This window comes from Rhodophyticola sp. (assembly GCF_965284195.1).
Taxonomy (GTDB): Bacteria; Pseudomonadota; Alphaproteobacteria; order Rhodobacterales; family Rhodobacteraceae; genus Rhodophyticola.
Map to the genome: position 1 here is coordinate 54,931 of NZ_CBDIRM010000001.1, position 54,498 is coordinate 109,428.

The following is a 54,498-nucleotide window of genomic DNA, read 5'->3' on the forward strand; positions in this document are numbered from 1 at the left end:
GGGCGAAAGCGTGACAGAAGCCACCGTGGCGACCTGGTTCAAGAAACCGGGGGAAGCCGTTGCGGTCGATGAAATGCTCTGTGAACTGGAAACCGACAAGGTCACGGTCGAAGTACCGTCGCCCGCTGCCGGAACCCTGGCGGAGATCGTCGCGGCGGAAGGCGAGACCGTGGGGGTCGATGCCCTGCTCGCAACGCTCAGCGAAGGCGATGCCGGATCGGAGGCGCCCGCCAAGGACAAGGCCGCGCCCGCCGCCAAGGCTGACGTCAAGGACAGTGGCGGCCAAGGCGAAAGCGTGGACGTCATGGTGCCGACGCTTGGTGAAAGCGTGACCGAGGCGACCGTCTCGACCTGGTTCAAGGCCGTCGGCGACAGCGTCACCCAGGATGAGATGCTGTGCGAGCTGGAGACGGACAAGGTGTCCGTGGAGGTGCCCGCGCCCGCATCGGGAACCCTGACCGAGATCCTGGCCGCCGAAGGCGAGACGGTGGAGGCCGGGGGCAAGCTGGCGGTGATGAGTGCCGGCGCAGGGGCCGAAGCCGCCGCGGGCAGTGCCACGCCACCGGCGGAAGGGGGCGCCGAGACGGCGGCACCGAAAGCGCCGGATGCGGCGGATGCAGGCAAAGGCCGCGGCGATGTGGAAGACGCCCCGTCTGCCAGGAAGATGATGGCCGAAAAGGGCTTGAGCCCCGATCAGGTCAAGGGATCCGGCCGGGATGGACGGATCATGAAGGAGGACGTGCAGAAAGCGGTTGCGGCCGCCACGTCGGCGTCCGCGCCCACCGCATCCGCGCCGGCGGCGCCCCGCGCCCCGGTGCCCGCCGATGATGCCGCGCGCGAGGAACGGGTCAAGATGACCCGGCTGCGCCAGACCATCGCCAAGCGCCTGAAGGACAGCCAGAACACGGCTGCCATGCTGACCACCTATAACGAGGTGGACATGACCGAGGTCATGGCGCTGCGCAACCAGTACAAGGACCAGTTCGAGAAGAAGCACGGCGTTCGTCTGGGCTTCATGTCCTTCTTCACCAAGGCATGCTGCCATGCCCTGAAAGAAGTCCCCGAAGTGAATGCGGAGATCGACGGCACCGATATCGTCTACAAGAACTTCGTGCATATGGGCGTGGCGGCAGGCACCCCCACGGGTCTTGTGGTGCCGGTCATCCGGGACGCGGATTCGATGTCCTTCGCCGAGATCGAGAAGGCGATCGCCGAGAAGGGCCGCCGCGCCCGCGACGGCAAACTGTCCATGGCCGAGATGCAGGGCGGCACCTTCACGCTCTCCAATGGCGGGGTCTATGGCTCGCTGATGTCCTCGCCCATTCTGAACCCGCCGCAATCGGGCATTCTGGGGATGCACAAGATCCAGGACCGCCCGATGGCGATCAATGGCGAGGTGGTGATCCGCCCGATGATGTATCTGGCGCTGTCCTACGACCACCGGATCGTCGACGGCAAAGGCGCCGTGACCTTCCTTGTGCGGGTGAAAGAGGCGCTTGAGGATCCCCGGCGTCTGCTGATGGATTTGTGAATGATCGGGCAGGCCCGGAGGAGCTGGATTTCCGATTCGAAGCACTACCAGTTTCTTCATGTGCCGACGTGAAAGTGTCTATTCGATGTCCAATGTAGATACTGCGAAGATCTTCTTTGGGATTGTCCTCGATAAGCTGCAGGTAGCTTTCCCTGCTGCCTATCACGTGGTGACGGATGACCTCTGGCCCGACTTCGAGCGTCTCGCCATGGAAGGGCAAATCTCAATAAAGGACGGCAAGAGACGCTTCAGGCATGTCGCTATCGCAGATGCATCCCAAAATGAGGCCATCAAAAGCCAATATGTGCGACTCATGCTGCATTGGATGGCGACCGAAGGCTACATTCACCCCGATCCTGCGAGTAACTTCAAGTTTGACTATGTACTCTCAGGTAAGGCGCTGGCAGTTTTGGGGCTATCTCTGGAAGCAGATGACGAAACGCTTGGCAGCAGACTCAGGTTTGCCATCGGGACCATTGGCGAGCAAACCTCTGGAGAGCTGGTTTCGCAGATCATAAGTAGAGGCTTAGAGGTCATGCAGGGTATTCAAACATGACCCCCGAACTCACCACCCTCGCCCTGGCGCTTCTTCTGCAAGCCGTTCAGTTCTGCCTGATGGCGATCCCTGCCAATCGGGAACTCGGCGCGGGCAAGACCGCCTCACCGCGGGACCGCGACCGGCTGGGCGGGTCTCTGGAGGACCAGCTCTCGACTCGCACCGCGAGGCTTTACCGGGCGATGAACAACCATTTCGAGGGGTTGATCCTCTTCACCATCGCCGTGGTGGTGGTGGAGCTGTCCGGCAGCAATTCGACCTTCACCGCCGCCTGCGCCTGGACCTATCTGGGCGCCCGCATCCTCTATGTCCCGGCTTATGCCTTCGGCTGGTCGCCCTGGCGGAGTGCGATCTGGTTCCTTGGCTTCGCCGCCACAATCGCCATGACCCTCGCCGCCCTTCTGGGAGCCGGGTCATGACCGTAAACAGACATCGCGGGGATATACCGGATATATACGGGATATATACCGGTTCTATCCCGCCCGAAACGACTTAGGAGACCCCATGTCCAGCTATGACGTCATCATCATCGGCTCCGGCCCCGGCGGCTATGTCTGCGCCATCCGCTGCGCGCAGCTGGGGCTCAAAACCGCCTGTGTCGAGGGGCGGGAGACGCTCGGGGGCACCTGCCTGAACATCGGCTGCATCCCGTCCAAGGCGCTGCTCCATGCGTCCCATCAACTGCATGAGGCGGAACATAACTTCGCCAAGATGGGCTTGAAGGGAAAGTCGCCATCCGTCGACTGGAAGCAGATGCAGGCCTACAAGGATGACGTGATCGCCCAGAACACCCGGGGTGTCGAATTTCTGTTCAAGAAGAACAAGATAGACTGGCTGAAAGGCTGGGGGTCCATCCCCGGGGCGGGCAAGGTGAAGGTCGGCGACGAGGTCCACGAGGCCAAGCATATCGTCATCGCCACCGGGTCCGAGCCGTCGGCCCTGCCCGGGATAGAGATCGACGAAAAGGTGGTGGTGACCTCCGAAGGCGCGCTGAGCCTGACGAAGATCCCCAAGAAGATGGTGGTGATCGGCGCCGGCGTGATCGGGCTTGAACTGGGGTCGGTCTATGCGCGTCTCGGGGCGGAGGTTCAGGTGATCGAGTACCTCGATCACATCACTCCGGGCATGGATGCGGAGATTTCTAAACAGTTCCAGCGTCTGCTGAAGAAGCAGGGTCTTGAGTTTACCCTCGGCGCGGCCGTGCAGAAGATCGACGCGACCAAGACCAAGGCCAAGGTCACCTACAAGCTCCGCAAGGATGACAGCGAAGCCACGATGGATGCCGATGTGGTGCTGGTCGCGACCGGGCGCAAACCTTATACCGACGGGCTGGGCCTTGCCGATCTGGGCGTCGGAATGACGGATCGCGGCCAGATCAAGACCGACGATCACTGGGCGACCAATGTGAAGGGCATCTATGCGATCGGCGATGCAATCGCGGGCCCGATGTTGGCCCATAAGGCCGAGGATGAAGGGATGGCGGTGGCCGAGGTTCTCGCGGGCCGCCACGGCCATGTGAATTACGGCGTCATTCCGGGCGTGATCTATACCCATCCGGAAGTCGCAAATGTCGGCGAGACGGAAGAGACCCTGAAAGAGGCGAGCCGGGCTTACAAGATCGGCAAGTTCGCGTTTATGGGCAATGGCCGCGCCAAGGCGAATTTCGCGGCCGACGGGTTCGTGAAGATTCTCGCCGACAAGGAGACGGACCGGATATTGGGTGCCCACATCATCGGCCCGATGGCCGGTGATCTGATCCACGAGATATGCGTGGCGATGGAGTTCGGTGCATCGGCGCAGGATCTGGCGATGACATGCCACGCCCATCCGACCTATTCCGAAGCGGTGCGCGAGGCGGCGCTTGCCTGCGGAGATGGGCCGATCCACGCATGACCCCCGGGTCCGGGACCCGCCAGGAATGCGGTTGCCTGGCGGGAGGCGGTGACCCAGCTCATTTCCCGCGGCCCTGCCCGGCGCGGGATCAGTCCCCGCCGGCCATCCGGTCGCCGCGCCACTGAAGCGACGGCCGGCTGCGTCTCACTCGGCCGGGATGCCGGGTCTCTTTGCCTTGGTGTCAGCGCTCTCTTCATGGGCCATCTCGCCCTTGCCGGGTTTGCGGAACAGGCGGTAGGCATCGCGGAACGGCACCCAATACAGCCGCAGACAGGAGTTCAGATCGCTGGAGTCCTCCACGATCCCGAACTTCACGTTCCGGTTGTCTTCGGGCATGTGGTAGGTACGGAAGATCACATCCCAGATCGGGAACATGAAGGCGAAATTCTTGTCCAGATGTTCCGGATGGCAGCTGTGGTGCACATGGTGATGGGCAGGCGACGGGAAGATCATCGACCAGCGACCGGGCCACCGGAGCCAGACATGGGAATGGCGTAGATTGTAGGCGGTGAAATTGAAAAGAAACATCAGCAGCGGCACGCCGAGAAGGGACGGAATAGTGGGCGCATACCCCAGAAGCCGGACCGACAGACCCTGAACAAGCCCGTAGCCGAGCCCGATGATCAGCCCATAGCCGAGATTGTCGATGGGATGTTCCCGGAAGTTCGAGATCGGGTGCATGACCTCCGCACTGTGGTGAACCTTGTGGAATTGCCACAATAGCGGAACCTTGTGCTGCACGTAGTGAATCGCCCAGGCGATGAAATCGATCACCATCATCACGACGATCATGTAGATGACGGAGAAGACTACCCCGGCGGCGGGTGCGCTACTGGCGGATGCGACAATGTCCGAGAAAGCCACCCCGTTCGAGCCGAGGCGGAACCCGGCGGCCAGAGCCCATGTGCCGACGCCCAGAAGCAGGAAATAGGATGCCACCCGGTGGAACATCATGTAGCGCAGATCGAGCCAGGCTGAGGGATGGCTCCAGACCCGCCGTGGAAACAGGAACTGCAGGAAGTTGCCCTTCGCAGCATCCGTGTCCTGCTCGGTGTTGTCCGCACCACGGCTTTTGATCGCCCGATAGACAAACCACGCGAAGACGATGGAGGAGACGATATAGAGGGCATATATGCGGTTGTTCGGATCAAGCGGGTACATCAGGACGTTGACCATCTGATCCAGGATCGCCGCGATGATTTCTTGAATTTTCTGCATGATGCCCTCGAATATCTGCGATTTTCCGCTTTTCGATAACTCGTTTAATCGAGAAATATTTAGCCAATAGGGCCAAAATATGACTTTTGATGGTCAGCAGACACTGAGGATACTCTCGGCCGTCCAGGTTCAGCCTGCGTTTCGCATGGAGCTGCCCAGACCCGACGAGAGCCCGAAACATGCGGGCCGTTTTCGGAATATGGATGACAACCGGCAGTTGCTCGCTATCCAGTCCGTGAACTTCGGAACTTGCCTTGCAATCTCCGCCAGATCGGCGCGGCAGTGCTGCCCGGCGGGACCCGGCAGGAAATGTGGTGTCTCCGGAAAAGCATCGCTGCATGACGGGGGCGGGAAAAAAACGGCCCCGCCGAAGCGGGGCCGTGGCTGAAAAGCGGTTCTGCTTGAAAGGTCTTGGTGCTCGAAACCGAACGGGATGGCCCGCCATGATGCGAGAAGAAGGCCGAACGCGCCCCGTTCATTTGTGAGTCGCGTGAGGCTTGCGACCGGTTCAAAGATATCTGCGGGATGTTGAAGCCGGTCGGGGTGCGGCGGCAGCGGGATCACCGGGCTCCCGTCTGATCCGGGTTGCAGCCGTGCTGCGCCAGTTGCTGGGCGTAGAAATCCTGCAGGCTTTGGCCGGGTTCGGGCAGAAAGGCCCCGGCGCTCTTGGAGGACCCGATCCGGTCCAGCCGGAACATCCGGAAGTCCCGGCGCAGCTCGCACCAGCCGACAAGGGTCCAGACCGTGCCCCAGTACCACAGGCCGACGGGCCGGACGGTGCGGGTCGTCTCCTGCCCGGCCTCGTCCCTATAGGTGATCGTGATGCGTTCGCGGCCGGTGACGGCGGCCTCCAGCTGATCGATGGTCCCGCGCAGCGCTTCGGTCATGTTTGAGCGCGGCATGGCGTGGATCGCCACGGCTTCGGCCCGTCTGCGTGCAGGCTCGGGCAGGACGCTGGTGATCTTGCCGAGCGCCTGTTCGGCCCCCTTGACCATGGCCGTACCGCCCCAGGCCTGGATCATGCGCGCGCCGGCGGTCAGGGCCACGATCTCTTCGGTGGTGAACATCAGCGGCGGCAGGTCATAGCCCGCCCGCATCAGGTACCCCAGCCCCGCTTCGCCGTCGATCGGCAGACCGGATCCGACCAGATGGCCGATATCGCGATAAATCGTGCGCTCGGAGACTTCCAGCGCCTCGGCCAGATGGCGGGCGGTCAACAGCTTGCCGGAGCGCAAAAGCTGGACGATCTGAAACAGGCGGTCGGTACGGCGCATGGGAAGAAGGGTAGCGCGGCCCCCGGTGCGGGGACCAGCGCGTTTCCGTCAGCCGGCGAACTGAAAGAAGCCGATCGAGTTTCCATCCGGATCGCGGGCATAGAAAAACGCGCCCGCGGGGATCTCGATATCCGGGCTTTCCGCCTTCCCGCCCGCCGCTTCGACACGCTTTCGGGTCGCGTTCAGGCTGTCAGGAGCCACCAGATGCACGGTCGCTCCTGTCTCCGACGGTGTGCCGGGATAAAGATGGCCCGAGATGCCGGTGACGGGATCGTCGCAGGGAAAGACGGCCATCGGGTTGGGACCGTTGGTGTCAATCGTCAGGCGGGTATCGAGCACGGCATTGTAGAATGCGACGGAGCGGTCGAGGTCGCTGACCGGGATCTCGAACCAGCAGATTGTGTTTTGCGGATGCACGGGCATTTTTGACTCCATATAATCGGCATATTCCGGCATGATGACACAACGCTCCTGACAGCGTAGTGTCAGGAGCGGCGCGCGCATCTGAAAGTTTTTTCGAGCAGAGATGTGTGTCAACCTTGCCTGACAAGTCGTGCGCGCTAAGTGTCAATTTAATGAGAGACAGAACGGTAATCCGGCCAAGCGTGATCAAGACAGACCAGCTCGGGACGCTGATGTGACGACTGATCCGAACGCCCCCAATTCTGGGCCCAATCCGGCCCTACTGGCGCGCCAGCACACCAAATTGGCACGGGTCGCCCGCCGTTTGCCCCAGCCCACGGTGGAGCTTCTGGCTCGAGAGATCATCACCCGCCTTGGAAATCGCAACGGCCCCCTGCCGCACGCCGATCCGACCGCATCCACCGACGCGAAGCCGGAAATGGTCGAACGTCTGGCCGAGGCCCTGATCGGTGACGACGATGTCGAGGCTACAAGAATGGTCTTCGATCTTTTCGATCGGGACATTCCACTAGAGGCGGTTTACCTTGATCATCTGGCGCCGGCCGCGCGGCTGCTTGGCGAATGGTGGTCCGAGGACCGGACGCCCTTCACCGACGTTACCATCGGCACCGGGCGCATCTATGCCATCATGCGCACCTTCCGGACCCATGCCGCCCAACACCCCGAGGATCGGGCCCGTGCGGCCATTTTCGCGCCGGTGCCCGGCGAGGCGCACACGCTCGGCGTGACCATGGCGGCCGATCTTTTCCGCGAACGGGGCTGGAGCGTCCAGCTTCTGCTGGGGCACAATCACGATGTTCTGGTCGAAAAGCTGGCAGAGGATCGCAGCCCGGTCATCGGCCTCTCCTGCAGCGGCGCCAAGACGATGGAGCCGCTGGCCCGGTTGATCGTCGCATTGCGGATCGCGCGCCCGACGGCTCATATTCTGGTGGGCGGCGCGGCGATGTACGGGTTCGCCTCGCGTGTGCGGCTGACAGATCCCGACAGTACGATCACCGACATGCAGTCGGCAAAGCTGTTGCTGGAAAAGCTGGAAGCCAGATTTCCGGCCCGGTAGCGCAGGCCCGTCCTAAAGCTCCAGCTCGGCCACAGGAATGATCCGGAAGAAGCTGCCGCCGGACCAGACGCCGAACCAGTCGGTTCCGTCCTCCCGATGGGCTTCGCCCAGATCGACGAGACGGTAGAAGCTCTTGCGGTCGATCAGCGCCTCCATGCCGGCGCGAACCATGACGTAAGGCGACGGCTCCCCGGTGTCGTCGCGGACGACGCGGATCGGGTTTTCGGGCCCCGCGATCACGGTGTCGCCGACATGGGTGGTGAAGGTGACGACCTGCGCCGCGCCCGTGCCGGCCACTTCGAAATCGACGGCGACGAAGGGCGCGTCCTCGACGCGGATGCCGACCTTTTCGACCGGCGTGACAAGGAAGTACTTCCCGTCTTCCAGCTTCAGAATCGAGGAAAAGAGCCGCACAAGCGGAGCGCGACCGATCGGGGTGCCGTTGTAGAACCACGTGCCGTCGCGGCGGATTTCCATATCCAGATCGCCGCAAAAAGGCGGATCCCACAGATGTACCGGCGGGAGTTTGCCGTCTTTTTGGGCGGCTTTGGCGGAGGCCAACAGGCTTTCCGCATCGGGGGTCACAATGTTTTGTCCAGACATGCCTTTTGCCATTTGTGGTCGGGGCAATTGTTCGATTTACTTAGACCTACATATTCACCTTGCGGAGCATTGCCATGTCTGATCCCGAAAACCTTGTGGCCGAGATCGAACGCCTGGGGGCTCAACTGGCGGAGGCAAAGACCAGCATCGCCACAAAGATCATCGGGCAGCAGGCGGTCGTGGATCTGTCGCTGGCGGCCATGCTGTCGGGTGGACATGCGCTTTTGATGGGGTTGCCGGGGCTGGGCAAGACGCTTCTGGTCGACACTCTGTCGACGGTCATGGGGCTTTCTGCGAACCGCATACAGTTCACGCCGGATCTGATGCCTGCCGATATTCTGGGCTCGGAGGTTCTGGAAACCGCCGCCGACGGGGCGCGGTCCTTCCGGTTCATCGAAGGGCCGGTTTTCTGCCAGCTTCTGATGGCCGACGAGATCAACCGCGCCAGCCCCCGGACCCAATCGGCCCTGTTGCAGGCGATGCAGGAAATGGAGGTGACCATCGCCGGTGTTCACCACGCCTTGCCGCGCCCGTTTCACGTGCTGGCGACGCAGAACCCGATCGAACAGGAGGGGACCTATCCGCTCCCCGAAGCGCAGCTTGACCGGTTTCTGGTGAAGATCGACGTGGATTATCCGGATCGCGAGACCGAGCGGGGCATCCTTCTGGCAACCACGGGCACTGCGGAGGCGCGGGCCACCCAGGTCTTTACCGGCGAGGCGCTGATGGCCGCGCAGCAGGTCGTGCGCCAGATGCCGGTGGGCGAGGCGGTGGTGGAACTGATCCTCGATCTGGTGCGCGCCTGCCGCCCGGAGGATGCCGGCGCGCCGCAGATCGTGCGGGACACCGTGGCGTGGGGTCCCGGTCCGCGCGCGGCGCAGGCGCTGATGCTGACGGTCCGCGCGCGCGCCCTGCTCGATGGCCGTCTCGCGCCATCGGCTGAGGATGTGGCGGCGCTGGCCAAATCGGTTCTGGGTCATCGCATGGCGCTCAGCTTTGCGGCGCGCGCCGAAGGGGCCGAGCTTGATCAGGTGATCGGCGAGGTCACCGCGCGGGTGACACGCATCGAGGCCGCGGCTTGAGCGATACCGCGCTCCATACACCGGCCACGCTTCGCTCCCGCTCGGAATCCGTCGCCAAGAGCCTGCCGCCGCTTCTGGCGGATGCGCAGCATCTGGCCGCGACGATCCTGCTGGGGGAGCATGGTCGCAAGCGCGCGGGCGCGGGTGATGAATTCTGGCAATACCGCCCGGCCGAGGCCGGCGACGCCTATCGCAGCATCGACTGGCGGCGGTCCGCCCGCGCAGACAGCCATTTCGTGCGTCAGACCGAGTGGCAGGCCGCCCAATCGGTGATGATCGGCGTGGATGACGCCGCTTCGATGACATTTACCGGGCACAGCTCCCGTCCGTCGAAACTGCGCCGGGCGCAGACCCTGGCGATGGCGCTTGGCATTCTGGCAATCCGGGGGGGCGAGCGGGTGGGCCTGACCCATCTGGCGGACCCGCCGCGGGGCGGCGAAGCGCAACTGATCCGCATGGCCGCGGCCCTGATGGACAGCCACGAGCCCGGGGATTACGGCGCGCCCAAGCCGCGGATTCTGCCGGTGGGAAGCCGTGCCGTGTTCTTCTCGGATTTTCTGGGCGATCCGGGGACGATCGAGACCGTCCTCGGCCAGGCCGCCGACCGGGACGTGAAGGGCGCGCTGGTGCAGATCCTCGACCCGCATGAGGAGCTCTTTCCCTTCGACGGGCGGACGGTTTTCGAAAGCATGTCGGGCGCGATACGATTTGAAACCCTGAAGGCCAAGGGGCTGAAGGAGGCCTATCTGGAGCGGCTTGCCATGCGCAAGGCGCGGCTGAAGGACATCACCAGACGCACCGGGTGGCGCTATCTGTGCCATCATACGGATCAGCCCGCCGAGCCCGCGCTTCTGTGGCTCTATCAGATGCTGGACCGGACCTCATGAGGGAACGCGCGATCAGACCGCACATGCCCGGGGCGCGCGCCACCGGGTCCGGACCTCGTGTTCCGCCTGCCGTAACCAGCGGGGGCGCCGATGATATCTGATCTGGCCTTCGACACGCCGCTTCTGCTGGTTGCGCTCATCGCGCTGCCGATCCTCTGGTGGCTGCTGCGCGCCGTTCCGCCCGCGCCGATCCGGCGGCGCTTCCCCGGTGTGGCGCTGCTTCTCGGCCTCAAGGACGATGACAGCCAGTCCGACAAGACACCCTGGTGGCTGCTGCTCCTGCGGATGATCGCGGTGGCGGCGGCGATCATCGGTTTTGCGGGCCCGGTGCTCAACCCCGCCGCCGAGCGGAGTGGCGAGGGGCCCTTGCTGATCGTGATGGATGCCTCCTGGGCCAGTGCCGGGGACTGGCAGGCGCGGCTGGACCGGGTCGGCTTGCTGCTTGACGAGGCGGGGCGCGCCGGGCGGCCGGTGGCGCTGACGCAACTGGGCAGCCAGGACACCGGCCCATTGCCGCTTCAGGCTGCCAATACATGGGCCGCGCGGGTGCCGAACCTCGCCCCGCGCCCCTATGCCCCCGATATGGACGCGGCACGCGCCTGGGCCGAAAGCCTTGAAGGCCCGCTGGAGGTGTTCTGGTTCTCCGACGGTATCGAGCGGCCCGGCCGGGACGATCTGATCGACGCCTTTCAGGGTCTGGGCGGGCTGAGCGTGTTTCAGGGTGCGCGGGACGTAACGGCACTGGCGCCGCCCCGGTTCGAGGATGGTGTGATCCACGTGCCGGCCCTGCGCATCGGCACAACCGCGCCCCGCGAGGTCACGATTGTCGCCCATGGGCTGGACCCTGCGGGGATCCCGCGGGAACTGGCGCGGGAGGTTCTGCAATTCGGCCCCGGCGAGATGACGGCCGAATTGGCGCTGAGCCTGCCGCCCGAGTTGCGCAACCGCATCAGCCGGTTCGAGATATCCGGTGAACGCAGCGCCGGTGCGGTATCCCTGACCGATGACAGCCTGCAACGCCGCGAGGTTGCGCTGATCTCGGGCACGCCCGAACGGGAGGGTCAGATCCTCCTGACACCGCTGCATTTCCTGCGTGAGGCATTGGAGCCCACGGCGGATGTCCTGGACGGGGCGCTGGGCGATCTGCTGCTGGCAAGCCCGGATGTGATCATCATGGCGGATGTGGCGCAGCTGAGCCCCGAGGAACAGGCGGGCGTCATCGAATGGGTGCAGGACGGTGGCCTGCTGGTGCGCTTCGCCGGTCCGCGCCTTGCGGCATCGGATGTGGCGCGCGCACAGATGGACCCGCTTCTGCCGGTCCGGCTGCGCGAAGGGGGCCGGTCGGTCGGCGGCGCGATGAGTTGGGGGGAGCCCAAGGCCCTGCGCCCCTTTGCCGAGACCTCGCCGTTTTTCGGCCTGCCGATCCCCGATGACGTGACCGTGACCAGCCAGGTTCTGGCCCAGCCCGACCCGATGCTGGCCGAGCGGACGATTGCCGCGCTGGCCGATGGCACGCCGCTGGTGACCCGCGCCGCGCTTGGTCAGGGCAGCGTCGTGCTGTTCCATGTCACGGCCAATGCGGAATGGTCCAGCCTGCCGCTGTCCGGCCTGTTCGTGCAGATGCTGGAACGCCTGGCGGTCTCTACCCGGCCGATCAATCCGGCGGCGCAGGATCTCGACGGGGTCACCTGGGTTCCCGAACAGGTGCTGGACGGTTTCGGCACCCTGCGCGATGCCGGGGCGCGGCCGGGTGTTGCGGGTGCGGATCTGGCCGAAGCGCCGCTCTCGGCCGATATCCTGCCGGGCCTTTACGCAGGCGCCGAGCGGCGCGTGGCGCGCAACGTGATCGGACCCGAGACCCAATTGGCCCCGGCAAGCTGGCCCGCCGATGTCCCGGTCGAGGGGATGACGGTTCTGGCGCCCACGGATCTGATGGCTGCGTTCCTGACAGCGGCGCTTGCGCTCCTGATGCTGGACGCGATCGCGGCACTCTGGTTGTCGGGTCGTCTTGCGGGGCTGACCCGCCGCGCCGCGGGGATCCTTCTGGCGCTCGCCCTGACCCCCATGGCGGAGGCGCAGGGCACCACGGATGAGGATCTGCTGGCTCTTCTGGCGACGACCGAGATCACGCTGGCCTATGTGGAAACCGGCAATGCGCGGATGGATGATGTCAGTCGCGCGGGTCTGCAGGGCCTGTCCAACACATTGTGGCAGCGCACCTCCGTCGAGCCCGCACCGCCCATCGGCGTCGATCTGGAAACCGATGAACTGGCGTTTTTCCCGATGCTCTACTGGCCGGTTTCGCCCGAGCAGCCGCTGCCGTCGGCCGAGGCCTATGCGCGGCTCAACACCTATCTTCGTTCGGGCGGGATGATCGTTTTCGACACGCGGGATGCCGATATCGGCGGCTTCGGCACCGCCACGCCTGCCGGCCGCCGCCTGCGCCAACTGGCCGGTCCGCTGGATATTCCACCGCTGGAGCCGATCCCGCCGGACCACGTGCTGACCCGCACCTTCTATCTGTTGCAGGATTTCCCCGGGCGCCACCTGTCCCGCGATGTCTGGGTGGAGGCGTCGCCGCCGGATGCCGAACAGGTGGAGGGCATGCCGTTCCGAAACCTCAATGACGGTGTGACCCCGGTCGTCATCGGCGGAAATGACTGGGCCGCGGCCTGGGCGGTCGATGCAAGCGGGCGGCCGCTGTTTCCCGTGGGCCGCGGGTTTACCGGCGAGCGCCAGCGCGAGATCGCCCATCGCTTCGGGGTCAATCTGGTGATGCATGTATTGAGCGGGAACTACAAATCCGACCAGGTGCATGTGCCGGCGCTGCTTGATCGATTGGGGCAATAGGGCATGGCCAGCGATATCCTCTTCGATCCGCTTTTGCCCTGGCCCGTGATCTGGGGCCTGGCCGGCGCCGCCTTGCTGATCACGGCATTGGCGATCTGGCGCGGGTTGTCGGGCTGGCCGTTCCGGGCGCTGGCCTCTGCGGTGCTGCTGCTGGCGCTTGCCAATCCAGCGCTTCAGAACGAGGAGCGCGAGCCGCTCAGCGATATCGTGCTTCTGGTCGTCGATGACAGCGCCAGCCAGGACCTGTCTGACCGCCGGGCGCAGGTGGCCGAGGCTGTCACGGCGCTGGAGGCGGAGGTGTCCGCGCTTGGCATGGAGTTGCGCCGGATCCGCGTCGGCGATGGTGCGGACAACGCGGGCACGCTCTTGATGGAGGCGTTGGGCCATCTGCTGGCGGACGAGCCGCGCGCGCGGGTCGCCGGTGCCATATTGCTGACCGACGGTCAGTTGCATGATGCGGGGCTGGTGCCCGACATGCCTGCGCCGCTTCACGCCCTGCTGACCGGGCGGGAGACCGACTGGGATCGTCGCCTGCTGGTCCAGAACGCCCCGGCCTTCGCGATCCTCGACGAGGAGGTGACCCTGACGCTCCGTATCGAGGATCAGGGCGCGGTTCCGGCCGGCGTTGCGGGCCGGGCCGAGCTGCTGATCGCCATTGACGGGGAGGAGGCGCGCCGGTTCCAGGTGCCTGTGGGCGAAGACATAACCCTGCCGCTGACCCTGCCCCATGCCGGGATGAACGTGATCCAGTTCATCGTGCCGGAGGCCGCCGGCGAACTGACCGACAGGAACAATGCGGCGGTTGTCCAGATCAACGGGGTGCGCGACCGGTTGCGGGTGCTTCTTGTCTCGGGGCAGCCGCATCCGGGCCAGCGGACATGGCGCAACCTGCTGAAATCGGACCCTGCGGTCGATCTGGTGCATTTCACCATCCTCAGGCCGCCTGACAAGCAGGACGGCGTGCCGGTGACCGAGCTCAGCCTGATCGCGTTCCCCACGCGGGAGCTGTTCATGGAGGCGATCGACGAGTTCGACCTGATCATCTTCGACCGCTATCAGCGACGCGGCATCCTGCCGATGCTCTATCTCGACAATGTCCGGCGCTATGTCGAAGAGGGCGGTGCATTGCTGATGGCGGCGGGCCCCGATTTCGCCAGCGCGGATTCGCTCTATCGGACGCCGCTGGCCACGATCCTGCCGGGCCAGCCGACCGCGCGGGTGGTGGAAACGCCGTTCCTGCCGCAGATCTCGGATCTGGGCGCGCGTCATCCGGTCACGACCGGTCTGGAACAGACCCATGCCGGGCTGGAAGACAACGACGCGCCATGGGGACGATGGTTCCGCCAGATCGAGGTGATCGAGCGGGCCGGTCAAACCGTCATGACCGGAGCCGACGATGCGCCGCTTCTGCTGCTGAACCGGGTGGGCGAGGGGCGTGTCGCGCTGCTGGCCTCGGATCACGCGTGGCTGTGGGATCGTGGCTACGAGGGTGGGGGGCCGCAACTGGAGATGCTGCGCCGTCTGGCCCACTGGATGATGGGGGAGCCCGATCTGGAGGAGGAGGCGCTGAGGGCCGAAGCCAGTGGCCAGACCGTGCGGATCACGCGTCAGACGCTGGCCGAAGAGGTCGGCCGGGTCACGGTGACCGGCCCGGACGGCGCCGAGACGGAGATCACTCTGGAAGAGACCGCGCCGGGTCAGTTCACGGCTGAGTATACCGGAACCGATCAGGGCCTCTACCGCCTGCGGGAGGGAGAGATGGAGACGGTGATCGCCCTCGGCCCCGCCGCGCCGCGCGAGTTCGAGGAGACCATCGCCAGTGCGGCCCGTCTGACACCCGCCATCGATCCGACGCGGGGCGGCATCCTGCGCCTGGAAGACGGGATCCCCGATTTGCGGCGTGTGGCCGAGGGGCGCAATGCCGCCGGCCGTGGCTGGATCGGCCTGACCCCGCGGGCGGCCTACCTGACCACCGATGTGACCGTCATGCCGCTGATCGCGACCTGGCTGCTTCTGCTGATCGCGTCCGCCCTTATGCTCGGCGCCTGGCTCCGTGAAGGGCGGCGATAAGCCGGATCGGGGGCGGGCTGCACCCCCCTAATCTTTGGCCCGGAAATCTGCGCAGGAACGCGCAGCAGGAGAGTGGTGGATCGAATGGATCAACAGCAGGCGATAGAAACGATCACCTCCGCCCTGAAGGAAAAACCGGCGATCCGCGCGCTGTTTCTCGGCGGCAGCCATGGCACCGGATTTGCGGATCGTTTCAGCGATATCGACTTCGTTCTCGCGGCCCCGGAGGGCGCGACCGACGAGATTGTGGCGCTCTGGCGTGAGGCCGTCGAGCAAACCGGCGAAATCGTGCTTTGGTGGGATCGCAACGTCCGGCCGCTTCTGATCAATGCGATCACCGCCGACTGGCTGCGGATCGATCTCGTCATGCTGAAGCCGGATCAGATGGGCGGGCAGAGACAGGACGGCCTGAAAGTGCTGTTCGACCATGACGGGCTGTACCCGACGCTGCCCGAGGTCACGCCGCCTCCGGTGCCCGATCCGAAGCAAATGCGGTATCAGATCGAGGAGTTCATCCGTATTCTCGGGCTTCTGCCCCTTGCGGTCGGCCGGCAAGAGTATCTCAACGGCGTGCTGGGTGTCTTTCACCTGCGCAACAAACTGGTCGATCTGATGATCGCCGAAACCGGCATACGCCACAGGGGCGGTCTGCTGCATCTGAACAGGCTGATCACCGAGGAGCAGAAACAGGCGCTGACCGCCCTGCCGGCCCCGGAGGCCACGCAGGACAGGATGGTTGCCGCCCACCTTGCCTATGCGGCCGCCTATCTGCCCCGGGCCCGCAGGCTCGCCAGGATCTGGGGCGTGGATTGGCCCGAACGCTTCGAAGAGGTGACATGGGCAAAGCTGGCTGAAACGCTCAAGATCGACCGGCCCTATGACGGCCCCGACGACGCTGATTGACGGTCGTCCAGCAAGCGGTTCAGGCGGTCGGTCGTGCCGTCCGGTCTCAGGGCGTCATTCCCCCTCGCGCGCAGAGATCACTCGACCGAAAGCGCAAACCGGTCTTCGCCCCATCCCGTCACGTTGCAGCGGGCGCGGATGAAGACCTGCGTCACGCCCGCAGGGATCACCACATTGCCAAGGCTGCGCGTGAAAGGCTGCTCCTCCACATGCGGGTGCAGAAGAACCCGCGTTCCCAGAACCGTTCCGTCTTCAAGTTCCACCTGCCACCCATCTGCATAATGATCCCAGCCCGTATCGGGATGCGCCAGCGTGACCGAAACCCGGCCGGCGGAATAGGCCGCGGCGACGATCTCCGGCGGTTCCGCAAACGCCGCGAGCGGAAGCAGGACGCAGATTGCGGCCAACACATGCCTCATAGCTGTTCTCCATCGCTCAGCATGACCTCGCGGGAGGCGGAGGCGAAATCCCGGTTCCAGATCACGTAGGAGATCACCAGCACCGCCGCGATCAGAGGCACCGGCCCAAGCAGCCACGCCAGCGAGCCAAGCGCGAAATAGATCGCCCGCATGCCACGATTGAAATTGAATGCGGCGCGGATGTTGATCTCGGCGGCTTTCCCGGCGCGGGGCAGGGCGCGCGGGTCGGTCGGGTCGTTCGGCACGGCGGCCATCAGGACGGCGCAATAGCCGAATAGCCGGTTCGACCAGACGAACCGCAGCACCGCCTGGGTCAGCAAGACCACGGTCAGCAGCAGCTTGATCTGCCAGATCAGGGCGGTTTCCTCCTCCAGTGTCAGGTCGCGGGCCACGACGATCAACTGGTCGGAATTGCCGATCAGCGTCAGCAGCCCGCCGGTGGCCAGCATCGCGCCCGAGGCGAAGAACGCCGTGCCCTGGCGCAGATTGGTCAGGATGGTCGCATCGAAGACCCGCCCGTCGCGATTGATCATCTCCTCCATCCAGGCGCGCCGGTAATGCGTCATCAATACGGTCACCGAGGGGCGCGCGACGTTTTCCGCCTCGATCCAGGCGCCCAGACCGCCCCAGGCCAGAAGGATTGTGGCAAGGGCAAGCGCATCGAGCCAGCTGAGGGTTGTGAGCACCATGATGAAGTTCATGGCTGCGACAGTAGCGGGCAAGGAATCTCTTGCCATCTGCAAAAATTGGTTATATTTATTTACCAATATTGGATGGGAGGAGCGATATCATGGAGATGCCAACCCCGGACCCGGCGATTCTGGCCAAAAAATCGGCTGTGGTGGCTCGACTGATGTCGGTTCTGCCGAAGGATGCGGTGATTCACGAGGAAGCCGGCACGCGCGCTTATGAATGCGACGCGCTCACCGCCTATAAATGCCCGCCGATGGTCGCGGTCCTGCCATCCACGACCGAAGAAGTCGTGGCGGTTCTGAAAATCTGCAACGAAATGGGTGTGCCGGTTGTGCCGCGCGGATCCGGCACGTCGCTTGCCGGGGGGGCATTGCCCACCGCCGACAGCGTGATCCTTGGTGTGGCACGTCTGAACGACGTGCTGGAAACCGATTATCAGAACCGGATTATCCGGGTTCAGTCCGGGCGCACCAACCTGTCGGTCACGGGCGCGGTGGAGGAGGACGGGTTTTTCTACGCGCCCGATCCGTCAAGCCAGCTGGCCTGCGCGATCGCGGGCAATATCGCAATGAATTCCGGCGGTGCCCATTGCCTGAAATACGGCGTGACGACCAACAACCTGCTGGGTGTGACGCTGGTCACCATGGATGGTCAGGTGATGGAGATCGGCGGCGCGCATCTGGATGCAGCGGGCTATGATCTTCTGGGCCTTGTCTGCGGGTCGGAGGGGCAGTTGGGCGTGGTGACCGAAGCGACGCTGCGGATCCTGCCCAAGCCAGAGGGCGCGCGGCCGGTTCTGATCGGTTTCGACGATAACGAAACCGCGGGCGCCTGCGTCGCGGATATCATCAAGGCGGGCGTCCTGCCGGTGGCGATCGAATTCATGGACAGGCTCTGCATCGAGACGACGGAGAAATTCGCGAATGCCGGATATCCGGACTGCAACGCGTTGCTGATTGTCGAGGTCGAAGGCTCGGAAGCCGAGATCGACGAACAGCTTGGCGTGATCCTGCAGATCGCCCGCAGATATGACCCGGTGGAGCTGCGCGAGTCCAAATCCGCAGAGGAAAGCGCGAAGATCTGGCTTGGCAGGAAATCGGCTTTCGGAGCGGTCGGGCAGATCAACGATTACATGTGTCTGGACGGCACGATCCCGGTTTCCAGCCTGCCGTATGTGCTGCGCCGCATCGGCGAGATGAGCAAGGAATTCGGGCTGGAGGTCGGTAACGTGTTCCATGCGGGCGATGGCAACATGCACCCGCTGATCCTGTTCGACGCGAACAAGCCCGGCGATCTGGAAATCTGCGAGGCGTTCGGTGCGGAGATATTGAAGCTCTGTGTCGAGGTTGGCGGCTGCCTGACCGGCGAACATGGCGTGGGTATCGAAAAGCGCGATCTGATGACCACGCAGTTCACCCCGGAGGATCTGGAACTGCAAATGCAGGTGAAGGATGTCTTCGATCCGGCATGGCTGCTGAACCCGGCCAAGGTGTTTCCGCTGGAGGCTTCGGCCAGCCGCCGGACCCTCGCCGCCTGAAGGTTGCACGTCATCGGGACAGGGGCCTGTGCAGGCGCGCCCCGCCCATATCCGAAACCCCGTGAAGATCCGGGGCGCAGAGAAGGAGCAGGCCGCCGTGCTGACCCCTGAAACCGAGATTGAGCTTGCCGAGATGCTGTCGGCCGCATCCGCCCCGTTGCGGGTGCAGGGTGGCGGCACCCGGCCGATCGGGCGCCCCGTGGTGGGAGAGGTCCTGTCCATGGCCGACATGCGCGGGATCGAGCTTTATGAACCCGGCGCGCTGACCATCGTCGTGAAGGCGGGCACTCCGCTTGCGGATGTGGAGGCGGCGCTGGCAGCGGAAAACCAGAGGCTGCCCTTCGAACCCATGGATCACCGGTCCCTGATGGGAACCGACGGGGTTCCCACCATCGGCGGCGTTGTCGCGGCCAACGTTTCGGGCCCCCGCCGGATCCAGGCCGGCGCCTGCCGCGACAGCCTGATCGGCGTGCGGTTCGTCGACGGGCGCGGACGCATCATGAAAAACGGCGGGCGGGTGATGAAGAATGTCACCGGCTATGATCTGGTGAAGCTGATGGCCGGCAGCTATGGCACGCTTGGCGTCCTGTCGGAGTTGAGTTTCAAGGTTCTGCCCGGTGTGGCGGCAACGGCCTGCGTGCTTCTCCGGGGGCTTGATGACGAAACCGCGGTCGCGGCGATGGCTGCGGCGCTCGGCTCTCCTTTCGAGGTTTCCGGCGCGGCGCACACGCCCAATGGTCTGGACGGCGATCCGGTGACCATGCTTCGCGTCGAAGGGTTCGAGGCTTCGGTCGCCTATCGGGCCGGTCGGCTTCAGGCCCTGCTGGCCCCGTTCGGACAGGCCGAGATCGAAACCGGGCTTGCGGCCGATGGGGGCGCGTCCGGCACCGATACCGGTTGGAAATGGGTACGGGACGTGGACGGGTTCAAGGGCAAGGACGGGGATGTCTGGCGCATCTCGGTGAAGCCGACCGATGCGCCGGGGCTGGTGGCGAAGCTGGACGCGCGCGATGTGCTCTATGACTGGGGCGGCGGGCTGGTCTGGGCGCTGGTTCCGGGCGGCACCGATCTGCGCGCGAAGCTGGCGGATTTCGCCGGCCACGCGACATTGATCCGGGCCAGCGAGGACACCCGCGCCCGTCTGCCGGTCTTTCACCCCGAAGCCGCGCCGATTGCCGCATTGTCGGCGGGGCTGAGGAAGCAGTTCGACCCGAAGGGTATCCTGAACCCTGGCCTGATGGGCGGAGAGGTGTGAGATGATGGGCCTTGATGCCGCCCCGATTGCGGTCCTGTCCGCCGCCGTGTTCTGCGGGCTTGTCTTTATCCGCGACCGCCCGCTCGGGGCGTTGATTGCCCAGATCGGCTCGGCCGTTGCCGCGGCCCTGGTCTTCGCTTCGCTGATCGTGGAGGGGCCGATGCTCGGGCGCGATCCCGCATGGGTCAGCGCGCTTGGCGTCGCCCTTCTGGCGGCGACGGTGGCGGGCATGGGGTATCACCTCTATCTCGGCCGCTTCACGTCGGTCTGGGCCGCGCGCGGCGTTTTCGCGGCGCTCTTCCTGGTTTCTGCGGCGGTCCTGGGGCTCGTCATTCTCTCATTTATCTGAAAGGGCGGTCATGCAAACCACCTTCACGCCTGAGCAGTTGAAGGATCCTGCGACCAAACGGTCGAACGAGATCCTGCGATCCTGCGTCCATTGCGGTTTTTGCACGGCCACCTGCCCGACCTATCAGGTGCTGGGCGATGAGTTGGACAGCCCGCGCGGACGGATATATCTTATAAAAGATATGCTGGAAAATGATCGCCCTGCGGACGAAAAGACCGTAAAGCATATCGACCGGTGCCTGTCCTGCCTGGCCTGCATGACCACATGCCCGTCGGGCGTGCATTACATGCATCTGGTGGATCACGCGCGCGAATATATCGAACAGACCTATAAACGCCCCTTCAGCGACAGGGCGCTGCGCTGGATCCTGGCGCGAATCCTGCCTTACCCGACGAGGTTTCGTCTGGCGCTGCTCGGGGCCAAGATCGGCCGGCCTTTCAAATGGCTGATGCCGGATGCGCGGCTGAAGGCGATGCTGGAAATGGCGCCCAAAACCATCCCCCCGGTCAGCCGCAATGACGATCCGCAGGTGTTTTCCGCAACGGGCGCGCGCAAGATGCGTGTCGCGCTCATGACCGGATGCGCGCAACGCGCGCTGAACACGGATATCAACGACGCGACCATCCGGCTTCTGCGCAGACTGGGCGCCGAAGTGGTGATCGCCGAGGGCGCGGGCTGTTGCGGTGCGCTGACGCATCACATGGGCAAGACCCGGGAAAGCCACGCCACGGCGGCAAGGAATATCCGCGCGTGGTGGGCCGAGATGCAGGGCGCGGGGCTGGACGCCATCGTCATCAATACCAGCGGCTGCGGGACGACCGTGAAGGATTACGGCCACATGTTCCGCAACGAGCCGCTCGCGGAAGAGGCCGCCGCCGTGGCGGGTATCGCGAGAGACATCTCGGAAGTGCTGATCGACCTTCTGCCCGGTGACGCGCCGCAATGGCGCGCCGTCAACCCCGCGCGCGACGCCATCGCCGGGACCGATGCGGCGCATACCCCCGAAAGCGCGCCCGCCCCGATCGGTCAGGGCCTGAAAGTCGCCTATCACGCCGCGTGCAGCCTGCAGCATGGCCAGCAGATCAAGACCTATCCCAAGGACCTTCTGAAGCGGGCCGGGTTCGAGGTCGTGGAACCTGCGGACAGCCACCTGTGCTGCGGCAGCGCCGGCACCTATAATCTGATGCAGCCCGAGATCTCGAAACAGCTGAAAGACCGCAAGGTGCGGACCCTTGAGGCGAAGGCTCCGGATATCATCGCGGCGGGCAATATCGGCTGCATGATGCAGATCGGCGGCGGAACGGATATTCCGGTTGTCCATACGGTCGAACTGCTGGACTGGGCGACAGGCGGCCCGCAGCCACCCGCCTTGACGGCGGAGCGGGCAACCCCCGCAGTGCCGATGCTGCGCTGACCGCGACCGGGGCCCGCGAATAGCCGCGGTTCCGGTTCTGTCCCGGTCCTGCCTGTGCGCATTCACCGGCGGGCCGGGCCCGGTCCAATCACCGCGCCCGGCCTCATTTTCGCCGTACTGGACCGGTAGTGAAAAAGCGGAATTCCCTGCGGAGACCCGGTGATGAAGGCCATTTTCCCCGTCGTTGCAATCGCCTTGGCGCTTGCGGGTCCGGCAATGGCGCAGACGCGGGGATTGCCCACCGTGGAACCCGATACGCCGCTGCGGCCGCTGGACTCGGCGCATGATCTGCGCGGATGGGAAGCGGTGGGGCGTCTGGATACCGGTGCGGGGTTCTGCACCGCCACGCTGATCGCGCCCGATCTGGTCCTGACGGCGGCCCATTGCCTGTTCGACGGACCCGAAGACAGCGCGACCCGCCGGCCCGACGCGGCCCTGTCCTTCAACGCCGGGCTCAGAAATGGCTATGCCGTCGCACACCGGGGCATTCGCAAAAGCATCCTGCATCCCGATTACACTTATGGCAGCCCCGATGATCTGAACCGGATCCGCACCGACATGGCCCTTCTCCAGCTTGACCGCGCGATCCCGGAACAGACCATTCGCCCGATCGCGACACGCGGCAGTGTCGGCCCCGGCGATGTCGTACAGGTCGTCTCCTATGGCGCCGAGCGGGAGGAGTATGCCTCCCTCGAAGACGATTGCGAGGTTCTGGCCGAGGATCCCGGTATTCTGGTCCTGTCCTGCTCGGTGGTTCAGGGTTCTTCCGGCTCGCCGGTCATGGTGGACCGGGACGGGCAGATGAATGTCGTGTCGGTGGTGTCGGCCCTCGCCGATTGGGGGGATGAGCCGGTGGCGCTGTCGGCTGAGTTGCAGGGTGAACTTGTGGTGCTGCTGGATTTGCTTGACCGTTCGAATGCGCAATTCGTCCGCTCCCTGCCGCAGATCCGTACCCTGTCGGGCAGCAATGACGGGCGCGAAAGCTCGGGCGCCCGATTTGTCCGCCCCTGACCCTCTTGAAACGCCGAAAACCGTATCACACATATAGGGCGCTGTGGTGCCCGGATGGGGCCGCGGCATGACCTTGGCGGGTTCGCATATGGACCGCCTGACCAAAGAGAGTTGTCGCTCAAACGGAGGATAACGTGATGCGCACTTATGATCTGTCGCCCCTGTACCGGGCAACCGTCGGCTTTGACCGCATGGCCGATTTGCTGGACCGCGTGATGACCCAGGACGTGGGCACCAGCACCTACCCCCCTTACAATATCGAAAAGACGGATGAAGACGCCTATCGCATTTCGATTGCGGTTGCGGGCTTCACCGATGACGATCTCGCCGTGGAACAGCGCGAGACCGAGCTTGTCGTGACGGCGCGCAAGGCGAAGGAGGAGACGACACGCACCTACCTTCACCGCGGGATCGCCACGCGGGCGTTCGAGAAACGCTTCCAGCTGGCCGATCATGTCCGGGTGACCGGCGCGTCCCATGAAAACGGGATGCTGCATATCGATCTGGTCCGCGAAGTGCCCGAGGCGCTGAAACCGCGCCAGATCGAGATCAACGGCACTGCGCCCAAGGCGATCGATGCGGAGCCGGTGACGGCCTGATCTCGCGCTTTGCGATGACACGGAGCGCAGTCCCCATGGGGCTGCGCTTTTTCATGTGCGGTCCAGCGTCTGCAGCAAGATCGCACCCGCGACTGGTGCCGCCATGCAAAGCAGCAGGACCGGACCGTAGCCCGCCAGATCGAACAGCACCGCGCCCAGAAACGGGGCCAGCGCGAACAGAAACAGCGATGGGAGGGAGACCGCGCCCGACACCGCTCCGAAATCCCGCTGACCGAGGATATCGCGGGTCACCACCGGGCGCATGATGCCGACCACACCGTAGCCCGCGCCCTGCAAGACCCCGAAGGCCAGAACCAGCGCCGCGACCCAACCCGCCGCGGCCATCATCACCGCGCCCAGGGCCAGCGTCGCCATGGCGATTTGCGCGATCCGCAGCGCGGAGATCCGGTTGTCGACGGCCATCATCGCCATCCGCCCGGCAACCTGCGCCGGGCCGATCGCCGCGGCCGCAAGGATCGCCATATCGTCGCTGACGCCCTGCGCGGCCATGATCGGCAACAGATGGCTGAGCACGATGCCGCTGGTCAGGGCCGCCAGAGCGAAGCCGCCCGCAATCGCCCAATAGCCGGGCACGTGCAGCACAAATGGCCGGGGTGGCGATGGCGCCGTGTCCGTAGGCAGCGCCTGTGCCCGCGCCTGCGCCTCCAGCTTGCGCGCCGCCAGACGTGCCAGCGGGACGGCCACGAGGACCACCAGTGCCGCCATCGCGCAGATGGCGGTGCGCCAGCCGCCGATCCCGGCCAGCCAGTGGGTCAACGGATAGGCCAGGGTGCTCGCGAACCCGCCCACCAGCGTGATCGCGGTGATCGCCCGCCGCGCATCGGCGCCCCGCGCCCGGGTAACGATGGCAAAACAGGCTTCGTAAAGCGTCAGGCCCATGGTCGCCCCAATGGCCGCCCAGATCAGGTAGAAGGCCAGAAGCGTGTCCGCGAATGCCAGTGCCACGAGCAGCCCGGCCCCGATGGCCGCGCCCAGGGGCATGCTGATCGGGGCCGCGCCGCGATCTATCAACCGCCCGAAAAGCGGGGCGCCAAGGGCGTAGACGGCAATCGAAATCGTGAACGCGCCCATGATCTCCGCGGTCGACCAGCCAAATTCGGCCTGCCAGTGCAGAACCAGCGCGGGAAAGCTGTAGAACAATCCGGCCCAGACCGTCACCTGCATGCCCATCAGGGCAAGGATGGCCGGGTCGCGGATCAGGCGCATGGTCCGGCCCGCGCGGGTCGTCTCAGAACCATTGCCCCGGTTCCATCAGCCCAAGCTGCGCCAATTGCTGCGACGACCATTGAAACCTGACCGATTTATGCCAGCGGAAATCGGGGATATCGTCGCGCGAGCCGGGATTGGTGCGCAGCGCCTTGGCCACGCGGAACGAACAGATGGCGGCCGACATCGAATGATGCCACCGGCAGGCATAGGTGTTCATTTCCTCATCGTTCAGCGTGTGGTCTTCTCGCAGCCGCAAGCCCGGGCGCGCCCGGAAAAGACCGACCCGGTCGATCTTGCGCTTCGGTTCGGGCACATGCTCCTCGAACCGCCAGCGCAGCCCGCCATAGAAATTCAGTTGACGTTCCAGCACGTCGTCATCTTCATTCCGTCTGGTTGCGGCGTAATATCCCGACCCGTCCACATGCGCCGTATCGAGCGAGACAGCATCGGGATAAAGCGACAGATCATCGGCATAGAGATCGATCACATAGGTCAGGATCGAGCTGCGTCTTTCCTCCATCACGAAGGAGACCGCTTCCCCCACGGTGCGGTCTTCGCAGAACGGATAGAACAGGTATTCCCCGTTGAAACAGTAATGCAGCCATTCGCCGGGGATCTTGTCGATCAGCGTGTTCACGGCATCCACCACCGTCCCCGGCTGCCGGGTGCGGTGGCGGATGATGTCCACCTGATTGGCGATCTCGGGTTCGTTTTCCGGCAGGTCGAGCCCCTTGGGCGCCATCAGGAAAACACGGGCAAAGCCAAGTTGCAGGACATGCATGACCGTGGACACGACCTCGGTTGCGTCCTCTGCGATGATCATCGCGAAAGGCCCCTTGCCGAAGGCGGACGGGGGCGCCGCACGGAACGCGTCAAGGCTTGGATAAATCATGGTTCACTACCTTGCGTCGCTTTCCGGCCAATCTGACGCGCAAGCGTAAAGATTGCAATTACGCGCCGTTGAAGGCCGCGCGCCCATGGGGTACACGGGCGGTCGACCCCACCGGAGCCCGTTTCATGTCCGAGCCGAAGAAGCTTTATGTCAAGACCTATGGCTGTCAGATGAATGTCTATGACAGCGAGCGCATGGTGGAGGCACTGGGGTCGAAGGGATATGTCCAGACGGACACCCCCGACGACGCCGACATGATCCTGCTGAATACCTGCCACATCCGCGAAAAGGCGGCGGAAAAGGTGTATTCCGAGCTTGGACGGTTCCGGCCGTTGCGGGACGCCAACCCGGATCTCAAGATCGGGGTCGCCGGCTGCGTGGCCCAGGCCGAGGGCGAAGAGATCATCCGGCGGCAGCCGATGGTCGATCTGGTTGTGGGGCCGCAGACCTATCACCGCCTGCCGGAGATGGTGGATACGCTGGCGGGCGGCGGCCGGGCGCTGGATACCGATTTCCCCGAGGAGGACAAGTTCGCGCATCTGCCGAAGACGCGCAAGGCGCCCAGAGGGCCGACCGCCTTTCTGACCGTGCAGGAAGGGTGCGACAAGTTCTGCGCGTTCTGTGTGGTGCCCTATACGCGCGGCGCGGAAGTGTCCCGGCCGGTCGACCGGCTGTTGCACGAAGCGCAGGATCTCGTCGAACGCGGGGTGCGCGAGATCACCCTTCTGGGCCAGAATGTGAATGCCTATCATGGCACCGGGCCGGACGGCGCGGAATGGGGCCTGGCCCGGCTGATCCGGCGGATGGCAGAGATCGACGGGCTGGAACGGATCCGGTTCACCACCTCCCATCCCAATGACATGGAAGACGATCTGATCGCGGCCCACGGGGATTGCGCCAAGCTGATGCCTTATCTGCATCTTCCGGTGCAATCGGGCAGCGACCGGATCCTGAAGGCGATGAACCGCAAACATACGGCCGAACACTATATCCGTCTGATTGCCCGGATCCGCGATGCAAGGCCCGATCTGTTGCTTTCGGGCGATTTCATCGTCGGGTTCCCCGGCGAAACGGAGGCGGATTTCCAGGCGACGCTCGATCTGGTCAGGGCCGTGGGCTACGGTCAGGCCTATTCCTTCAAGTATTCGGCGCGCCCCGGCACGCCCGCCGCCGAACGGCCGGGCGTGGATCAGGCGGAGGCCGATGACCGGCTGCAACGGCTTCAGGCGCTTCTGTCAGAGCAGCAGCGCGCCGCGCAGGACGGGATGGTCGGGCGCGAGGTTCGGGTGCTGTTCGAAAAACCGGGCCGGATGCCGGGCCAGATGGTCGGCAAGTCGGATTATCTGCACGCGGTCCATGTGGACGGCCCGGAAACCCTGCGCGGTCAGATCGCTCCGGTAAGAATCATCGCAAGCGCGTCGAACTCTCTGGCCGGTGTGCTGATCTGATATCGGGGCGCCTGCCCGACACGGGGTCGCGAAGCGCGGGCTTTCCGACGGATATCAAACAGCTTTTCGAACAATCCCCCATATCTAGGGGCAGTGTTTCCACCCCAAAGACTATATTTGGTAAAAACGGCTTCACAAGCCAATGAAACTTGCTATCCTCCTGCGAATAAATGGTGTTTTGTGCTGCGCCGTGCCAAGCCAGCGCACTGGTATTGAGAACTGGGGGAATGTGCCGTGGTTTCACTCTTTTGGTCGACATTTGGGCCTGGTCTGAGGACAGCGTTCTGCGGGGCGGCGCTTGGCGCGTTTGCCCTGTTGCCGTCGGGCGGTGCCGTGCAGGCGCAGCAGGCCATAACCGGCACCGTGGAGCCGGCGATCTGGATCGACCCCGATGGCTGCCACCACTGGGTCGCCGATGGCGGCATCGAGGGCTATATGGAAGGCCGGGTCAACCCGCAGAACGGGCGGCCCGTCTGCATGGAGTTCAACACCTGCGCCGTGGCCAATTCGGATGTGTTGTTTCACACCGACAGCGCCCGGTTGACCAGTTCGGGCCGGGCCCGGCTGGAGGATTTCTTCCGCAATGGCGGGGCTTTTGCCTACGCGATCTACGGCCATACCGACAGCCGCGCTTCGGATGAATACAACATCCGGCTTTCTCAGCGTCGCGCCTCTTCGGTTGCGGGCGTGGCGCGGTCGGTGGGTGCGCGCGTGGCGCGCGAAATCGGATTTGGCGAACGCCAGCCGCTCGTGCCCAACACCTCTGCGGCGAACATGCAGCAGAACCGCCGCGTCGAAATCGTATGTTACAGGTGACCAGTATGATCAGTCTTCACACCCTCAAGACCCCGGCGATCATGATTGCCTGTTCATTGGCGCTGGCGGGATGCACGGAATCCTTCGAGAGCGTGATGGTGCCGCGCGGGGACGGCCCGCCACTGCGCGCCATCGGCGATGACCTTGGCCGCGATGCCGGATCGTTGACACAACTGGAGGCCGGGATCTATGTGGATCCTGACGGGTGTCATATCTGGATGATCGACGACGGGCTGGAAGGTTACTGGTCGCGCCGTCGCGATCCGCGCAGCGGCCTGCCTGTCTGCACCCCGATTGCCCCGCCGAACTCAATTGTCGGAGATATCGGCGCCGATAGCGGTATTCGGGATCGCATTCCCCGCCGGTAGCGGCCGTATGGCGCCAAACGCATGTTTTTTCTGACGGGCGATTCCAAGACGGGATCGCCCGTTTTTGCGACCGTTACCCCAAGACCCGCCTTTTTCCGCCGCCGCGGCCACAAGATGTTGCTTTGCGTGGCCAAGGTTGCCAAACTGATCGCATGCCTTCGTGATTTGGGAGTTCTCTTTGGATCTGTCCACACTGACTGCGAACCCGTCTGACCCTCCTCTGGAACTGCTGCTGGAATTTCCCGACAACCGTTTGCTCATCGAGCTGTGTGGAGAGTTCGACCGCAACCTGGCACAGATCGAGCATCTGATGAGCGTCCAGATCCTGCGCCGGGGCAACATGCTCGCGGTGCTCGGGGAGGCCCGGGCCGAAGCGGGCGAGGTTTTGCAAAAGCTCTATGAGCGTGCGGAAGCAGGCAGAAGCCTGGACCCGGGCGATATCGACGCGGTGGTCCGGCTCGGCAATTCGGCCGAAGGCACCGGGGCCAGGGACGGCGACCAGATCGAGTTGTTCAAGGGCGATGCGGGGGATCATATCGAGATCCGCACCCGGAAGAAAACGATCGAACCGCGGACACAGGCACAGCAGGCCTATGTTCGCACGCTTTATGCCAATGAACTGGCCTTCGGCATCGGCCCGGCGGGGACGGGCAAAACCTATCTGGCGGTAGCCGTGGCCGTGAACCAGATGATCAACGGCCATGTCGACAAGATCATCCTCAGCCGCCCGGCGGTCGAGGCGGGCGAGCGGTTGGGCTTTCTGCCCGGAGACATGAAGGACAAGGTCGATCCCTACATGCAGCCGCTCTACGATGCGCTGAACGACTTCCTGCCCGGCAAGCAACTGGCCAAACTGATCGAGGAAAAGCAGATCGAGATCGCACCGCTGGCCTTCATGCGGGGCCGGACGCTCTCCAACGCCTATGTCGTGCTGGACGAGGCGCAGAACGCCACCGCGATGCAGATGAAGATGTTCCTGACCCGTCTGGGGCAGGGCAGCCGGATGGTGATCACCGGCGACCGGTCCCAGGTGGATCTGCCCCGTGGCGTCACAAGCGGGTTGTCCGAGGCGGAGCGGATCCTGGGTCATATCGACGGGATCAGCTTCAACTACTTCACGGCCAAGGATGTGGTGCGCCATCCGATGGTGGCCAAGATCATCGAGGCCTATGACGCGGATGACCCTGCGGCATAGCGGAATGTGTTTCGAACCGGGCACGCGCCGCGTTCACGCGTGGCGCAAGCGCGGTGGCCTCCGCCGCCTGCCGGGTCGGCGGGTTTTCCAAGGGCGCTCCCATGGAGATTGACTGTCTCATTGAAGATCCGGCCTGGGAGGCGCTGGACGTGGAGGCCTTGGCGCGCCGGGTCTGCGCCGCGACACTTGATGAGCTGGGGTTGCAGGCCGAAAGCTTCAGGATCAGCCTTCTGGCCTGCGACGATGGCCGCATCGCCGAGCTGAATGCCGAGTTCCGGGGCAAGCCTGCGCCCACGAATGTGCTGAGCTGGCCATCCGAACTGCATCAGCCCGATCCGGGCCGGATGCCGGACCTGCCCGATCCCGCCCCGGGCGATCCGCCCCATGAACTAGGCGACATCGCGATCGCCTATGGCGTCTGTCTGGCCGAGGCGGCGGCGCAGAAGAAGAGTTTCGCCGATCATGTGGCCCATCTTCTGGTCCACGGAACGCTGCATCTGTTGGGTTTTGACCACATAAATGATGCAGATGCGATATTGATGGAGGATCTGGAGACGGGTATCCTTGCAAGATTGGGTATCCCTGACCCATATTGAGACAACGGGTTGCGCGTGACCCGGTGTATTTTTGGAAAGGAGCCATGAGCTCAAGCCCTGACCCGTCGTCTAGCGCAGCGCAGAGCGCGCCACAGACGGATGAGTTGCCTGAACGGAAACCCGGCTTTTTCGCCCGGTTCTTTGGCACTGCCCCCGACCCGGAACCGGAGAGTATCAACGGTGTGCCCGCATTGCCCGCAGTGGACGGCGCGCCGGGGCTCGTGCCCGGCACCGGCATGTCCAACCTGCGCCGGTTGCGGGTGGAGGATGTCTCCATCCCGAGGGTCGAGATCATTTCGGTCTCCTGCGATATCGAACTGGACGATCTGGTTGCCGTGTTCCGCCAGAGCGGTCTGACGCGGTTGCCCGTTTATGACGGTACGCTCGATACGCCCATCGGCATGGTTCACCTGAAGGATGTCGCATTGCGATACGGCTTCAACGGCGGTGGCGGCGGGTTCTCGCTTCGCACGATGCTGCGGCCCTTGCTCTACGCGCCGCCATCCATGCCCATCGGTGTGTTGCTGCAGAAGATGCAGACGGATCGGACCCATATGGCGCTGGTGATCGACGAATATGGCGGGGTCGACGGGCTGGTGACCATCGAGGACCTGATCGAGCAGGTGATCGGCGAGATCGAGGATGAACACGATGTGGAGGAAGACCGGCCCTGGCTGATGGAGGATGCCGGCTCCTATCTGGCGCTCGCCCGCGCCCCGCTCGATGAATTCGAGGCGGAGATCGGGATGAAGCTGGTCGAAGAGGCCGATGAGGATGAAATCGACACGCTGGGCGGCGTGGTGTTCGTCCTGACGGGCCGGGTGCCCGCGCGGGGCGAGGTGATCCCCCATCCGTCGGGCGCGGAATTCGAAGTGGTGGACGCCGACCCCCGGCGAATCAAGCGATTGCGCGTGCGACTTCCGAAAGGCTCCTGAACTTGACCACGGCCAATTCCGTGTCCGAGTGGCTGGCGGCCCGCTCCGTCCGCCAGGGTCTGGCTCTGGCCATGACCGCCGGGGCGGTCGGCGGGCTGGGACAGGCGCCTTTCGATCTTTCGCTACTGGCGGTCATCGGTCTTGCCGGTCTGGTGGTGCTGGTTCTTCGCGCCGATACGGCACGGCGCGGTTTCTCGCTCGGGTTGAGCGGCGGGGCGGGATACTTCGCCGTTTCCCTGCATTGGATCGTCGAGCCCTTTCTAGTCGACCCGCTCCGCCACGGCTGGATGGCGCCTTTCGCCTTGCTGTTTCTGGCCGTCGGTCTGGCGCTTTTCTGGGCGGTGCCGTCGGCGCTGGCGGTGCGGCTGGCGACCGGGCCCGGCCAACGGGCCTTGCTCTGGACGGCGCTCCTGACCGCGGCCGAATATGCGCGGGGAACGGTGCTGACCGGGTTTCCATGGGCGCAACCGGGCCATATCTGGATCGATACGAGCCTGTTGCCGCTGGCCGCCTTTGTCGGCCCCTACGGGATGACGTTTTACACCGTCGCGGCCGCGGCTCTGATCGCGGTGGGGGTGCTGCGGGAGCGCTGGTGGGTCTTGATCGTGCCGGGCATTCATGCGGGGCTGGTCGGGCTTGCACTGACGGTTCCGCCCGCCCCCGATGCCGCGCCCGATGCCCCGGTCCTGCGTCTGGTGCAGCCCAATGCCGCGCAGCATCTGAAATGGCAGCCGGACATGATCCCGGTCTTCTTCGCCCGCGCCGTGGACCTGACCGCCGAGCCGCCGCAGCGTGATGGCCGCCCGCCCGCCCTTGTTATCTGGCCGGAAACGTCGCTGGCCGCACTTCTAAACCAGTCCGAAGACTGGCGTGCCGTTATCTCACAGGCGGCGGGGCTGGTTCCGGTGATCCTCGGCGCGCAGCGGCTGGAGGGGGTCACGGCGCGCAATTCCCTGGCGCTGCTCGATGAAACCGGTGGGATCGCCGCGATCTACGACAAACACCATCTGGTGCCCTTCGGCGAATACATGCCCTTCGGCGATCTCTTGTCGCGCTTCGGCATCGACGGGCTCGCCGCCGCCCTGCAGACCGGCTACCGGCCCGGGCCCGGGCCGCAGGCGTTGGATCTTGGCACTCTTGGCCGCGCCTTCGCGATGATCTGCTACGAGGCGATTTTTCCGGGCTATATCCGCCGGATAGAGCGTCCCGACTGGATGGTGCATATCACCAATGACGCGTGGTTCGGGCAGTTTTCCGGCCCCTATCAGCACCTTGCGCTGGCCCGGTTGCGCGCGGCGGAGCAGGGTCTGCCGCTGGTCCGTGCGGCCAATACGGGCATCTCGGCAGTGATCGATGGCCGCGGCCGGGTGCTGGACAGCCTGCCCCTGGGCGTGGCGGGGGCGCTGGATGTCGCTTTGCCGCCAGCATTGCCGCCGACGCTCTATGCCCGTACCGGCGACTGGCCCGTATTTCTGGTTATTCTGGCCGCGCTTTTCGCCGTTACCGCAAGACGCCGCGTCAACAGGCATTGAACCCCGCCGCACTTGGGCGTAAGGCATGCCGATCAAGTCTCCACAACGGCTTCCTGGCGTGGGGAAAGACATATTCAATGGAGCATTCCCCATGTCGCGACAGAACTTCTCCTTCACCTCTGAATCCGTCTCGGAGGGCCATCCGGACAAGGTGTGTGACCGCATTTCGGACGCGGTTCTGGACGCGCTGATCACCGAGGAGCCCGTAGCGCGGGTCGCCTGCGAGACCTTCGCCACCACCAACCGGGTGGTGATCGGCGGAGAGGTGGGATTGAGCGATCAGGACAAGCTTCACGATTACATGGAGCGGATCGAGGACATCGCGCGGGAGTGCATCCGGGATATCGGCTATGAGCAGGAGAAGTTTCACCACGAGACTGTGGAAGTGACCAACCTGCTGCACGAGCAATCGGCCCATATCGCGCAAGGCGTCGATGCGTCCGGCAACAAGGACGAAGGCGCCGGCGATCAGGGGATCATGTTCGGCCATGCGGTGGCGGAGACGCCCGAGCTCATGCCCGCCCCGATCCATTACGCCCATTGCATCCTGCGCCGTCTGGCCGAGGCGCGGAAATCCGGCGCCGAGCCTGCGCTTGGCCCCGATGCCAAGAGCCAGCTGACCGTGCGCTATGAAGATGGCATGCCGGTGGAGGTGACCTCCGTCGTGCTGTCGACGCAGCATCTGGATGAAACCCTCACCAGCGAAGATGTGCGCGCGATCGTGGAGCCGTATATCCGCGAAGAACTGCCCGACGGCTGGCTGAACGGGAATACCGAATGGTGGGTGAACCCCACCGGAAAATTCGTGATCGGTGGCCCCGATGGCGATGCCGGTCTGACCGGGCGCAAGATCATCGTCGACACCTATGGCGGTGCGGCCCCCCATGGCGGCGGCGCGTTTTCCGGCAAGGATCCGACCAAGGTGGACCGTTCGGCGGCTTACGCGGCCCGCTATCTGGCCAAGAACGTGGTCGCGGCCGGTTTGGCCCATCGCTGCACGATACAGCTCAGCTATGCGATCGGGGTGGCCAAGCCGCTGTCGATCTATGCCGACACCCATGGTTCGGGCAAGGTGCATGAAAGCCAGATCGAGGCCGCCGTGGCGCAGATCATGGATTTGACGCCGCGCGGTATCCGGACACATTTGCAACTCAACAGGCCGATCTATCAGCGGACGGCGGCCTATGGCCATTTCGGCCGCGCGCCGGATGCCGACGGCGGGTTCAGCTGGGAGCGGACCGATCTGGTCGAGGCGTTGAGAGCGGCCGTTTGAGATAAGGGTCACGCCGATGACGGAGGTGCTGCGCGCAGGTCTTGCCGAAGACGCCCCCGCCCTTGCCGACGTGCATCGACGTGCGATCGCCGCTGTCCCCGACGACATTCTGTCGCCGGAGCAGCGCGAAAGCTGGGCCGCCGGGATCTCCCCCGATGTCTATCTGCGGGCCTGCGCGGCGGGCGAAGCGTTTGCTCTGGCCGAGATTGACGGAGCCGTTGCGGGGTTTTGCAGCTATCGGACCGGATCGCCCGACGCCGAAATCGTGGGCCTGTATGTGGACCCGGCCTTTCAGAACCGTGGCATCGCCCGTCGGCTGACCGAACTGGTGGAGGCGCGGCTTTTCGACAGCGGTGCGACACGGATCGAGTTGAAGGCAGGCCCCGCCGGGCAGGCGGTATGGGGCGCGCTTGGCTATCAGGTGATCGGGCGCGGCACCCATGACAGCCGGGGCGGACTGGCGCTACCCGTCGCGGTGATGGAGAAGGCGGTGACTGACGCGGCCCGCCGCCCGGCGCGAAACTTCTATGGCCGCCGCAAGGGCCAGCATCTGAAAAGCAGTCAGGCGCGGTATCTGACAGAGGATCTGGCGGCGCTCTCGCCCGGTCCGGTGGATTGGGAGACGAACCCAGAACGCCGGCCGCTCGATCTTGGTGCGCTGTTCGGCGGGCGGGAGGTCTGGCTCGAAGTGGGGTTTGGCGGTGGCGAACACATGGTCCATCAGGCGGCGGCGAACCCGGATGTGGGCATCATCGGCTGCGAACCCTACATCAACGGCGTCGCGATGCTGTTGGGGAAGATCCGCGCCGCGGGTGTGGAAAATCTGAAGGTCCATCCCGGCGATGCGCGCGACCTCTTCGATGTGCTTGAAGACCGTGCCGTGTCGAAGGCATTCCTGCTCTATCCCGACCCGTGGCCCAAGACCCGCCATCACCGCCGGCGCTTCGTGACGGCGGAGCATCTGGCCCCGCTGGCACGCGTTCTGAAACGGGGGGCCGAGTTCCGGGTGGCGACGGATATCCCCGACTACGTGCGCCAGACCCTGCTGGAAGTGCCCAAGGCCGGGTTCGATTGGCTGGCCGAGGGGCCGCGGGACTGGCGGACCCCGTGGGAGGACTGGATTGCGACCCGCTACGAGCAGAAGGCGCTGCGCGCGGGCCGGGTGCCACATTACCTGAGTTTCCGGAAAAACTAGAGGCCGCCGCGCTGGCTCTTGCCCGAAGTTACCCGGGGGGCGCCTTGCCGCGCCCTGTCCGGGCAGCCGTTCCTGAACGCACAGAAGGGGTGTGGACCGCGCCGAAGGGGCGGTTTATCACCGCGGGCGACTGAAGATGAGGTGACCTTGATGTCTGGCCATGGCGATCCGGTTCCGATGACCTCCCGCAGGGCGGGGGCGTTGCGCGGTATTGCGGAGGTGCCGGGCGACAAGTCGATCTCCCACCGGGCGCTCATTCTGGGGGCGATGGCCGTCGGCGAGACGCGGATCACCGGATTGCTGGAAGGTCAGGACGTGCTGGACACGGCCCGCGCGATGCGGGCCTTCGGTGCCGGGGTGAAGCAACATGGGCCGGGGGAATGGTCCGTCTTCGGGGTCGGCGTCGGCGGTTTTGCAGAGCCCGATCAGGTGATCGATTGCGGCAATTCCGGCACCGGTGTGCGGCTGATCATGGGGGCGATGGCGACCTCGCCGATTGTGGCCACCTTCACCGGCGACGCCAGCCTGAACGGGCGGCCGATGGCGCGGGTCACGGACCCGCTGGCGCTGTTCGGCACGCAGGTCATGGGGCGTTCCGGCGGCCGCCTGCCGATGACGCTGACAGGCGCCGCAGAGCCGGTTCCGGTTCGCTACACGGTGCCGGTGCCCTCGGCGCAGGTGAAATCCGCGGTGCTTTTGGCCGGGTTGAATGCGCCGGGCCAGACCGTGGTGATCGAAGCGGAGGCGACGCGGGACCATACCGAGCGCATGCTGGCGGGGTTCGGCGCTGACATCGCGACCGAGATGACCGGCGAGGGACGGGTGATCACCCTGACCGGGCAGCCCGAATTGCGCCCGCAGGCGATCGACGTCCCGCGCGATCCGTCCAGCGCCGCCTTCCCGGTCTGTGCCGCGCTCCTCTGCGAGGGCTCCGACGTGCTGGTGCCGGGCATCGGGCTGAACCCGACCCGGGCGGGACTTTACGAGACCCTGCGCGATATGGGCGCCGATCTGACCTATCAGAACATGCGCGAGGAGGGTGGGGAGCCGGTGGCCGATCTCCGGGCGCGCTACTCCCCGGATATGACAGGCATCGAGGTGCCGCCGGAACGTGCGGCCAGCATGATCGATGAATACCCGATCCTGTCCGTCGTCGCGGCCTTCGCCGAGGGGCGGACGATGATGCGCGGCGTCCGGGAACTGCGCGTGAAGGAGAGCGACCGGATCGCGGCGATGGCCACCGGGTTGCGCGCCAATGGCGTGAAGGTGGAGGATGGGCCGGATTGGTGGGCCGTGACCGGCATGGGGCCGGGCGGGGTGCCGGGCGGCGGGATGGCCGCGAGCCATCTGGATCACCGGATTGCCATGTCCTTCCTCTGCCTTGGGATGGCGGCGAAAAAGGCGGTGCGGGTCGATGATGCGGGCCCGATCGCGACCAGCTTTCCGATCTTCGAGACGCTGATGGCGGGGCTTGGCGCGCGCATCGAACGGAGCAACCGATGAGTACAGGATCCTGTCTTTGCGGCGCGGTCCGCTATGTCGTCTCCTCGCCGCTGCGCCCGGTGATCGCCTGCCATTGCGGGCAATGCCGCAAGTCGAGCGGGCATCATGTGGCCGCCACCTCCGCGCCGCGCGAGCATGTGGAGATAGAGGGGCGCGTGACCTGGTACGCCTCTTCGGACATTGCGCGGCGGGGGTTTTGCGGCATCTGCGGATCAAACCTGTTCTGGGACGGGCCGGGCAGCCACCTGTCGATTTTCGCAGGCACGCTGGACGGAGATCCGGGCATCCGTCTGGCGGGGCATATCTTCTGCGCCGACAAGGGCGCCTATTACGAGATCACCGACGGGCTGCCGCAGGCGCCGCAGGACGATCCGTCGCTGACGACACAGGTGATACCATGAGTTTCACGGTGGCAATCGACGGCCCGGCGGCCGCGGGCAAGGGTACGATCAGCCGTGCCGTTGCTCAGCATTTCGGCTTTGCACATCTCGATACCGGATTGCTGTACCGGGCGGTGGGCCGGCGGATGCTGCATGGCGAAGACCCGGTCGAGGCCGCAGGACGCTTGCGGGCCGCGGATCTGGAGGGCGACGACCTGCGCGGCCCGGATGTGGCGCGGGCCGCCAGCAAGGTGGCCGTGATCCCCGAGGTGCGCGCGGCGCTTGTGGATTTTCAGCGCGCCTTTGCCACCCGCGCAGGCGGCGCCGTTCTGGACGGGCGGGATATCGGCACGGTGATCTGCCCCGATGCCCGGGTGAAGCTGTTTGTCACCGCCAGCGCGGAGGTGCGGGCGGAGCGGCGTCTGGCGGAGCTGAAAGGCAGGGGGCTGGACACGGATTTCGAGACAGTGCTTGCCGATGTGCGCGAACGCGATGCGCGCGACAGCGAGCGGGCGGAAGCTCCGATGGTGGCCGCCGCCGATGCGGTGGTTCTGGACACCTCGGATCTGAGTATCGAGGCGGCGGTCGCCCGGGCGATCGCCACCGTCGAAGAGGCGCGATAAGCGGGGAGCCCCGTCTCACCCTCGCCCGCGGGGGTGGCTCCACGGACCGGTCGCGTGCCTGAAGGATCCTCGTCGATGGCGTGAAGACCGCAAAGCTCGGGGCCGGTTCCAGCGTCGAGATACCGGTCGCCACGGATCTGAACAGGGTTCAGGCGGCAATCGACCGGGGCCCGCGGCGGGCGGTCCGGGCCATCGGGCCGGGCGCCGGCAACTAGCTCAGCCTCAGGCGGCTCTGACCGGTCACCAAAGCGTGGTTTGGGCGTGTGGGGCAGGAGGGTCTAGTCTGGGCGCGACCTCGTTCCGGAAGGAGTATGCCCGATGCTGATACGCGCCTTTTTCCTCGTCGCCGTTCTGGCCGCGACGCCGCTTGCCGCGCAGCAGGCAGACCCGCCGATGACACCCGAAAGGGTCGCCGCGATCCTGCTGGCGCTGGATCCGGATGCGGCGGCCTCCGGTCAGGGAGTGGAGCTGACAATCGAGGATGTTCCGGTTCTGGTGGTGATGGATCAGGCCGCCAACCGGATGCGCGCCATGGTGCCCGTGGCCTCGGCCGACGCGCTGAGCGAGGCCGATCTGGCCCGCGTGATGCAGGCCAATTTCGATACCGCGCTCGATGCGCGCTATGCCATCGGGCAGGGGCGTCTCTGGGCCGTCTATGTGCATCCTCTGGCGGAGCTGCACGGTGCGCAGCTGATCGAGGGAATTGCCCAGACGGTCAATCTGGCGCGGAGCTATGGCACGCTTTACACCAGCGGCTCACGGATCTTCGGCGGCGGTGACAGCCCCGGGATCTATCGCGATCTGCTGGAGGATCTCTTGCAGCGCGGTCAACCTCTCTAGATACCGGGAAGCGCCATCCGCCAATTGTGCCGAAGCCCTTGCCAGCAAGGGCCCGCCGGGGTATAGCAGCCGCGTCAAGTCGGCGGGCAACGCCGCGGATCGAGCAGGGTCGGGTCTCCCCCGGCCCTGATCGTTTTCCGGCAATGCGTGTCAAAGACCAACCCCAAAGACCGGCGGAGACAACCGCGCGGCCAGATAAAACCCTGATAAGGAACGTTAAAACGCATGTGCGCTAAAGCAACCATGGAGGAATTCGAAGCCCTCCTGAACGAAAGCTACGAAATTGACACGCCCGAAGAGGGCAGCGTTGTCAAAGGCAAGGTCATCGCCGTCGAGGCAGGCCAGGCCATCATCGATGTCGGCTACAAGATGGAAGGCCGTGTCGATCTGAAGGAATTCGCAAATCCCGGCGAGGCCCCCGAGATCAGCGTGGGCGACGAGGTGGAGGTTTACCTTCGCAATGTCGAAAACGCCCGGGGCGAGGCCGTGCTGTCCCATGAGATGGCCCGCCGCGAGGCCGCGTGGGATCGTCTGGAAAAAGCCTATGCCGATGAAAACCGCGTCGAAGGCGCGATCTTCGGCCGGGTCAAGGGTGGGTTCACCGTGGATCTGGGCGGCGCGGTTGCGTTCCTGCCCGGCTCTCAGGTCGATGTCCGCCCGGTGCGCGACGCGGGCCCGCTGATGGGCCTCAAGCAGCCGTTCCAGATCCTCAAGATGGACCGTCGCCGGGGCAACATCGTCGTCTCCCGCCGTGCGATTCTTGAAGAGAGCCGTGCCGAACAGCGCGCCGAGGTCATCGGCAAGCTGGCCGAGGGCGACGTGGTCGACGGCGTGGTTAAGAACATCACCGAATACGGGGCCTTCGTGGACCTTGGCGGTGTGGACGGCCTTCTTCATGTCACCGACATGGCGTGGCGCCGCGTGAACGACCCCAAAGAGGTTCTGTCCATTGGCGAAACCGTCAAGGTGCAGGTCATCAAGGTCAACAAGGAAACCCATCGTATCAGCCTCGGCATGAAGCAGCTGCAGGACGATCCGTGGGATTCGGTCGAGAGCAAGTATCCGCTCGACAGCACCCATACCGGCCGCGTGACCAACATCACCGATTACGGTGCCTTCGTGGAACTGGAGCCCGGTGTCGAAGGGCTGGTTCACGTCTCCGAGATGTCCTGGACCAAGAAGAACGTGCATCCCGGCAAGATCGTGTCGACCTCTCAGGAAGTCGAAGTCATGGTGCTGGAAATCGATACCGCGAAACGCCGCGTGTCGCTTGGCCTGAAGCAGACCATGCGGAACCCGTGGGAAGTGTTCGAAGAGCAGTATCCCGTGGGCACGCAGGTCGAGGGCGAGGTCAAGAACATCACCGAATTCGGTCTGTTCGTGGGTCTCGACAACGACATCGACGGCATGGTGCACCTGTCGGATCTGACATGGGAAGGTCGTGGCGAGGATGTGATCGGCAACTACCGCAAGGGGGACGTGGTTCAGGCCGTGGTCTCCGAGGTTGATACCGACAAGGAGCGCATCAGCCTTTCGATCAAGGCCGTGGAGGGTGACCCGTTCGCCGAGGTTGTCGATGGGGTCAAGCGCGGCTCCGTCGTGACGGTGACCGTGACCGCGATCGAGGATGGCGGGATCGAGGTGGAGTATGAAGGCATGAAATCCTTCATCCGCCGCAGCGACCTCAGCCGTGACCGGGCCGAGCAGCGTCCCGAACGGTTCCAGATCGGTGACAAGGTCGATGCCCGCGTGACCAACGTGGACGCCAAGACCCGCCGTCTGGGTCTGTCGATCAAGGCGCGCGAGATCGCCGAGGAAAAGGAAGCCGTCGAGCAGTTCGGCTCGTCCGACAGCGGCGCATCGCTTGGAGACATTCTGGGCGCGGCGCTGAAGAAGGGCGACGACGACTGAGCGACCCGAGCTCCGAAAAATCCGAAAGGCCCCGTCCATGCGACGGGGCCTTTTTCATTGAACCGCCCCGGCAGGCCCGAGCGATCCGGCGATGGTGAACCACGGTCCCTCACCCTGTCTGCCCGCGGTCATGCGATCCCGTTGGGCCCATTTCTCAGGGCGCGCCGAACGGCAGCAATAGGGTGCGGCTCTCCCGGCGATAGGATGTTTCTTCACCGGCCCCCATGCCCGGCTTTTCCTATGCCGGCCATCGGCGGCACCTCTCCGCCGGACAGGCGGAAAACCGCTGTATTTCCAAGGCTCTCTTCCCGCTTCATTTGCTCCGGCCCGCCGCGTTGAGGCAGACTTCGCGGTGTCGGGGATGTATCTGCCGGGCCGTTTCCTCCCATCGGAGGCCGGAACCGGAAACCTTGTTACGACCCCGTTACAATCCTGCGGTCTAACAACCGCGCGCGGTCCGGGATGCTCCGGGACCGCTCCCCATGCAGCATTGCGTTCAGCGCCACAGGGAGGCCCTTCATGAAACGTGACGACATCATCAGCAGTGATGACTACGGCAACAAGGCCGAAGCCTTCGAAGCCTTCGACGACATCCCGACAAACCCCAATCTCGGCAACACCATCGGCGATGTGATCAACCGCCGCTATGGCCGCCGCGACGTGATGCGCGGCGCATTGGCGGTCTCCGCGACCACTGCACTCTTCGGCACCTCGGCCATCGTGGCCCCGGGCCGCGCCGCCGCCGCAACCGCCGCCGACAGCCGGTATGTCTTTGAAGAGCTGCCCTGGGGCAACGACGTGAACCATCACATCGCCGATGGTTACAACGCCGATATCCTGATCCGGTGGGGCGATCCGATTTTCCCCGACATGGCCGAGTTCGATCCGCAGAGCCAGTCGGCGGAAGATCAGGCGCGCCGCTTTGGCTACAACAACGACTATGTGGGCTTTGTGGAGCTTGAGCCCGGTCGCGGTATCCTGTGCGTGAACCATGAATACACCAATGAAGAGGTGATGTTCCCGGGTCTGGGCCGGCAGGATCGCGACGGGTTCCAGGGCATGACCGAAGAGCTGGTGAATATCGAAATGGCCGCCCATGGCGGGTCGGTCTTCGAGATCGTGAAAGGCGATGACGGCAAATGGTCCGTCGTGCTCGACAGCGAATACAACCGCCGGATCACCGCCGACACCCCGATGACCATTGACGGGCCCGCCGCCGGGCATGCGCGGATGATGACGGGCGCGGACCCGACCGGCCTGGCCGTGAACGGCACCATCAACAACTGCGCTGGCGGGATCACCCCGTGGGGCACCTACCTGATGGCCGAGGAGAACTTCCACGGCTATTTTTGGACCGACACGGTCGATGGCGACGGCGACCCGGATCTCTCCGCGCAGGCCGAGGCCGAAAGCATGGGCCGCTATGGCGTGCCGGGCCGCTGGTATGCCTGGGGCAGATATCACGACCGGTTCAACATTGATGTCGAACCCAACGAGTCCAACCGGTTCGGCTGGATCGTGGAGGTCGACCCGATGGACCCGACCTCCACCCCCGTCAAGCACACCGCGCTTGGCCGGTTCCGTCATGAAGGCGCCGAATCCACCATCGCACCGTCGGGTCAGGTGGTGATCTATACCGGCGACGACAACCGCTTCGACTATGTCTACAAGTTCGTGTCCGCGGGCACCGTGTCCGGCGACAAGGCGCAGGATATGCAGCTTCTGTCCGAAGGCACGCTCTACGTGGCGCGCTACAATGACGACGGCAGCTATGAGTGGATGCCGCTTGTCCATGGCGAGGGCCCGCTGACCGCGGAAAACGGCTTCAACAGCCAGGCAGACGTGATGATCGACACCCGTCTGGCGGCGGACCTTCTGGGCGCGACGCCGATGGACCGGCCGGAAGATATCGAGCCGCGGGGCGATGGCGCCGTCTTTGTCATGCTGACCAACAACTCGCGCCGCACGCCGGAGCAGGTGGATGCCGTCAACCCGCGCCCGGAAAGCAATTTCGGTCATATCCTGCAGATGAACGAGGCGGGCGGCGATCACGCGGCCACCACCGGCACCTGGGATATTCTGGTGCAATGCGGTGACCCGAACATCGCCGAGGTCGGCGCGGTGTGGAACCCCGAGACTTCCGAAAGCGGGTGGTTCGGCTCCCCCGACAACTGCGCGCTGGACGATATCGGCCGTCTGTGGATCTCGACCGACCAGGGATCGGGCTGGGGCCGCACCGGCAAATCCGACGGTCTCTATGCGTTGGAGACCGAAGGCGAGCTGCGCGGTCACTCGAAGCTCTTCTTCCGCTGCCCGGTGGGCGGGGAGCTTTGCGGGCCGTATTTCGCAGACAACTCCGAAACGCTCTTCCTCGCGGTTCAGCATCCGGGCACGGACGGAACAAACGATTTCGTCGGGTTCGAGCGGGATTCGACCTTCGAAGATCCGGCCACCCGCTGGCCCGATTTCGCCGAAGGCATGCCGCCGCGCCCGTCGGTCGTGGTGGTGACCAAACAGGGTGGCGGCCAGATCGGCGTCTGACCCCCGATATCCTGAAACGGAAACGGCCCCGCAGTGCGCGGGGCCGTTTTCATGTGCCCCGAGGGAGGCTCAGAAGTCGATTTCGACGCCGGGCAGGTTCAAACACGCCATCAGATCCCGCACCTCCTGCCGTGCGGCGAGATTGGAGATGTTCAGCCGCTCGACCCCCAGTTCGCGCAGATCCAGAAGGGTCATGCCGGTGGGGAACAATTCACGGAAGATCACGCGCTCGGAAAACCCCGTGCCGACGCGAAAGCCGATACGGCTCGCCAGCCGGTCGAGCGCGCCGCCCACCTTGCGTTTGTTGTGCATCTGCTGCGCGCCCAGCCTGTTGCGCACCACGATCCAGTCGATCGGGTTCAGCCCGGCCTTGGCGCGAAGCTGGCGGGCATGCCAGACCATTTCGGAATAGACGGAGGGGCCGCGAATTTCATAGGTCTCCGGGTCGACCCGGGCCAACAGATCAAAATCGACGAAGCTGTCATTCATCGGCGTGACCAGCGTGTCCGCCAGGCTGTGGGCGACCTGGCTCAGCCGGGTGTGGGAGCCCGGACAATCGATCACGATGAAATCGCACCGTTCCTCAAGATCGGCAACTGCGGCAGACAGGCGGCGATCATAGATATTTTCGCCTTCGCCAAGCTGCTCCGGGCTGATCTGCGGCAGTTCCATCAGAAGCGGGCAAGCGACGCCCAGGTCACGCGCGGCGATGGTGTTCTGCCGGTTCTCGATATAGCGATGAAAACTGCGCTGGCGCAGGTCCAGATCCAGCGCCCCCACCGTATGCCCCATCCGCGCCAGTGCGGTCGCGATGTGCATTGCAGTCGTGGACTTGCCCGAACCACCCTTTTCGTTCCCCAAAACAATGATATGCGCCACGGTGAGCCCCTCGCGTTACCCGTGAAATGCACCCTCATTTGGTGGGGCGCCTGTGAGGCGCGAATATAGGGAAGGGTTGGACGGGTGTTAAGCGGAAAGCCGCGAATGGCCCATATATGATGGTTTGGAGGTCACTTTCGGGCGCGCGGCCGGCACCGATGAGCCGGGATGCGGCTTTTGCGGGCGCCCGAACGGAAAAACGCCACCCCGGTCCGGGATGGCGTTTCTGAATTTTGAAGACAGCCCGGAGATCAGAACCCGAGGCCTTCGTATTTCTTCTTGAACTTCGATACGCGCCCGCCGGTATCCATCAGGCGGGAACTGCCGCCGGTCCAGGCCGGATGCACCGAAGGGTCGATGTCGAGCGAGAGCGTGTCGCCCTCCGCGCCCCAGGTGGATTTCATTTGCACGATATCGCCATTCGTCATCTTGACGTCGATGACGTGATAGTCGGGATGGATGTCTTTTTTCATCTCGCCGCTCCTTACGCTTCAGCGCCAGATTTGGGCTTGTAGTGGGAATCCTCGGCGATCCGGGCCGATTTGCCCCGGCGCGAGCGCAGATAGTAGAGCTTCGCGCGACGGACCCGGCCGCGGCGCACCACGGTGATCGACTCGATATTGGTCGAATGCAGCGGAAAGACCCGCTCCACACCTTCGCCGAAGCTGATCTTGCGGACGGTGAAGGAGCCGGAGATGCCGTCGCCGTTCTTGCGGGCGATGCAGACGCCTTCGTAATTCTGAACGCGAGAGCGGGTGCCCTCGGTCACCTTGTAGCCGACGCGAACGGTGTCGCCGGCCTTGAAATCGGGGATATCCGCCCCGAGGGCGGCAACTTGTTCCGCCTCGATCTGTGCGATCAGATTCATCGCAACTCTCCATATATGATCACGGTTTGCCCGCGAATGTGATGTCCCCTCAGAGCTCTTGGTCTCCGTCCGGGTCCCTATCCTGCGCCGCAAGATAAGCCCGCCAGAGGTCAGGGCGACGTTCCTTGGTCAGCCTTTCGGCCATGGCCTTCCGCCAGCGGGCGATTTTCGCGTGATGGCCTGAAAGGAGAATCTCAGGTATCTCGCGGCCTTCCCAGACGGCCGGTTTCGTATAATGCGGGTGTTCCAGCAGACCTTCGGAGAAGGACTCCTCCTCCGTCGATGCCTGATTCCCAAGCACGCGGGGTATAAGCCGGACGGTGGCATCAATCAAGGCTTGTGCCGCGATCTCTCCGCCGGTGAGGACAAAGTCGCCGATGGAGATCTCCTCCAGCCCGAAATTCTCGATCACCCGCTGGTCCACGCCTTCGAACCGCCCGCAGAGCAGCGTGATGCCCTCGGCCTGCGAAAACCGTTGCGCGTCTTTCTGGGTGAAGGGTTTGCCGCGCGGAGAAAGATACACGCGCGGCCAGCGCTCCGGATCGTCCGGTGTGCCGCGTGCGGCCATGCCAAGCGCGCGGCCAAGCACGTCCGGGCGCATCACCAGACCCGCGCCGCCGCCTGCGGGCGTGTCGTCCACATTGCGGTGCTTGCCGGTGCCGAAGGCGCGCAGATCGACCGTCTCCAGCGCCCAGAGCCCGTCCTGCAGGGCCTTGCCCGTCAGCGATGCCCCAAGGACACCGGGAAACATCTCGGGGAAAAGGGTGATCACTTTGGCCGTCCATGCGCCCTTCAGGCGAGGCGAGGGCGTCAGCAGATCGCGGGGCGTCGCGCTGGCCGAAATCGACAGCCGGCCATGGGATCTGGGCGCATCAGCCACTTGCGCCTCCGATGGTCAGGGCCTCGAAAACGGGCTCGCGGATGGCCGCGACGACACCGGCGCTGATCTCCGCATTGCTGAGCCAGCGCTGGCCGTCTCCCGGTTCGGGATGCCAGCCGAGGATCACCACCTGCCGGGCGACATCCGGGCGGGGGTCCGGGTCGCGTGCCGCGCGGGTGTGGGGATCGGCGGACCGGGAGCCGTGAACGCGGATCGACCGCCCGCCCGGTTTCAGGCAGTCCTCGATCGGCCGGGCCAGAAAGGCGGCCGCATCATGAAGCCAGCTTACCGCAAGGTCGAAATCCCGGGGCAGAGCCGAAAGCCGTCCAGTGGCATCCGGCCCCGACCAGTCGATGGGCACCGCCGTCGCGCCAAGCTCCTTGGCAAGCGCCTCGGGCCTGCGGGCAAGCAGGGTCAGGTGATTGCAATGGCCCGCGATCCAGCGGCTTGCATCCGCCAGCATGCCGGTTCCGCCGACCACCAGAACCTTGTCGAATGCCGGGGTCATGTGCTGCTGTCCGGATCGTCGAAAAGCCCCTCCGGCGGGTCGATGATGATCCGCCCGGATGTCAGATCGACCGTCGGCACGATGTCCCGGGTGAAGGGGACAAGAACGCCGCCTTTACGGCCCTTGGGGCGAAGCTCCAGAAGATCGCCCGCCCCGTGATTGTGAACAGCATGGACCTTGCCATGATCGGTGCCGCCGGTGTCGAGCACCGTCAGCCCGATCAGGTCGGCATGGTAGAACTCGTCGTCGGGCAGGCCGGGCAGCGCGTCGCGCGGCGCATAAAGCCGGGTGCCACGCAGCGCATCCGCCTGTTCCTTGCTCGTCACGCCGGAAAGCCGCACGGCGAAGCCGGTTTTGACCGGGCGGGTTATCTTCAGGGTGAAGCTGCGGCTGCCATCCTCGCTGGAAAGCGGGCCGTAATCTCCGATCGCGGCGGGATCGGCGCAGAAGGACTTGACCCGCGCCTCGCCCTTGACCCCGAAGGACCCCGTGATGGCGCCGACGCAGATCCGATCTTTCATCGCCTAACCTTCCGCGCAGAAACCGGCCCGCATCCATGCGCCGCCGGAGCGCTCGCACAGACCCTGCTGGTGGCTCCGCTCGAACAGGACACCGGCCAGAAAGGCCAGCAGAAGCAGAGCGACAAGACGGATCAGGCGAAACATATACGGGGTGTCCCGGTTGATTGGGGGTGCGGCCCGACCGGCAGGGGCCGGGCCGCACGCAACCTGATTATTCGGTCTTTTCTTCCTCGGAAGGCGTGTCTGCGGCCGCGGTCTCTTCCACGACCGCCTCTTCCGCGGGGGCCTCCTCCTCGGCCGGCGCTTCGGCGGCGGCGGCAGCTTTCGCGGCCTTCTCTTCGGCGCGTTCGATGGCCTTCTTGCCGGGCTCGGCCTTCTTCATGTTTGCGCGCTCTTTCTTCTCGATCACGCCGGCGGCTTCCAGAAAGCGGGAAACGCGGTCGGTGGGCTGCGCGCCCTCGTTCAGCCAGTGCTGCACGCGCTCCATATCCATCTTCACGCGCTCTTCGCTGTCTTTCGGCAGAAGCGGGTTATAGGTGCCCAGTTTCTCGATATAGCGCCCGTCGCGGGGCATGCGGCTGTCGGCGGCCACGATGCGATAGAAGGGACGTTTTTTCGAGCCGCCGCGGGCGAGCCGGATCTTCATAGCCATGGGGTGATCTCCTTTGATGGCGTGGACAGGCAGATGCCTGTTATTCTTGGTGTTTCTTGTGATGCTGAATGACTTCAGCGATGATGAAGTTCAGAAACTTCTTGGCGAATTCCGGGTCCAGATCGGCCCGGCGCGCCAGGTCTTCAAGCCGTTCGATCTGCTGCGCTTCGCGCGCGGGGTCGGACGGGGGAAGGTCGTGATCGGCTTTGAGGCGGCCCACCGCCTGCGTGCGCTTGAACCGCTCGCCAAGCGTGTAGACGAGGATCGCATCCAGCCGGTCGATGCTCTCGCGGTGCTCTTTCAGAAGCGCGGCGGCGCGGGTGGCGGCATCACTCATTGCGGAGTCTCCGGAGCGGTGTGGCGATAGACAAGCGTGTCGGGTTTCGGTTTTGCGGCCGCTTCGTCCAGCGTGCAATCAAGCCGCTCGGCCAGCGCAATGGAGCGGGTATTGCCCGGCGCGATATAGCTGACCGCTGTTGTCCAGCCGAGCGTGCCGTAGCAGTAGTCGCGGGCCGCTTTCGCCGCCTCGAACGCATAGCCCTTGCCCTCCGCCCCGTCGAACATCAGCCAACCGATTTCTGTTTCTGGCCAGCCGTCGGGATAATAGGGCCCGACAAGGCCGATGATCGTATCCTCACCGCGCTGCGTGACGGCCCACAAGCCGTAGCCGCGCACTTCCCAATGACCGAGTGTCGATGCAAAATGCCGCCACGCCGCCGGGCGCGGGACATGACCACCCGCCATCTTCGACCGCTCGGACATGTAGAACGCTGTGGTGGCGTCTTCATCCTGAGCGGCGGGCCGGCGAAGGTTCAGCCGATCTGTGACAAGGATCTCTGTCATGCCAAGGCCTCCGGCGCGGGGTGCCGCCAGACATCCATCGTCCCGAAGAGCTCGTGAGTGAATTGGCCATCGGGCTTGCAGCCCAGGCGTTTCGCCAGGGCCAGAGAGCGGGCATTCCTGCTATCGACGCAGCTGATAACCGTGGTCCAGCCAAGCGTCTCATAGGCATAGGCGCGCACGGCCAGCGCCGCTTCATAGGCGATGCCGCGCCCTTCGCCTGCCGCAAAGAGCGACCAGGCGAGTTCCGGCTCGGGCCATTCAACGGGATGGTGAATCCCGGACACCCCCAAGGGTTCATCGGTGTCTTTGTCGGCGATGATCCAACGGCCATACCCGCGGATCTGCCACTGCCCGGCCAGCGCGCAGAACTGCTGCCATGCTTGCATGGGAGAGTTAGGCCCACCAACAAAGGAGGCCCGATCCGAGCCGCGGAAATCGGCATAGGCGTCGAAATCCGACAGCTGCGGCGCGCGCATGGTCACGCGCTCGGTGGTGACGGTGGGTATGGTCATGCCAGCGTCTCCGGCGCAGGGTGGCGATAGACGAGGCCGGGCTCGTCAGGATGCGGGCGGGCGGCGGTCTCGTCCAGCCGGCAGCCGAGACGTTCGGCCAGCGCGATGGACCGGCTGTTTTGCGGGTCGATATAGCTGACCGCCGTGGTCCAGCCGAGATCCGCATAGGCATGGGCGCGCAGCGTCAGCATCGCCTCGTAGGCGTAGCCCTTGCCCTCGGCCTCCGGGGCCCAGATCGTCCAGCCCAGTTCCTTTTCGGGCCAGCCCTCCGGGTACCACGGTCCGGCGGAGCCGATCGGCAGGCCGGTGGCTTTGTCTTCCAGCACGAAGGTGCCAAACCCGCGCAGCGGCCAGTGCCCCGTGAGAATGGCAAGGACGCGCCATGCGTGACCGATGGCCTTGTCTGCGCCGCCGCCGATGTATCTCGCCCGGTCCGACATCACGAACGGCGCAAGCACCGGAAAGTCCGACGCCTGCGGGACGCGCAGGATCAGCCGCTCGGTCTCCAGCACCGGGGTATGGGCAAGGGTCGGGGTCACGCGAGTGCCTCGTTCTGTGCGGCGGCGGCCGTCCCCCAATGCCGGTAGACGACCGTGTCGCTCGCCGTTTCTCCACGCGGCAGAGCGGCGCGCGGATCGGCCGTGGCGCCGAGGCGTCGGGCCACCGCGATGGAGCGGTGATTTGCCGGATCGATATAACTGACGAGGGAGGCGACGCGGTTCCGCGCCCAGTCAAGCGCCGTCTCCGCCGCCTCGGTGGCGTAGCCATGCCCCTCATGGCCGTCATGAAGGATCCAGCCGATCTCGGGCTCGGGGAAATGGTCCGGCTGTCCGATACCGGCAAGACCGATATGCGGGCCACCCTTCAGATCGATCGCCCAGATACCATGCCCGCGCAAAAGCCAGTCGACCGCGTCGCTTGCAAAACTGTCCCAAGCCTCGCGCCGCGTGAGGGCTCCCATGAACCTGCTGCGCGGGGAGGCGAATGTGGCCGCATAGGCCTCGAAATCACCGAGCCGCAGCGCGCGCAGCGTCAGCCGCGCGGTCTCAAGCGTCGGGATATGGACGGTCACGCCGGTCATTTCTTCTTGCCGAACCCGCTGAGACCCGGGGGAAGCGGCGATCCGCCAAGCCCGGGCAAGCCGCCCGGCTGGCCCATCTGTCGGGCGGCGGCCTCCAGCGCCTTGGGGTCGATGCTGCCGGGGTCCATGTCTTTCAGCGCCTGCGGCGCGCCCCGGCCCATCAACGCACCCAGACCGCCCTTCATCAGACCCTTCTTGCCCATCTTGCCAAGCTTCTTCATCGCATCCGACATCTGCCGGTGCATCTTCAGAAGCTTGTTCAGGTCGCTCACCTCCTGACCCGCGCCTGCCGCGATGCGCTTCTTGCGCGACGCCTGCAGCAGGCCCGGATTGGCGCGCTCGCGCTTGGTCATGGAGTTGATCAGCGCGATCTGGCGGCGGATCACCGCGTCGTCGAAGCCCGCCTCGTCCAGTTGTTTCGACATCTTGGCCATGCCGGGCATCATCGACATCATGCCTTCCATGCCGCCCATCTTGAGCATCTGATCGAGCTGTGAGCGCAGGTCGTTCATGTTGAACTGACCCTTCTGGAAGCGCTTCATCATACGCTCGGCCTGTTCGGCCTCGAGCGTTTCCTGCGCCCTCTCCACCAGCGCGACGATGTCGCCCATGCCGAGGATACGGCCCGCGATCCGCTCCGGCTCGAAGGTCTCGATGGCGTCCATCTTTTCGCCCAGACCCACGAAGCGGATCGGCTTGCCGGTGATCGCGCGCATGCTGAGCGCCGCACCGCCGCGCCCGTCGCCATCCATCCGGGTCAGGACGACACCGGTCACGCCGATCTTGTCGTCGAATTCCTGCGCCACGTTCACCGCGTCCTGACCGGTCAGGCCATCGACGACCAGCAGCGTTTCGCGGGGCTTGGCCACATCGCGCACGGCGGCGGCCTGGGCGATCAGTTCGGCGTCGATATGAAGCCGCCCGGCAGTGTCGAGCATATAGACATCGTAGCCGCCCAGGCTGGCTTGCGTCCTGGCGCGCTTCGCGATCGTGACCGGATCCTCGCCCTTGACGATCGGAAGCGTGTCGACGCCGATCTGGGCGCCGAGGATCGCAAGCTGTTCCATCGCCGCGGGCCGGTTGGTGTCGAGCGATGCCATCAGCACGCGCTTGCCCTCGCGGTCTTTCAGGCGTTTGGCAAGCTTGGCGGTGGTGGTGGTCTTGCCCGAGCCCTGCAGGCCGACCATCAGGATCGGCGCGGGCGGATTGTCGATCTTGAGCGCGCCGGGGTCGCCTTCGCCCCGCAGCGTGCCGATCAACTCGTCATGAACGATCTTGACGACCTGCTGGCCCGGCGTGACCGACTTGGTCACCGCGGCGCCGGTCGCCTTTTTCTCCACCGCCTTGATGAACTCGCGCGCGACGGGCAGGGACACATCCGCCTCCAGCAGCGCCACGCGGACCTCGCGCATCGCGGTCCGCACATCATCCTCGCTGAGCGCGCCCTGCTTGGTCAGGCGGTCAAAGACGCCGGAGAGGCGTTCAGACAGATTTTCAAACATGGGCCACGGCCCCCTTTGTTACCTCTGCTTTGCCCCTGACAGGTAAGGGACATGGCCGAATGCACCAAGGCCCGGCGTCATTTCCATCGGGGGACAAAACCAAACGGGTTTTGCCCCCGTGGGCGAAACCTCGCTGACGGGGGGCGATCCTGTATGTGTCACAGGACCGGATGCTGATGCTTCCGGTATTTGACGGCCCGTTTAGGCCGGAGAGACGGGCGGTGTCAAGCGCCCGAACAGGTCGCGGTGAGTGTCGTCACATCCCCGGCCAGCATGTCGCCGCTGTCGGAATGAAGCTGAAAGCTGCGCCGAAGCGTCAGGCTGTCCCATTCCGCCTGCGTCACCGGCGGGATCGGTTCGGGCCGCGTGCCCGGTTCGCCGTAAAGGGTGAGCGCCATCGGTCCCTCGAAGGTTGCGCCGGCAAAGGAAAACCCGGTGACGTGGTGGGCGTAGACGCCGACCAGATCGAACATGAAATCCCGGCTGGTGGTGATCAGGGTCCAGACCGGGCCGGTGATGTCGCCCTCAAGCACCATGGTGCCGGTGGCGAAATGCGCGGTGGCGCCGCCTTCCTGCCGGAAACTGCCTTCGGTGGTGAAGTCCGCCCGGCCGGAAAGCTCGGAGCCGGGGCGGATGTCGCCCACGCCCTGCGTTATCGAGATGATGAAGTCCAGCCTGCAGGTCTGCGCCTGGGCCTGGATCGGCATCACCAGAATCATGATCGCGCAGAGGATCCGTCTTGACATGAGCGGGAGCCTAGCACGGCAGTTTTGTTTGGCAAAACGCGCGATTGCCGGGTCCGGCCCGGCCCGTACCTGCCGGGCCAGACCCGGGCCGCCGCCGCTCAGGCGGCGATGGCCAGACCGGCCACCTGGTCATGTGCGGATTTCAAGGTGCTTTCCGCATCGATCATCAACTGGTCGGCGGTGACGAAATCGACCTCCTGAATGCCGATGAAGCCCAGAACATGGCGGAGGTATCCGGCCGCGAAGTCGATCTCGGATCCGACCCGTGTGCCGCCCGACGCGATGGCGACGATAGCGCGTTTGCCTGTGAGCAGGCCGACCGGGCCGCTTTCGCTGTAGCTGAAGGTAACGCCGGCGCGGGCAACAAGGTCGACCCAGGCCTTGAGCGCGGCAGGCACCCCGAAATTGTAGATCGGCGTGCCGATGACAATCGTGCGCGCGGCCCCGATCTCGGCGATCAGCGTATCCGACAGCTCCAGCGTTGCGCGCTGTGCCTCCGTCCGGTCCGGGGCGGGGGTGAAATTCGCGCCGATCCAGGCCTCGTCGATCAGCGGCAGGCCGTCGGCAAGATCGCGGTGGACAACGGAGGCATCTCCCCCGAGGCGGGCAATGATCCGGTCAGTCAGATCGCGGGAGACGGAGCCCGCGCGGCGCGCGGAGGCATCGATGCGGAGAATGGAGTTGGTCATGGGGCAGATCCTTTTGAACACCTGTTGCGGTCGGTATTGCTGAAAATGACCCTTGCGAGGATGAACACAATATGCCCAAATATGTGTAACTATGTGTGGGAGTGCACAGAGATGTCATTTGATCACTGGGATGAGATCCGCACGGCCTATCAGGTCGCGCGGATGGGCACGGTCAGCGGCGCGGCGGAGGTTCTGGGCGTGCATCATGCCACCGTGATCCGCCATATCGATGCGCTGGAGGGGCGGCTGGGCGCCAAGCTGTTCCAGCGCCATGCCCGCGGCTATACCGCGACCGAGGCGGGGCAGGATCTGCTGAGCGTGGCCAGCGGGGCGGACGACCAGTTCACCCAGCTTGCGGGCCGGATCAAGGGGCGTGGCAACGAGGTGACGGGCGAGCTGATCGTGACGTCGCTGGAGTCCCTCTCCCCGCTCTTCATCCCGGCAATCGCCAGATTTCAGGATCAGCATTCGGAACTGCGCGTCCGGCTGGTGACCGACAACCGCCTGTTCCGCCTTGAATACGGCGAGGCGCATGTGGCGATCCGGGCCGGTGCCCTGCCCGAACAGCCCGACAATATCGTGCAGCCGTTCTTCACCCAGACCATCCGCCTTGTCGCGCACAAGGATTACGTGGCGAGATACGGGGCGCTGGACGATACGAATCTGGACCGGCACCGCTTCATCGGCTCCTCGGTGGAGACGCCGCGCGCACCCTTTCTGCGCTGGCTGACCCAGATGGTGCCGGAAACCAGCATTTACTTCCGCACGACCGAGATGCGCGCGGTCAAGGATGCGATCATGGCCGGGATCGGCATCGGCTTTCTGCCCGCATGGGATCGCGACGGGACCGAGGATCTGGTCGATATGCTGCCGAGCCTTGAGGAATGGTCCGCCAAGCTGTGGCTGGTCACCCATATGGACCTGCACCGGACGGCAAAGGTGCAGACCTTCCTGCGGTTCCTGAAGGAAGAGGTGAAAACCTGGCCGGTGGATTGAAACGGCATGGCTGAGGCCCTGTCACCTGCCCGGCAGGGGCATCTTGCGATGCTGGCCTTTTCCGCGTTGATTGCCGGATCGTTTTCGCTTGGCGGGCAGATCGCGAACGAGATTTCGCCCGCCGCGCTGAACGCCGTGCGCTTCGCCATCGCCGCGGCGGTGATCGCCGGGGTGATCGCGGCGCGGGGCGGCGGGTTTCGCGCGGTTGCGGTCGCGCCCTGGCGGTACTTCATCCTCGGCGGGCTTTTCGCGGTCTATTTCGTTACCATGTTCGAAGGGCTGAAAACGGCCCCGCCCGTTTCCGCCGCGGCGGTTTTCACGTTGACGCCGGTCATGGCTGCGGGTTTTGGCTGGCTGATGCTGCGGCAGGCGACCACGCCGCGCATGGGCGTGGCGCTCGCCGTCGGCGCGGCGGGTGCGCTCTGGGTGATTTTCCGCGCCGATCTGTCGTCGCTTCTGGCCTTCGAGATCGGGCGCGGAGAGTGGATCTTCTTCTGGGGCTGCATCTGCCACGCGGCCTATACGCCCGCCGTGCGGCTCCTGAACCGGGGGGAGCCGGTCTTGAGCTTCACCTTCGGCACGCTTCTGGCCTGTGCGCTGGTTCTGCTGGTCTGGGGCTGGCGGGATCTGGCGGAAACCGACTGGGCCGGTCTGCGCCCGCTGGTCTGGATCACGCTGGTCTATGTCGCCGTCATCGCCAGCTCGACCACCGTGTTTCTGGTGCAGTTCGCGACCCTGCGGCTGCCCGCATCGAAGGTGATGGCCTATACCTATCTGACGCCATCCTGGGTGATCCTGTGGGAAATGGCGCTGGGACAGCCCGTGCCCGGCGTGCTGATCCTTGCGGGCGTGGGGCTGACCGTTCTGGCGCTGGCGATGCTACTGAAGGATGAAGGCGCGGGTTGACCTGGGTCAAGGA

General features: G+C 64.8%; 58 protein-coding genes, 1 pseudogene and 1 riboswitch (1 of these 60 only partly in view). Of the genes and pseudogenes, 35 read left to right on the top strand and 24 right to left on the bottom strand.

The genetic code is table 11. The features are described 5' to 3' along the window. The 4 genes from odhB to lpdA form a co-directional block, all read left to right on the top strand. Positions 1–1,531, top strand: the 3' portion of a protein-coding gene (gene odhB, locus ACQ651_RS00300; protein ID WP_430447792.1) for a 2-oxoglutarate dehydrogenase complex dihydrolipoyllysine-residue succinyltransferase. Its footprint begins 29 nt before the window's first position; only the last 1,531 of its 1,560 coding nucleotides appear in the window; the start codon falls outside the window, past its left edge; the stop codon is at positions 1,529–1,531. Between the two features lie 85 nt (positions 1,532–1,616). Then, entirely contained in the window at positions 1,617–2,087 is a 471-nt protein-coding gene (locus ACQ651_RS00305) for a hypothetical protein (protein WP_430447793.1), read from the top strand. After that, on the top strand, positions 2,084–2,506 hold the full coding sequence (locus ACQ651_RS00310) for an MAPEG family protein (RefSeq protein WP_227284374.1): 423 nt from the start codon (positions 2,084–2,086) through the stop codon (positions 2,504–2,506). The genes ACQ651_RS00305 and ACQ651_RS00310 overlap by 4 nt, the downstream gene beginning before the upstream one ends. 85 nt (positions 2,507–2,591) lie before the next feature. Beyond that, positions 2,592–3,980, top strand: coding sequence for a dihydrolipoyl dehydrogenase (gene lpdA / locus ACQ651_RS00315; RefSeq protein ID WP_430447795.1), 1,389 nt, complete (start codon positions 2,592–2,594; stop codon positions 3,978–3,980). Between the two features lie 144 nt (positions 3,981–4,124). Here lpdA and ACQ651_RS00320 read toward each other — a convergent pair whose 3' ends face one another. From ACQ651_RS00320 to ACQ651_RS00330, 3 genes are all read right to left on the bottom strand, one after another. Further along, positions 4,125–5,198 carry a sterol desaturase family protein gene (locus tag ACQ651_RS00320; protein WP_227284372.1) on the bottom strand — a complete coding sequence of 358 codons (1,074 nt, stop codon included), beginning with the start codon at positions 5,196–5,198 and terminating at the stop codon, positions 4,125–4,127. Between the two features lie 560 nt (positions 5,199–5,758). Then, a complete protein-coding gene (locus ACQ651_RS00325; RefSeq protein WP_430447796.1) occupies positions 5,759–6,472 on the bottom strand; it encodes a helix-turn-helix transcriptional regulator in 714 nt (237 codons plus the stop codon). Between the two features lie 48 nt (positions 6,473–6,520). Next, complete coding sequence (locus ACQ651_RS00330; RefSeq protein WP_375550590.1) at positions 6,521–6,895, bottom strand: VOC family protein; 375 nt, start codon at positions 6,893–6,895, stop codon at positions 6,521–6,523. Positions 6,896–7,109: 214 nt separating this feature from the next. On the opposite strand from ACQ651_RS00330, the gene ACQ651_RS00335 reads away from it, so the two are divergent. Continuing rightward, positions 7,110–7,952, top strand: a complete 843-nt coding sequence (locus ACQ651_RS00335) for a cobalamin B12-binding domain-containing protein (protein WP_430447797.1) — start codon at positions 7,110–7,112, stop codon at positions 7,950–7,952. A 12-nt stretch (positions 7,953–7,964) separates the two neighbouring features. Here ACQ651_RS00335 and ACQ651_RS00340 read toward each other — a convergent pair whose 3' ends face one another. Continuing rightward, complete coding sequence (locus ACQ651_RS00340; protein WP_430447798.1) at positions 7,965–8,555, bottom strand: DUF1285 domain-containing protein; 591 nt, start codon at positions 8,553–8,555, stop codon at positions 7,965–7,967. A 74-nt stretch (positions 8,556–8,629) separates the two neighbouring features. Here ACQ651_RS00340 and ACQ651_RS00345 point away from each other — a divergent pair, with 74 nt between their 5' ends. The 5 genes from ACQ651_RS00345 to ACQ651_RS00365 all read left to right on the top strand — a co-directional run bounded on the left by ACQ651_RS00345 (position 8,630) and on the right by ACQ651_RS00365 (position 16,347). After that, positions 8,630–9,637 (top strand): AAA family ATPase, encoded by a 1,008-nt coding sequence (locus ACQ651_RS00345; protein WP_227284367.1) that lies wholly within the window; start codon positions 8,630–8,632, stop codon positions 9,635–9,637. Next, positions 9,634–10,524 (top strand): DUF58 domain-containing protein, encoded by an 891-nt coding sequence (locus ACQ651_RS00350; RefSeq protein WP_227284366.1) that lies wholly within the window; start codon positions 9,634–9,636, stop codon positions 10,522–10,524. The genes ACQ651_RS00345 and ACQ651_RS00350 overlap by 4 nt, the downstream gene beginning before the upstream one ends. A gap of 90 nt (positions 10,525–10,614) precedes the next feature. Further along, entirely contained in the window at positions 10,615–13,374 is a 2,760-nt protein-coding gene (locus ACQ651_RS00355; RefSeq protein WP_430447799.1) for a DUF4159 domain-containing protein, read from the top strand. A 3-nt stretch (positions 13,375–13,377) separates the two neighbouring features. Beyond that, the gene (locus ACQ651_RS00360) at positions 13,378–15,444 is read left to right on the top strand and encodes a hypothetical protein (protein ID WP_430447800.1); all 2,067 of its coding nucleotides are present in this window, start codon (positions 13,378–13,380) and stop codon (positions 15,442–15,444) included. Between the two features lie 84 nt (positions 15,445–15,528). After that, positions 15,529–16,347, top strand: a complete 819-nt coding sequence (locus tag ACQ651_RS00365) for a nucleotidyltransferase domain-containing protein (RefSeq protein ID WP_430447802.1) — start codon at positions 15,529–15,531, stop codon at positions 16,345–16,347. A gap of 77 nt (positions 16,348–16,424) precedes the next feature. Here the strand turns inward: ACQ651_RS00365 and ACQ651_RS00370 are convergent, their stop codons facing one another. Both ACQ651_RS00370 and ACQ651_RS00375 read right to left on the bottom strand, forming a co-directional pair. Beyond that, on the bottom strand, positions 16,425–16,766 hold the full coding sequence (locus ACQ651_RS00370) for a hypothetical protein (RefSeq protein WP_375550583.1): 342 nt from the start codon (positions 16,764–16,766) through the stop codon (positions 16,425–16,427). Continuing rightward, complete coding sequence (locus ACQ651_RS00375; RefSeq protein ID WP_227284361.1) at positions 16,763–17,455, bottom strand: DUF599 domain-containing protein; 693 nt, start codon at positions 17,453–17,455, stop codon at positions 16,763–16,765. Before ACQ651_RS00375 ends, ACQ651_RS00370 begins: the two co-directional genes overlap by 4 nt. Positions 17,456–17,556: 101 nt before the next feature. On the opposite strand from ACQ651_RS00375, the gene ACQ651_RS00380 reads away from it, so the two are divergent. The 6 genes from ACQ651_RS00380 to ACQ651_RS00405 all read left to right on the top strand — a co-directional run bounded on the left by ACQ651_RS00380 (position 17,557) and on the right by ACQ651_RS00405 (position 23,624). Further along, positions 17,557–18,996: an FAD-linked oxidase C-terminal domain-containing protein gene (locus ACQ651_RS00380; RefSeq protein WP_227284360.1), complete on the top strand. Its 1,440-nt coding sequence runs from the start codon at positions 17,557–17,559 to the stop codon at positions 18,994–18,996. Positions 18,997–19,096: 100 nt separating this feature from the next. Beyond that, the gene (locus ACQ651_RS00385; RefSeq protein ID WP_375552807.1) at positions 19,097–20,251 is read left to right on the top strand and encodes an FAD-binding protein; all 1,155 of its coding nucleotides are present in this window, start codon (positions 19,097–19,099) and stop codon (positions 20,249–20,251) included. Position 20,252: 1 nt separating this feature from the next. Then, positions 20,253–20,600: a hypothetical protein gene (locus ACQ651_RS00390; protein ID WP_227284359.1), complete on the top strand. Its 348-nt coding sequence runs from the start codon at positions 20,253–20,255 to the stop codon at positions 20,598–20,600. Between the two features lie 10 nt (positions 20,601–20,610). Then, on the top strand, positions 20,611–22,014 hold the full coding sequence (gene glcF / locus ACQ651_RS00395) for a glycolate oxidase subunit GlcF (RefSeq protein WP_430447804.1): 1,404 nt from the start codon (positions 20,611–20,613) through the stop codon (positions 22,012–22,014). 162 nt (positions 22,015–22,176) lie between these two features. Next, a complete protein-coding gene (locus ACQ651_RS00400; RefSeq protein ID WP_227284357.1) occupies positions 22,177–23,025 on the top strand; it encodes a trypsin-like serine peptidase in 849 nt (282 codons plus the stop codon). Between the two features lie 137 nt (positions 23,026–23,162). Then, positions 23,163–23,624, top strand: a complete 462-nt coding sequence (locus ACQ651_RS00405) for an Hsp20 family protein (protein ID WP_227284356.1) — start codon at positions 23,163–23,165, stop codon at positions 23,622–23,624. Between the two features lie 51 nt (positions 23,625–23,675). Here the strand turns inward: ACQ651_RS00405 and ACQ651_RS00410 are convergent, their stop codons facing one another. Next, complete coding sequence (locus ACQ651_RS00410) at positions 23,676–24,851, bottom strand: MFS transporter (RefSeq protein WP_430447805.1); 1,176 nt, start codon at positions 24,849–24,851, stop codon at positions 23,676–23,678. A gap of 22 nt (positions 24,852–24,873) precedes the next feature. Then, the gene (locus ACQ651_RS00415; protein WP_430447807.1) at positions 24,874–25,746 is read right to left on the bottom strand and encodes a hypothetical protein; all 873 of its coding nucleotides are present in this window, start codon (positions 25,744–25,746) and stop codon (positions 24,874–24,876) included. 125 nt (positions 25,747–25,871) lie between these two features. On the opposite strand from ACQ651_RS00415, the gene miaB reads away from it, so the two are divergent. The 17 genes and pseudogenes from miaB (at position 25,872) to ACQ651_RS00500 (ending at position 42,902) form a co-directional block, all read left to right on the top strand. Next, positions 25,872–27,194: a tRNA (N6-isopentenyl adenosine(37)-C2)-methylthiotransferase MiaB gene (gene miaB / locus ACQ651_RS00420; protein WP_227284353.1), complete on the top strand. Its 1,323-nt coding sequence runs from the start codon at positions 25,872–25,874 to the stop codon at positions 27,192–27,194. Between the two features lie 234 nt (positions 27,195–27,428). Then, the gene (locus ACQ651_RS00425) at positions 27,429–28,010 is read left to right on the top strand and encodes an OmpA family protein (RefSeq protein WP_227284352.1); all 582 of its coding nucleotides are present in this window, start codon (positions 27,429–27,431) and stop codon (positions 28,008–28,010) included. A gap of 5 nt (positions 28,011–28,015) precedes the next feature. Further along, a complete protein-coding gene (locus tag ACQ651_RS00430) occupies positions 28,016–28,378 on the top strand; it encodes a hypothetical protein (protein WP_227284351.1) in 363 nt (120 codons plus the stop codon). A gap of 178 nt (positions 28,379–28,556) precedes the next feature. Further along, positions 28,557–29,573, top strand: a complete 1,017-nt coding sequence (locus tag ACQ651_RS00435; protein WP_430447809.1) for a PhoH family protein — start codon at positions 28,557–28,559, stop codon at positions 29,571–29,573. A 101-nt stretch (positions 29,574–29,674) separates the two neighbouring features. Beyond that, positions 29,675–30,169 carry an rRNA maturation RNase YbeY gene (gene ybeY / locus ACQ651_RS00440; protein WP_430447811.1) on the top strand — a complete coding sequence of 165 codons (495 nt, stop codon included), beginning with the start codon at positions 29,675–29,677 and terminating at the stop codon, positions 30,167–30,169. 44 nt (positions 30,170–30,213) lie between these two features. Further along, positions 30,214–31,104 carry a hemolysin family protein gene (locus tag ACQ651_RS00445; protein ID WP_430447813.1) on the top strand — a complete coding sequence of 297 codons (891 nt, stop codon included), beginning with the start codon at positions 30,214–30,216 and terminating at the stop codon, positions 31,102–31,104. 2 nt (positions 31,105–31,106) lie between these two features. Next, positions 31,107–32,636 (top strand): apolipoprotein N-acyltransferase, encoded by a 1,530-nt coding sequence (lnt, locus tag ACQ651_RS00450; protein WP_430447815.1) that lies wholly within the window; start codon positions 31,107–31,109, stop codon positions 32,634–32,636. A gap of 34 nt (positions 32,637–32,670) precedes the next feature. Continuing rightward, positions 32,671–32,721: riboswitch (SAM-SAH riboswitch) on the top strand. A 6-nt stretch (positions 32,722–32,727) separates the two neighbouring features. Next, positions 32,728–33,909: a methionine adenosyltransferase gene (metK, locus tag ACQ651_RS00455; protein ID WP_430447817.1), complete on the top strand. Its 1,182-nt coding sequence runs from the start codon at positions 32,728–32,730 to the stop codon at positions 33,907–33,909. 16 nt (positions 33,910–33,925) lie between these two features. Next, a pseudogene (locus tag ACQ651_RS00460) lies at positions 33,926–34,333 on the top strand (GNAT family N-acetyltransferase); the annotation flags it as partial. A 54-nt stretch (positions 34,334–34,387) separates the two neighbouring features. Further along, on the top strand, positions 34,388–35,104 hold the full coding sequence (gene trmB, locus ACQ651_RS00465; protein WP_430450290.1) for a tRNA (guanine(46)-N(7))-methyltransferase TrmB: 717 nt from the start codon (positions 34,388–34,390) through the stop codon (positions 35,102–35,104). Positions 35,105–35,254: 150 nt separating this feature from the next. Beyond that, complete coding sequence (gene aroA / locus ACQ651_RS00470; protein WP_430447819.1) at positions 35,255–36,607, top strand: 3-phosphoshikimate 1-carboxyvinyltransferase; 1,353 nt, start codon at positions 35,255–35,257, stop codon at positions 36,605–36,607. Beyond that, positions 36,604–37,008 (top strand): GFA family protein, encoded by a 405-nt coding sequence (locus ACQ651_RS00475; protein WP_430447821.1) that lies wholly within the window; start codon positions 36,604–36,606, stop codon positions 37,006–37,008. The genes aroA and ACQ651_RS00475 overlap by 4 nt, the downstream gene beginning before the upstream one ends. Beyond that, complete coding sequence (locus ACQ651_RS00480) at positions 37,005–37,610, top strand: (d)CMP kinase (RefSeq protein ID WP_227284344.1); 606 nt, start codon at positions 37,005–37,007, stop codon at positions 37,608–37,610. Before ACQ651_RS00475 ends, ACQ651_RS00480 begins: the two co-directional genes overlap by 4 nt. A gap of 80 nt (positions 37,611–37,690) precedes the next feature. Beyond that, entirely contained in the window at positions 37,691–37,825 is a 135-nt protein-coding gene (locus tag ACQ651_RS00485; protein ID WP_430447823.1) for a hypothetical protein, read from the top strand. A gap of 103 nt (positions 37,826–37,928) precedes the next feature. Then, positions 37,929–38,450, top strand: coding sequence for a type III secretion system chaperone (locus tag ACQ651_RS00490; protein ID WP_227284343.1), 522 nt, complete (start codon positions 37,929–37,931; stop codon positions 38,448–38,450). 225 nt (positions 38,451–38,675) lie between these two features. Continuing rightward, the gene (gene rpsA / locus ACQ651_RS00495) at positions 38,676–40,361 is read left to right on the top strand and encodes a 30S ribosomal protein S1 (RefSeq protein ID WP_227284342.1); all 1,686 of its coding nucleotides are present in this window, start codon (positions 38,676–38,678) and stop codon (positions 40,359–40,361) included. A 519-nt stretch (positions 40,362–40,880) separates the two neighbouring features. Next, positions 40,881–42,902, top strand: coding sequence for a PhoX family protein (locus ACQ651_RS00500; protein WP_227284341.1), 2,022 nt, complete (start codon positions 40,881–40,883; stop codon positions 42,900–42,902). 69 nt (positions 42,903–42,971) lie between these two features. Here ACQ651_RS00500 and ACQ651_RS00505 read toward each other — a convergent pair whose 3' ends face one another. From ACQ651_RS00505 to ACQ651_RS00580, 16 genes are all read right to left on the bottom strand, one after another. Further along, complete coding sequence (locus tag ACQ651_RS00505; RefSeq protein WP_430447825.1) at positions 42,972–43,781, bottom strand: division plane positioning ATPase MipZ; 810 nt, start codon at positions 43,779–43,781, stop codon at positions 42,972–42,974. A gap of 251 nt (positions 43,782–44,032) precedes the next feature. Beyond that, positions 44,033–44,254: a 50S ribosomal protein L31 gene (rpmE, locus tag ACQ651_RS00510; RefSeq protein ID WP_121896575.1), complete on the bottom strand. Its 222-nt coding sequence runs from the start codon at positions 44,252–44,254 to the stop codon at positions 44,033–44,035. 11 nt (positions 44,255–44,265) lie between these two features. After that, complete coding sequence (gene rplS, locus ACQ651_RS00515; RefSeq protein WP_121896576.1) at positions 44,266–44,649, bottom strand: 50S ribosomal protein L19; 384 nt, start codon at positions 44,647–44,649, stop codon at positions 44,266–44,268. 49 nt (positions 44,650–44,698) lie between these two features. After that, complete coding sequence (gene trmD, locus ACQ651_RS00520; RefSeq protein WP_430447827.1) at positions 44,699–45,529, bottom strand: tRNA (guanosine(37)-N1)-methyltransferase TrmD; 831 nt, start codon at positions 45,527–45,529, stop codon at positions 44,699–44,701. Beyond that, a complete protein-coding gene (locus tag ACQ651_RS00525; RefSeq protein ID WP_227284338.1) occupies positions 45,522–46,037 on the bottom strand; it encodes a hypothetical protein in 516 nt (171 codons plus the stop codon). The genes trmD and ACQ651_RS00525 overlap by 8 nt, the downstream gene beginning before the upstream one ends. Further along, positions 46,034–46,558 (bottom strand): ribosome maturation factor RimM, encoded by a 525-nt coding sequence (rimM, locus tag ACQ651_RS00530; RefSeq protein WP_227284337.1) that lies wholly within the window; start codon positions 46,556–46,558, stop codon positions 46,034–46,036. Before rimM ends, ACQ651_RS00525 begins: the two co-directional genes overlap by 4 nt. Positions 46,559–46,561: 3 nt before the next feature. Then, a complete protein-coding gene (locus ACQ651_RS00535; RefSeq protein WP_199709218.1) occupies positions 46,562–46,702 on the bottom strand; it encodes a hypothetical protein in 141 nt (46 codons plus the stop codon). A 67-nt stretch (positions 46,703–46,769) separates the two neighbouring features. Beyond that, positions 46,770–47,210, bottom strand: a complete 441-nt coding sequence (gene rpsP, locus ACQ651_RS00540) for a 30S ribosomal protein S16 (protein ID WP_430447828.1) — start codon at positions 47,208–47,210, stop codon at positions 46,770–46,772. A 40-nt stretch (positions 47,211–47,250) separates the two neighbouring features. Further along, positions 47,251–47,547: a chorismate mutase gene (locus ACQ651_RS00545; protein ID WP_227284335.1), complete on the bottom strand. Its 297-nt coding sequence runs from the start codon at positions 47,545–47,547 to the stop codon at positions 47,251–47,253. Next, positions 47,544–48,053: a GNAT family N-acetyltransferase gene (locus tag ACQ651_RS00550; protein ID WP_430447830.1), complete on the bottom strand. Its 510-nt coding sequence runs from the start codon at positions 48,051–48,053 to the stop codon at positions 47,544–47,546. Before ACQ651_RS00550 ends, ACQ651_RS00545 begins: the two co-directional genes overlap by 4 nt. Further along, positions 48,050–48,565 (bottom strand): GNAT family N-acetyltransferase, encoded by a 516-nt coding sequence (locus ACQ651_RS00555; protein WP_375550564.1) that lies wholly within the window; start codon positions 48,563–48,565, stop codon positions 48,050–48,052. The genes ACQ651_RS00550 and ACQ651_RS00555 overlap by 4 nt, the downstream gene beginning before the upstream one ends. After that, the gene (locus ACQ651_RS00560; protein WP_430447831.1) at positions 48,562–49,104 is read right to left on the bottom strand and encodes a GNAT family N-acetyltransferase; all 543 of its coding nucleotides are present in this window, start codon (positions 49,102–49,104) and stop codon (positions 48,562–48,564) included. The genes ACQ651_RS00555 and ACQ651_RS00560 overlap by 4 nt, the downstream gene beginning before the upstream one ends. Then, positions 49,101–49,646: a GNAT family N-acetyltransferase gene (locus ACQ651_RS00565; RefSeq protein ID WP_430447832.1), complete on the bottom strand. Its 546-nt coding sequence runs from the start codon at positions 49,644–49,646 to the stop codon at positions 49,101–49,103. The genes ACQ651_RS00560 and ACQ651_RS00565 overlap by 4 nt, the downstream gene beginning before the upstream one ends. Beyond that, positions 49,643–51,148 (bottom strand): signal recognition particle protein, encoded by a 1,506-nt coding sequence (gene ffh, locus ACQ651_RS00570; protein WP_430447834.1) that lies wholly within the window; start codon positions 51,146–51,148, stop codon positions 49,643–49,645. The genes ACQ651_RS00565 and ffh overlap by 4 nt, the downstream gene beginning before the upstream one ends. Before the next feature lie 224 nt (positions 51,149–51,372). Then, a complete protein-coding gene (locus tag ACQ651_RS00575) occupies positions 51,373–51,894 on the bottom strand; it encodes a hypothetical protein (RefSeq protein ID WP_227284329.1) in 522 nt (173 codons plus the stop codon). 98 nt (positions 51,895–51,992) lie between these two features. Next, positions 51,993–52,583: an FMN-dependent NADH-azoreductase gene (locus ACQ651_RS00580; protein ID WP_227284328.1), complete on the bottom strand. Its 591-nt coding sequence runs from the start codon at positions 52,581–52,583 to the stop codon at positions 51,993–51,995. Between the two features lie 111 nt (positions 52,584–52,694). Between ACQ651_RS00580 and ACQ651_RS00585 the strand changes: the two genes are divergently transcribed. Beyond that, positions 52,695–53,579, top strand: a complete 885-nt coding sequence (locus ACQ651_RS00585; protein WP_121896587.1) for a LysR family transcriptional regulator — start codon at positions 52,695–52,697, stop codon at positions 53,577–53,579. 6 nt (positions 53,580–53,585) lie between these two features. Further along, the gene (locus tag ACQ651_RS00590; RefSeq protein ID WP_430447836.1) at positions 53,586–54,485 is read left to right on the top strand and encodes a DMT family transporter; all 900 of its coding nucleotides are present in this window, start codon (positions 53,586–53,588) and stop codon (positions 54,483–54,485) included. Positions 54,486–54,498 lie beyond the last annotated feature (13 nt).

What these genes read in the sequence shown, in the direction of transcription:
- ACQ651_RS00305 (WP_430447793.1), top strand. Translation starts at nt 1,617, where the DNA reads ATGTCCAATGTAGATACTGCGAAGATCTTCTTTGGGATTGTCCTCGAT.
- ACQ651_RS00310 (WP_227284374.1), top strand. Translation starts at nt 2,084, where the DNA reads ATGACCCCCGAACTCACCACCCTCGCCCTGGCGCTTCTTCTGCAAGCC.
- lpdA (WP_430447795.1), top strand. Translation starts at nt 2,592, where the DNA reads ATGTCCAGCTATGACGTCATCATCATCGGCTCCGGCCCCGGCGGCTAT.
- ACQ651_RS00320 (WP_227284372.1), bottom strand. Translation starts at nt 5,198, where the DNA reads ATGCAGAAAATTCAAGAAATCATCGCGGCGATCCTGGATCAGATGGTC.
- ACQ651_RS00325 (WP_430447796.1), bottom strand. Translation starts at nt 6,472, where the DNA reads ATGCGCCGTACCGACCGCCTGTTTCAGATCGTCCAGCTTTTGCGCTCC.
- ACQ651_RS00330 (WP_375550590.1), bottom strand. Translation starts at nt 6,895, where the DNA reads ATGCCCGTGCATCCGCAAAACACAATCTGCTGGTTCGAGATCCCGGTC.
- ACQ651_RS00340 (WP_430447798.1), bottom strand. Translation starts at nt 8,555, where the DNA reads ATGTCTGGACAAAACATTGTGACCCCCGATGCGGAAAGCCTGTTGGCC.
- ACQ651_RS00345 (WP_227284367.1), top strand. Translation starts at nt 8,630, where the DNA reads ATGTCTGATCCCGAAAACCTTGTGGCCGAGATCGAACGCCTGGGGGCT.
- ACQ651_RS00355 (WP_430447799.1), top strand. Translation starts at nt 10,615, where the DNA reads ATGATATCTGATCTGGCCTTCGACACGCCGCTTCTGCTGGTTGCGCTC.
- ACQ651_RS00360 (WP_430447800.1), top strand. Translation starts at nt 13,378, where the DNA reads ATGGCCAGCGATATCCTCTTCGATCCGCTTTTGCCCTGGCCCGTGATC.
- ACQ651_RS00365 (WP_430447802.1), top strand. Translation starts at nt 15,529, where the DNA reads ATGGATCAACAGCAGGCGATAGAAACGATCACCTCCGCCCTGAAGGAA.
- ACQ651_RS00370 (WP_375550583.1), bottom strand. Translation starts at nt 16,766, where the DNA reads ATGAGGCATGTGTTGGCCGCAATCTGCGTCCTGCTTCCGCTCGCGGCG.
- ACQ651_RS00375 (WP_227284361.1), bottom strand. Translation starts at nt 17,455, where the DNA reads ATGGTGCTCACAACCCTCAGCTGGCTCGATGCGCTTGCCCTTGCCACA.
- ACQ651_RS00380 (WP_227284360.1), top strand. Translation starts at nt 17,557, where the DNA reads ATGGAGATGCCAACCCCGGACCCGGCGATTCTGGCCAAAAAATCGGCT.
- ACQ651_RS00390 (WP_227284359.1), top strand. Translation starts at nt 20,253, where the DNA reads ATGATGGGCCTTGATGCCGCCCCGATTGCGGTCCTGTCCGCCGCCGTG.
- glcF (WP_430447804.1), top strand. Translation starts at nt 20,611, where the DNA reads ATGCAAACCACCTTCACGCCTGAGCAGTTGAAGGATCCTGCGACCAAA.
- ACQ651_RS00400 (WP_227284357.1), top strand. Translation starts at nt 22,177, where the DNA reads ATGAAGGCCATTTTCCCCGTCGTTGCAATCGCCTTGGCGCTTGCGGGT.
- ACQ651_RS00405 (WP_227284356.1), top strand. Translation starts at nt 23,163, where the DNA reads ATGCGCACTTATGATCTGTCGCCCCTGTACCGGGCAACCGTCGGCTTT.
- ACQ651_RS00410 (WP_430447805.1), bottom strand. Translation starts at nt 24,851, where the DNA reads ATGCGCCTGATCCGCGACCCGGCCATCCTTGCCCTGATGGGCATGCAG.
- ACQ651_RS00415 (WP_430447807.1), bottom strand. Translation starts at nt 25,746, where the DNA reads ATGATTTATCCAAGCCTTGACGCGTTCCGTGCGGCGCCCCCGTCCGCC.
- miaB (WP_227284353.1), top strand. Translation starts at nt 25,872, where the DNA reads ATGTCCGAGCCGAAGAAGCTTTATGTCAAGACCTATGGCTGTCAGATG.
- ACQ651_RS00430 (WP_227284351.1), top strand. Translation starts at nt 28,016, where the DNA reads ATGATCAGTCTTCACACCCTCAAGACCCCGGCGATCATGATTGCCTGT.
- ybeY (WP_430447811.1), top strand. Translation starts at nt 29,675, where the DNA reads ATGGAGATTGACTGTCTCATTGAAGATCCGGCCTGGGAGGCGCTGGAC.
- ACQ651_RS00445 (WP_430447813.1), top strand. Translation starts at nt 30,214, where the DNA reads ATGAGCTCAAGCCCTGACCCGTCGTCTAGCGCAGCGCAGAGCGCGCCA.
- metK (WP_430447817.1), top strand. Translation starts at nt 32,728, where the DNA reads ATGTCGCGACAGAACTTCTCCTTCACCTCTGAATCCGTCTCGGAGGGC.
- trmB (WP_430450290.1), top strand. Translation starts at nt 34,388, where the DNA reads ATGGAGAAGGCGGTGACTGACGCGGCCCGCCGCCCGGCGCGAAACTTC.
- aroA (WP_430447819.1), top strand. Translation starts at nt 35,255, where the DNA reads ATGTCTGGCCATGGCGATCCGGTTCCGATGACCTCCCGCAGGGCGGGG.
- ACQ651_RS00475 (WP_430447821.1), top strand. Translation starts at nt 36,604, where the DNA reads ATGAGTACAGGATCCTGTCTTTGCGGCGCGGTCCGCTATGTCGTCTCC.
- ACQ651_RS00480 (WP_227284344.1), top strand. Translation starts at nt 37,005, where the DNA reads ATGAGTTTCACGGTGGCAATCGACGGCCCGGCGGCCGCGGGCAAGGGT.
- ACQ651_RS00490 (WP_227284343.1), top strand. Translation starts at nt 37,929, where the DNA reads ATGCTGATACGCGCCTTTTTCCTCGTCGCCGTTCTGGCCGCGACGCCG.
- rpsA (WP_227284342.1), top strand. Translation starts at nt 38,676, where the DNA reads ATGTGCGCTAAAGCAACCATGGAGGAATTCGAAGCCCTCCTGAACGAA.
- ACQ651_RS00500 (WP_227284341.1), top strand. Translation starts at nt 40,881, where the DNA reads ATGAAACGTGACGACATCATCAGCAGTGATGACTACGGCAACAAGGCC.
- rpmE (WP_121896575.1), bottom strand. Translation starts at nt 44,254, where the DNA reads ATGAAAAAAGACATCCATCCCGACTATCACGTCATCGACGTCAAGATG.
- rplS (WP_121896576.1), bottom strand. Translation starts at nt 44,649, where the DNA reads ATGAATCTGATCGCACAGATCGAGGCGGAACAAGTTGCCGCCCTCGGG.
- ACQ651_RS00525 (WP_227284338.1), bottom strand. Translation starts at nt 46,037, where the DNA reads ATGACCCCGGCATTCGACAAGGTTCTGGTGGTCGGCGGAACCGGCATG.
- rimM (WP_227284337.1), bottom strand. Translation starts at nt 46,558, where the DNA reads ATGAAAGATCGGATCTGCGTCGGCGCCATCACGGGGTCCTTCGGGGTC.
- ACQ651_RS00535 (WP_199709218.1), bottom strand. Translation starts at nt 46,702, where the DNA reads ATGTTTCGCCTGATCCGTCTTGTCGCTCTGCTTCTGCTGGCCTTTCTG.
- rpsP (WP_430447828.1), bottom strand. Translation starts at nt 47,210, where the DNA reads ATGGCTATGAAGATCCGGCTCGCCCGCGGCGGCTCGAAAAAACGTCCC.
- ACQ651_RS00545 (WP_227284335.1), bottom strand. Translation starts at nt 47,547, where the DNA reads ATGAGTGATGCCGCCACCCGCGCCGCCGCGCTTCTGAAAGAGCACCGC.
- ACQ651_RS00550 (WP_430447830.1), bottom strand. Translation starts at nt 48,053, where the DNA reads ATGACAGAGATCCTTGTCACAGATCGGCTGAACCTTCGCCGGCCCGCC.
- ACQ651_RS00555 (WP_375550564.1), bottom strand. Translation starts at nt 48,565, where the DNA reads ATGACCATACCCACCGTCACCACCGAGCGCGTGACCATGCGCGCGCCG.
- ACQ651_RS00565 (WP_430447832.1), bottom strand. Translation starts at nt 49,646, where the DNA reads ATGACCGGCGTGACCGTCCATATCCCGACGCTTGAGACCGCGCGGCTG.
- ffh (WP_430447834.1), bottom strand. Translation starts at nt 51,148, where the DNA reads ATGTTTGAAAATCTGTCTGAACGCCTCTCCGGCGTCTTTGACCGCCTG.
- ACQ651_RS00575 (WP_227284329.1), bottom strand. Translation starts at nt 51,894, where the DNA reads ATGTCAAGACGGATCCTCTGCGCGATCATGATTCTGGTGATGCCGATC.
- ACQ651_RS00580 (WP_227284328.1), bottom strand. Translation starts at nt 52,583, where the DNA reads ATGACCAACTCCATTCTCCGCATCGATGCCTCCGCGCGCCGCGCGGGC.
- ACQ651_RS00585 (WP_121896587.1), top strand. Translation starts at nt 52,695, where the DNA reads ATGTCATTTGATCACTGGGATGAGATCCGCACGGCCTATCAGGTCGCG.
- ACQ651_RS00590 (WP_430447836.1), top strand. Translation starts at nt 53,586, where the DNA reads ATGGCTGAGGCCCTGTCACCTGCCCGGCAGGGGCATCTTGCGATGCTG.